The following is a 53,542-nucleotide window of genomic DNA, read 5'->3' as shown; positions in this document are numbered from 1 at the left end:
AGGGTGCAGGCCCCGGCCCCAGGGCCCCAACACCCACAGCCCCACCAACACCCCTGACCTCCGCCAGCCAAAACCATTCCCCAACAGGCTCTACAGGCGGCCAGCGGCCGGACAACCTGCCAGCGGCCGAGTATGAGGAGTGGAGCGTTGCCGAGGATCAGTCCTTGCGGAGTGAGCTGAGTAGGCGGCCCTGGGCCTGTTCGAGGTGGTAGGCGAGGTGTTCGGCGGCCGCGGTCGGGTCGCTGTCCTCGATCGCCTTGAGGATCGCGGCGTGCTCCTGCGCGACGTTGGTCGGGTTGGCTGTCCGGTGGGCCTGGTACTGCCCCATCGTCAGGTGCACCTCGCCGATGATCAGTTCGTGCATCCGGGACAACCGCCTGCTGCCGACCCCGGTGACCAGGGCCGAGTGGAAGGCGATGTCGGCCTCCACCTGGTTCTCGAACAGCCGATCGCGGGCCGCGTACTCGATCGCGACCTGGGCCTTGGCGGCCGCCGCCGGCACCTCTCCGGTCGCGGCGAGCGACGAGACCGCGGCGCGCTCGATCGTCACCCGGCTGAAGAACAGGTCGCGGATCTCTTCCTCGTCCAGGGTCGGGACGACCGCGGTCTTGTGGGCGGTCCGCCGCAGCAGACCGAGTGCCGTCAACCGCTCCAGGCAGGCCTTCGCGGTGGGCCGGGCGACGTTGTACTCCGTCGCGAGGCGAACCTCGGTGAGCTTCTCCCCCTGCGGAATGTCGCCGTTGACGATGCGCTTACGAACGGATTCGTAGAGCGCCTCGGTCAGCGAGGACGGCCCGAGTTCCAGGCTCGCATCGGTACCCACGGCACCCCCTTCGATCGAATGGTCAGGCAAGTGTACTGGTCAACCAGTGCCCGGAACCGGACTCAGTAACCAGCCTGCTTGTCCACCACGTTGCGCAGTTCCTCCCCTGCTAGGAAGCGTCGCAGGTTGTGGAGCACGATCTGCTCGCCACGCCGGGCAGTGCCGTCACTTGTGGCGCCGTTGTGCGGAGTCACGATGACGTTCGGCAGGGTCCAGAACGGGCTGTCCGCCGGCAACGGCTCCACCCCGTGCGCGTCCAGGCCGGCACCCGCGAGCTGCCCGCTTAACAAGGCTTCCAGCAGCGCCTCGTCGTCGGCGATGCCACCGCGCGAGATGCAGATGAAGTACGCCGACTCCTTCATCCGGGCGAACGCGTCGGCGTCGAACCGCCCCCTCGTCGCGGGCGTGCTCGGCGCGGTGACCACCACGAAGTCGGACTCCCCGAGCATCCGGTCGAACCCGTCCTCGCCGTACACCTCGTCGACGTACGGCGATGGTTGCTCAGGACGACGTCGTACGCCGATCACGTGCAGGTGGAACGCCTTCGCCTTCTCGGCAAGGTCGATCCCGGAGTTGCCGAGGCCGTAGATCCCGAGGGTCCGCCCGGCGAGTTCGCTGTGTCTGAAGTGATCCCAGCGTCGCTCCGCCTGCGCCCGCATCCACCGCGGCACGTCCCGGTTCAGCATCAACATCAGCAGCATCGCGTGCTCGGCCAGGGAGATCCCGCCGTTGCCCGCCGACGAGGTCAGCACCACGTCGGAGGCGAGCATCTCCGGCGACAGGTCCGCGTCGACCCCCGCTGCCGGGCTGTGCACCCAGCGCAACTGCTTGGCCTTGGCAAGGATCTCCGGCGGGACCCGGCCGATCACCGCGTCCATCGTCTCGATCACGTCGTCGGCCTCGGACAGGTTGCCGACGAAGCGGAAGTCCACCCCGGGCGCGACCTCGGCGAAGGCCGGAGATTCCTTGCCGATCACAACGATGATCATTTGAGCCCCGTCGTCGCGATACCGCGGATCAGGTACTTCTGGGCGATCGCGAAGAAGATCAGGATCGGCACCAGCGACAGCAACGACATCGCGAACAACATCCCCACCCCACTCTGGGTCTCGGAGTCGACCATCGAGTTCAGCGCCACCGGCACGGTGAACACCTGGGTCCTGGTCAGGTAGATCAACGGTACGAAGAAATCGTTCCAGGTCCAGATGAAGGTGAAGATCGTGGTGGTCACCAGGGCCGGCCGCATCAGCGGCAGCACGACGTACCAGAAGGTCAGGAACGGCCCGGCCCCGTCGATCCAGGCGGCCCGGTCGAGCTCGCGCGGCAGGGTGCGGATGAACTGGACCATCAGGAACACGAAGAACGCGTCGGTGGCCAGGAACTTCGGGATCAGCAGCGGCCAGTAGGTGTTCACCAGGTCCAGCTGCGAGAAGAAGATGTACTGCGGGATCACCAGCACGTGGAACGGCAGCATCACCGACGCCAGCGTGATCGCGAAGTACACCTTCCGCATCCGGAACTGCAGCCGGGCCAGCGCGTACGCCGTCAGCGAGCAGGAGAACAGGTTGCCCACGATCGAGCCGAGGGTGACCACCAGCGAGTTCACGAAGAACACCGAGAACGGCCGGTTCAGCGCGTGCCAGCCGTCCTTGAAGTTGTCCAGGGTGACGCTGCTCGGAATCAGGCCGGGCTCGGTGAGGATCTGGTCGGCCGGCTTGAACGCGCTGACCACCATCCAGACCAGCGGGTAGATCATGAACGCGACGAACACCAGCAGCCCGGCGTGCTTGAGCGCGGACCGGATCCGGCGCTGCCGCAGCGGGGGTGGGCTGGTGACCGCCTCAGCGGTTGCAGTGGCCATCAGTTGTCTCCGTAGAAGACCCAGTACTTCGAGACCAGGAAGTGCAGCGCGGTGATCGCGGCGATCGCGGCCATCAGCACCCAGGCGAGCGCGGACGCGTAGCCCATGTCGAAGGCCACGAATCCTTGCTGGTACACGTACAGCGTGTAGAACAGCGTCGAGTTCGCCGGGCCGCCGGTGCCGCCGCTGATGATGTGCGCCTGGGTGAAGGTCTGGAAGGCGCCGATCGTCTGCAGGATCAGGTTGAAGAAGATGATCGGCGTGAGCAGCGGCACGGTGACGTGGGCGAACTGCCGCAACACCCCGGCGCCGTCGACCTTGGCCGCCTCGTAAAGCTCGTCAGGGATCTGCCGCAGACCGGCCAGGAAGATCACCATCGGCGAGCCGAAGGTCCAGACGTTGAGGATGATGAGCGTCGCCAGCGCGGTCTTCGGGTTCTGCAGCCAGCTCTCGCCGTTGATCCCGATCACCGCCAGGCCCTTGTTGATCAGCCCGTCGTCACCGAAGATCTCCCGCCACAGGATCGCGATCGCGACGCTCGTTCCGAGCAGCGACGGCAGATAGAACGCGCTGCGGTAGAAGGCAAGTCCGCTCAGTCCGCGGTCGAGGATCAGCGCCAGCAGCAAGGCGAAGCCGAGTTGCAGCGGCACCGACACGAGCACGTAGACCAGCGTCACCTTCACCGACGCCCAGAACTGGTCGTCGTGCACCATCCGCTGGAAGTTCTCCAGCCCTGTCCACTCCGGTGGGTTCAGGATGTCGTAGTCGGTGAAGGCCAGGTACAGCGACGCGAACAGCGGGACCGCGGTGATCAGCAGGAAGCCGAGCTGCCACGGAATCAGGAAGACGTGTGCCGCCCGGCCCTGCCGGTTCAGGTGGAAGGCGGGCCGGCGCCCTTTCGGCGCCGGCGCCTCCGGCTCTGCCTGCTGGACCGGCAGTTCCTCTCGGGTCAGCATGGTCGGATCACTGCGCCCGCTTGATGCCGGCGGCGATCTCGTCGAGGAGCTTCTTCGCGCCGTCGGGCACGGTGGTCCGGCCGAGCGCGATCTCCTCGCAGACGCGGGTCGTGGCGGTCCGCCAGGTGCTCGAGCCGGGCGGCGCCTCGTAGCGTGGCCGACGCTCCGCGGCACGCTCCTTCTTCACCAGCGCGAGCATCTCCTTCTCGTCCGGGCTCGCGAACGCGGCCGCCTGCTCGGCGACCTTCGGGTTGGTCGGCGCGCCCATCGTCAGCCGGACCGTCTTCAGCATGTCGGCGTTGTTCGCGTTGTAGTTGATCACCTTGCCGGCGGCCTCGACCTTGTCGTCGTCGATCCGCTGGTAGATGGCCATCCGCGGGAAGTACAGGTACTTGTGACCCGCCTCGACGCCCGCGTCCACCGGCACCGCCCGCAGCCGGAACCGCTCCTTGGGGAACATCTTCGCGTCGTCGATGATGTGGTTGGAGTTGCCGAAGTTGACCAGCACCTTCTTGCCGACCTGCGCCCAGTCCGGCCCCATCCCCTCCTGCTCGCTGAGGGACAGCGCGGCTCCGGCCTTGCGCAGCTTCTCCCACCAGTCGAGCCAGCTGCCCAGGCCGTCGACGGTGAAGCCGACCTGGCCGTCCTCGGTCCACAGCTGCTCACCCCGCTGCCGCAGCCAGGCCTCGAAGGTGAGGTCGTGGTCCGGTGCGTACGGCGTACCCTTCCGCTTCCCCGGGTTGTCCTTGCTGTAGGCAACGAGGAGGTCGGCCAGCCCGTCCCAGGTCCACGCCGGGTCGGTGTCCGCCGGGATGGTGACTCCGTCGGCCTTGGCGACGGTCTCGTTGTAGCGGATCACCGGGGTGAAGATCGCGAACGGCATGGTGTTCAGCTCGCCGCCCAGCTTGAAGGTCTCGAGGTCTTCCTTGCTGTAGTCCGACCACTGCAGCGAGGGGATGTCGTCGAGCTTCCGGTACAGCTTGCTCTTGTGGTACGTCATCACCTGCGGTGAGGCGATCCAGAAGATGTCCGGCACGTCCCGGGCGGCGATCTGCGTCGTCATCCGCTCCTGGAACGCGGTGTACTCGGCGAACTCGGGCTCGATCCCGATGTCGCTGTTCGCCGCGCTGAACTGCTGCAGCGCCTTGGTGTAGTTCTGCTGGCGGATGTTGTTGCCCCACCAGGCGTAGCGCAGCGTGGTCTTGCCACCGCCGCCCCCGCCTCCGCCGGCGCCGCCACTACTCCCGCCGCAGCCTGCCACCGCCGCGGCGGACAGGCCTGCGGCCGTCGACGCCATCGCGAGCTTCAGGAACCCACGCCGATCAAGTCCGGTCATCACGATCTCCCGTTCCTCACAGTGCTTCGGGTTTCGCCTGTCGACCCCCACGGCAGCGGCTTCCGATCATTGTTTGTTTCCGCTACATGACAGTCAATAGGTCATGCATAGTTGTTTGACAATCTTTCAAACTGCCGGATTACGGATGAGCTACCAGGACCTCGAAGAGACCGATCGTCGGCACCAGGACGCGACCGTCTTCCACTCCGAGCCGCCGGCCGGCGCAGAGCGCCTCCACGGTCGTGACGCCGTCGGGCAGGGTCAGCCAGCCTTCCCCGATCGGCAGCGGCTTCGCGAACCGCTGATCGGCGTCACCCGATCTGTTCAGCAGGTGGATCACGGTTCCGACCGCGGACCGGCCCATCACGATCTCGACCTGCTCGGGCAGTTCTGTGTCCACCTGCTGCCCGCCGGCCCGGGCGACTTCGTCGACGAAGGCATCGCGATGACCGGTCAGCCCGACATCCCGATAGGCCCGTCCGACGGTCCACGGCAGCAGCGTTGCCCGTCCCCGCCCGTACGGCGCGCTCAGCCGGCCCGGGTGGTCGAGCTCCAAGTGCCCGTGACACTTCTCGGGCGGCCCGTACGGCGCTCTGGACATCGCCAGCAATCCGACTTCGGCGCCATCGCCCGGTTCGACCAGGTCGAACGCGCCGACCACCGGCAGGAACTGGTCTCCCGACCGGAGGTGGAACGACCTGGTCGCCTCCTCGGTGTCGTGACTGGCCAGCCTCCGGCGTACCGGCAGACAGGCGAGCTGGACCTCGTCCGCGACCAGCCCGCTGTTGCCAGTGGCAACCACCGCGCCGCCGCCTCCGACGTACGAGTCGATCGTTGCGACCACCTCTGGCGTGAGTGGTCCGAGGTCGGGCAGGACGACGACCCGGTACCGGCCGAGGTCGACCTCGGCCAGCCTCTCCTCCGGCAGCACATCGAACGGCACATGCCGCTGGAGCAGCGAGAGGTAGAGCCCCTGGAATTCCGTGATCGCTCCGGGTTTGAACTGGTCCGGACGGATCAGCAGCGTCGTTGCCGCCGGCACGAGCTCTCGGTAGACGTCCTGGTGGTCCCGATGGAACCTGGTCAACTCAGCAGCAATCCCCAAGCAGGCATAGGGATTGTCGTCCGGCGTCCCCATGATGTACGTCGACGGCACCGCGCCGCGAGCCATTGCCTGCAGCAAGTACTGCGCGAAGTGGTGCGGCTCCTCCCCCGCCAGCCGGTACGGCATGTCCACGAAGCCGACCGAGTTCGTCAGCACCGGGACCTCCGGGCGGAACGTCTTGGCCGCGCTGACGTGCTCACTCGTCCGGTGATGCCACAGGGGCCGGCCGATCGCGTTGTTCGCCTCGTGGAAGACGATGTCGGCGCGATCCCCGAGCACCAGCGGCGCCTCCGGCCGGCGGTTCGCCAGATGCTCGCGGATCCGCGCGGTCAGATCGGCCAGTATCTCCCGCGAAAAGCGTTGCCACGTCTCGTACCCCGCCGAGTTCTTGTCCCCGGGAAGACGCTCGCCCGGCGCGTACTCGGAGTACCGGCGGACGCAGCCGAGGCACTGGCAGACGCCTCGGTAGCGGCGGCTGTAGTCCACCTCGTTGAACGACATCCAGTTGCAGAAGAATCCGTCGATCGGATAGCGGTCAAGCACCTCGTCCAGGACCTCGAACAGCTTGACCTGGTAATAGTCGCCGCTCGGGCAGACGCTGGTGAGGCCGTTGTAGACCTGAGGATCACCGGCGGCGTCGACGAAGCACCACTCGGGATGCTGCTCGGCCCGCCGGTGGTCGATCTTGGAGAAGTCCATCCGGCCCATCACTCGGATCCCCCTGGCGGCGGCCGCCTTGACGGCGTCGCCGACCAGGTCTCGCGAGGGGCGCTCGGCGAGGTATGGGTTGGCTGTCTGGAAGTCCAGGGCCGTCGGGTAGTTGGACAGGATGCCGCCGACGCTCAGCAGCCAGGTGTTGGCGCCGAACTCCTCGAGATAGTCCAGCACCCGCTCGACATCGAGTCCGGCGTCGATCTCGCGCAGGTTCGTCTGGAACATCCGGAACGGGTCCTGCCACCAGAGCCTCATGACCGGTCCCTGCCCAGAGTCCTGCCCAGCGTCTTGTGCAACGCGGAGTGGTCGAGATCCCCGTCGCCGTCCGCGATCGCGGCGTTCATCAACTGCTGGGTCGCGGCCGTGTTCGGCAGCGCGAGGTTCAACTCGGCGGCCGCCTGGACCGCGAGCGACAGGTCCTTGCGATGCAGGCGGATCCGGAATCCCGGGTCGTAGGTCTGGTTCACCATCCGCTCGCCGTGCAGTTCGAGGATGCGGGACGAGGCGAACCCGCCCATCAGCGCCTCCCGGACCACCGCCGGATCCGCTCCGGCCTTTTCCGCGAACAACAGCGCCTCCGCGACGGCCTCGATGGTGAGCCCGACGACGATCTGGTTCGCCACCTTGGCGGTCTGCCCCGCGCCGACGTCACCGATCCGGGTGATGTTCTTGCCGAGCACCTCGAAGATCGGCCGCGCCCGCTCGAACGCCTCCGGGCGACCGCCGACCATGATGGTCAGCGTCGCTTGCACGGCCCCGACCTCGCCGCCCGACACCGGTGCGTCGAGATAGTCGCAGCCCTGCTCCTCGATCCGCTTCGCGAAGGTCTTGGTGGCCGACGGCGAGATCGAACTCATATCGATCACCAGCGTGCCGGGCTTGAGACTCTCGTCCACCCCGTCGACCCCGAACAGCGCACCCTCGACGTCCGGGGTGTCCGGCAGCATCAGGATGACGACCTCGGACCGCTCGGCCACCTCCGCGGCCGAGCCGCACTGGTGACCGTCGAGATCACCCTTGTCCCGGTAGAGCGACAGGTCGTGGCCGGCGGCAATCAAGTTGCGGGCCATCGGCCGCCCCATCACGCCCAGTCCGACGAATCCGATCCTCATCGGTCCCCCCAGGTGAGGTGGACGACCTCGAGCAGGCCGGCGGTGGGGATGGTGATCTCCGCCCGCCCGTTCGCGACCGTCGGCTCGACCTCCACTCCCGCGACGAGCAAGCTGCCCTTCACCGGCCCGTCCGGTACGGCGACCGAGACGGTCTGCGGGGGCAGCGGCAACGTCTCGCGGATCGGGCCGCGCATCGCCATCGGGTTGGTGAGGTTGACGATGACGACGGCAACGGAGTTCTCACCGCGGTGGATCGCGAGATCGAGCAGACCCGCGCCCTCGACGGTCACCTCGGGTTCCTTGCCGAGGGCCCAGTCGACCGCGTTGGCGACCAGCAGACCGTGGTCGGACTGCAGCGCCTCCCAGAAGATCGAGCCCAGGTTGAACGGGAAGTAGACGATCCGCCCGCCGTTCGCGTTCTGCCGGCAGATCACCGCCGGCCGATCCGGATCGTGCCGCGAGTAGACCTCTTCCATCGGCAGGTCCGGGAAGTCCGGGATGAACCGGAACGGCACTTCCGTGTCCGGATCCGCTTCCACCCCGAGGATGTGGGTGCCGCCGATGATCCGCGTCGTCCCCGGGAATCCCCGGTTGAGCCGATGATCGTCCATCAGCGCGATGTAGTTGTTCTTCACCGGGCGACTCGCCTCGGTCAGGTGTACGCCGAGCACGTCCGCCAGACCGAAGTCCGCCCGCGCCTGCCCGCGTTCGTCGTACAGGGAGGTCTGGTACGCCGCGACGAGCGAGCCGCCGCCTTCGACGTACTGGCGCAGTACAGCGCACTGCTCGTCGCCCAGGTGTTCGGCGTTGGCGAGCACGATCACCTTGAACGGGCTCAGCCGCTCGGCCGACAACTCCTGGTCGGAGACGAACTCGAACGGGACACGGGCCTCGACCAGCGCCTGGTAGAAGCCGTCCTCGTGGTCCGCGGTCCGGTCGGTCCGCAATTGCCCGGCACGCGTCGGGTCGAGCAGCGCGACCTCGGCCGTGATCCGAAGATCCTTCAGGACCGGCTCGACCTTGGCGTGCAGGGAGAACGCCTCGACGATCGGCGGCACCCACCGGTGGTCGGGCACGCTCGCGTTGAACTTGGTGAACCACGGCAGCGCACCCTGGGCGAACCCGTCGACGATCCAGGTCTTCGTCTCCTCGGCCGGCGCGACCGAGTCCTTCCACCGGTACTGGTGGTGCTCCGGTCCGACCGAGGTGATCAGGCGGACCGGGCGGTCGGGGAAGACGCCGCGATTGCGCTTGCCGTTGCGGCCGGCCGCCCACGGGACCTCGGTGCCGGAGCGACCCTGCTTGTCGATGAAGAAGATCGGGTAGTGCTTCTCGACCAGGTCGCGGTCGAGATCCCGGGCCGCGAGCGCCCCGAGGTTCGGGATGAACCTGGCGTGCGGGCGGAGGTCGCGGACCGCCTTGTCCCAGACGGCCACCAGTTGGCTGAGTTGGCGCCGCCGCCAGCCGACGTACTCGTGCCAGCCCTCGGCGTGCTCCGCGGCCGGGAGGTCCAGGCCGGTCTCGTCCTTGAAGGACTTCCTCGCCGCCTCGCTGTAGGAGATGCCGCCGTAGCCTTCCCAGCGGTTCGCGAAAACGGCGTCCACGTCGTACTCGCGGACGATCTCGCGGGCCACCTCGGTGATGAACTCGCGGTGGTAGTCGGTGAACGCGCAGGTGAGCCAGATGCCGGGATGCGCCCAGTGCTCGAGCGGTTCGCCGTTGATGTCGCGGGCGAGCCACTCGGGGTGGGCGGCGGCCGCGTCGGCGTGGATCGCGTGCGGGTCGACGCGGGCCATCACGCTCATATCCAGACCGCGAGCACCTTCGACGAGGGTGCCGAACGGGTCGGTGTCGCCGAGGTACTTGCTGCGGTAGTGGTACTGGAGCTGGGTCGGGTAGTAGGCGATGTAACCGCCCGCGCTGATGCAGGTCGCGTTCGACTGGCTGTCGCGCATCAACTGCAGCCAGAACTCCGAGTCGAAGTGCAGCGGGTCGTCCTCGGCCAGCGTGATCTGGGCCCACCGGGTCGCCGCCTGCGGCCAGTCCGCGCTGCGCTCGTCCAGCTGGGCGGGTGTCGCGGCGGGGGCGGTCTGCTCGGGCTCGGTCCGCATGGATTACCTCCGGGGTCGCAGGTCAGCAGGCCGGGTGAGGCCTTCATCAACTGTGGACCGATTGTTAGACAAGATTGCACGCCTGGCAAGAGCTGGTGTTAGCCTTTTCCTCATGGACTACCGCGGCCACGAGCTGAGCGCGAACGTGTCGATGCTGTTCACCGAGCTCCCCTACCTGGACCGGTACGCCGCTGCCGCGCGGCGGGGATTCACCCAGGTCGAGTCCTGGTGGCCGTTCGCGACGGCGACGCCTCCGCCGGCCGAGGTGGACCTCCTGGTGACGGCGATCGAGGCCGCCGGGGTCTCGCTGAGCGCGCTGAACTTCTTCGGTGGCGACATCGCCGGCGGCGAGCGTGGGATCGCCTCACGACCCGATCGCCAGGACGAGTTGGCGGCGAACCTCGACGCGTTGGTCGAGATCGCCGAGCGGACCGGTTGCCGGTTGTTCAACCTGCTCTACGGACAACTCGACGACGCCTGGAGCCCCGAGGAGCAGGCCGAGACCGCGGTCGCCGCGATCCGCTCAGCCGCCGAGGCTGTGGCGTCTGTTGGCGGCACGGTGTTGCTCGAACCACTCACGGAGGGACTGAACGGACGCTATCCCCTGCTCACAGCGGACGACGTACTCGAGATCCTCGACGGTTCACTGAAGGACGTGGACAACGTGTCGCTGCTGTTCGACACGTTCCACCTGGGCAGCAACGGCGTCGACCTGCCGGCAACCGCCGCTCGGTTTGGCGCGAACCTCGCCCACGTGCAGATCGCGGACAGCCCTGGCCGGGGTGAGCCGGGATCCGGCGCGCTGCCGATCGACGAGACCCTCGACGCCCTGAAGGCCGCAGGCTACAGCGGCGTCGTCGCGTGCGAGTACAAGCCGACCACCGACACCACGTCCAGCCTGAACTGGGTCACGCCCTAGCGAGTTCCAGGCCTGCGAAGAGTTGGCGGGAGCGTTCAAGGACGCCGTCGGCGCTGATCGCTTCACCCGGGCGGTTGCCATAGGCAAGCAGTTCGCCGCCCCAGTTCATGTCCAGGTAGTCCGCCGTCAGCCGCAGTGTGCCGAGCAGCGGTTCGACCTCGGCCTGCTTCTTCGCCGTGTGCGCGGTGATCGCCCACATCGTCTTCCCGCGCATCCGATCACGGAAGTTCACGCCTGGAACGCGCATCCACGCGGACCAGTAGTCGAGGTACAGCTTCACGCTCGTGGAGACGCTGAACCAGTAGAGCGGTGACGCGATCACCAGGTTCGTCGCGGCGAGCGTCGCGTCCAGCAGCACCTGCTCGTCGCCGACAGCCGGCGGGTACACCCCGTCGCCGTCGTGCCGGACATCCCGGAACGGATCAAGCTCCAGCTCGCTTAGCTGCAGCCAGGTCTGATCCACGTCCGCGGGCAGGTGCTCGGCCGCCAGCCGCGCGAGCGCCTCGGTGTTGCCACCCGGACGACTGCTCCCCAGCAGGAAGAGAAACGACACGACGACTCCTTGCGTGCGCAAATGATGCACGAGCATACAACCTACGGCGGGATCAGATCTACGACTCCACCGAACTGGTGACGGCCTCCGGCCCTGAACCTGGTTGTTCGGGCGCAACTTGGGCGGGGACGGCACCATAGGTCTATGGGCAAAGGTGGACGAATCCGCTGGGCAGGTCTCTTCGCGCTTGCCCTGGCCACGGCCGTCGCATGCTCGCCGGACGACACCTCCGCTCCGGAGCCGACTCCCTCGGCCTCGTCGTCACCGCCTAGCCCTTCGCCGGATACTTCTGTACCGGCCACTTCTGCGCCGGCGGCGCCTCGGCCGTCCGCTACTCCAACGCCTGCTGCGCCCGTGAATCCCGTGTCGCTGCAGGCGTTGATGACTAAGAAGTACAACGGCTCCAACCTGCGTCTCGGCCGAGTCCTGGCCCGCAACGAGGCGTACACGCGGTACTTCGTCACCTACACCAGCGGCACGTTGACGATCTCCGGCATCCTCAACGTCCCGCGCACCCCCGGCCGGCATCCCGCACTCGTGCTCAACCACGGCCACATCGACCTCGATATCTACACGAACGGCCGCGGTCTGATGCGCGAGCAGGACTACCTCGCCCGCCGGGGGTACGTAGTACTGCACACCGATTACCGCAATCACGCACAGTCGTCGAAGGACCCGCGGTCCGAGGTCAACCTCCGCCTGGGCTACACCGAGGACGCCATCAACGCAGTGCTCGCCCTGAAGGCATCGCCGTACGTCGACCCGCAGCGCGTCGGCATGTTCGGCCGATCAATGGGCGGCGGCGTCACCTACAGCGTGCTCGTCGCCCAACCAGGCCTGGTGAAAGCGGCAATCGTCTACGCCCCGGTCAGCTCCGACACCGCCGACAACTTCAACCGCTGGACCCGCCAGGACGGCGCGGACGCCACCGCCATCCTCCGCACCCACGGCGAACCAGCCCGCAACCCCACCTTCTGGCGCAACGTCTCGCCGGTGAACTTCTTCAACCGAGTCACCGAACCCGTCCAGATCCACCACGGCACGGCAGACTCCACCTGCCCCCCATCCTGGTCCCGAGACACAATTGCCGCGCTCAAGTCAGCCGGTAAGAACGCCACCCTCCTCACCTACCCCGGCGAAGAACACGCCTTCGCCGCCGCCTGGCCCCTCTCCATGACCAGATCAGTAGCCTTCCTCAAGCAGAACGGCGTCTAGGCCCTCGTCGATTTGACCACCTTCTTGTTGACCGCCGGCTCGACAGCCTTCCGTTTCCAGCTTGGGGTTGCGCCTCCCCCGGGCGGCCAGCAGGCGGCGGAGGATGATGACGGCGGCGGGACCGTTGACCAGGGCCGGCGCCCCCGCGGCATGCTCGCCGGTGAGCAACGACCAGGCAGCCCACACAGCGGCGTTGGCCAGGATGATCCAGTAGGTGCAGGCGGACACGCCGTCGAGTCGCTCTTCGCGGATCGTGCGCGCGGCCTGTGGAATACAGAGCAGGCAGGATAGGGCGGCGCCGCACCACGCCAGCATCTCGACGACCACGGTGTCACCTCCTCCGCCCGACTCGACGGATCGAAGGTAGGACCGTCGCATTCCGTCGGGGTTCCTCGCGGCTTCCTCGACAGGTGGGTGGAACGCCGACTTCGGAGTACTGGATCGGCGCGGGTCGCCAGGCGAACCAGCGGTCGTCAGGCGAGGCAGCGGTCGTAGGCGAGGCAGCGGTCGTAGGCGAGGCAGCGGTCGACGTCGAGGGGGGCCCGGCGGCGGTGAAGAGTTCGGCGGAGCCGATGTCGTGGTGCAGTTGCGTGGCCTCGGTCAACTCGGACCCGGCGAGGGCCAGGCTATTGCGACAGCCACTACGACGGCTGCGCCGGTAATCCCGACGGCGGTGACGATCGACGCTTTCCTGTGCGGTATTGCCGTTTGGCTCGTCACATATCGACACGCCCCAAAGGCTGATATCAGGGAGGTCACCCACGGCCAGGAGGCGCGAAATAATTCACCGTACGGACAGGTAATCACACGATGTGTGCGGTTCGGCGCATTTTGAGAACTCGCACATCAATTGTATTAATGCTGCGGGGATGGTCTGCCATGGTCGCTGATTGTGGTGTTTCCTCGATTCAAAGGGAGACAGCCATGACGCAGCACGACCCTGACCAGGATCCCGGCCTCGAACCGGACCCGCTCCGGCGGACAACCCGCCGTACGCGCGCAGTGATCATCGTCGCTGCGGCCGCCGCGGTCACGCTGCTGTCCGCGCTCCTGTCCGGACTCGCGGTCCTGTTCCTCGGCGGCGAGTCGGACTCGGGCCAGCCCGCCGTTCCGTTGCCTTTGGCCAGTACGACATCGGCGCGTGCGACGCCGACCCGCCCGCCGACCACAGCCACGCCCACACCGAAGCCAACCACCCCGGAGCCCACCACCCCGGCACGCACAGCATCACCGACGCCTAGCCCCTCGGCCTCGCCGAGACCGTTCGCGTACCAGCCGCTCTGGCCGTTCGTCTCGACGGCCGAGGCCGCCGCTTGGCAGCGTAGGTACCGCGCCGGCGGGCAACAGCCGTGGCATCTGGACGCCGAACTGACCGCGCTGTCCTTCACCACTGGCTTCCTCGGCTTCTCCGAGGTCAACAAGGTGGCGTCCAGCTCGATCCGGGGTGACGATGCGCGGGTCTCCGTGGGCTACCAGGCAACTGAAGGTCCCGTCAGCGTCGCCGCAGTACTCCACCTGGTCCGGATCGGTCAGGGCCAGGATGCGCCCTGGGAGGTCGTCGGCACCGCTGACACCACGCTCACGCTGGACCGCCCACGGTACGGCGCAACCGCGGTCTCACCGCTCACCGTCAGCGGCCGGATCACCGGCGTGGACGAAACGATCCGGGTAGAAATCCGGCAGCCATCATCCGGCCGGCCGATCGGCACCTACTGCTGCCTCGCCGCCGGCAGCGACCAACAACCATGGTCCACCCAAGTCACCTTCCAGGGCGCAACCGACCCCGCCCTCACGATCGTCGCCTCAACCGGCGGCCACCTTCAATCCGTCGAACGCTTCGCCATCACCGGCGTCCGCTCCACCAACTGACTATGGAGCATCGACTCCAGACAGAGTTGATTGGGAGGAGCGCCAGGCCAGCGACCTTAATCCGCTCTTACCTGCCGCCCACGGAACCCGGCCCTACCGACGAACACCTACCCATGCCTGATTCCGAAGAGCCTCAGAATGAGACGAATGCCCGCAGGGTTGCCACCAGGAGGAGGTTAGCTGGGCGGTCCGTCAGCTCGGCCGTTCTTCGGTGTTGCCGGCCTCTTCAGCCCGTGACGCCCGTGAGGTGTTCGGGGTGGACAGGGATGTGGGTCAGGGACCGGCCGGTGGCCTGGCGGATCGCGGCCAGGAGCGCGGGCCCGGACGAGATCGCCGGGGGTTCGCCAACGCCGCGGACGCCGTACGGCGCGTGCGGGTCGGCGTACTCGAGGATCTCGACCCGCATCGGCGGGACGTCCAGGACGGTCGGGATCAGGTAGTCGGTGAACGAGGCGTTCTGAACCAGCCCGCCGGTCACCACGATCTCCTCCATCAGCCCCAGTCCGAGGCCCTGGACGCTGCCGCCGTAGATCTGGCCGAGCACCGCCTGCGGGTTGATCGCCTTGCCGACGTCCTGCACGCAGTCCAGCGCCACCACCTTGACCAGGCCGAGGTCGGTGTCCACATCGACGACCGCACGATGCGCGGAGTAGGCGTACTGGACGTGCGCTGTACCACGGCCGGTCTCCGGGTCGAGCGGATAGGTCGGGCGATGCCGCCACTCGACCGTCCGCTCCACCGTGACACCCTCCAGTAGATCGGCCAGGCTGCCGATGCCGCCGTCGACGGTCGACACGACCTTGCCGTCGACCATCCTCAGGTCGCGGACCACCCGCCCGAAGCACTGCTGGGCGATGGCGAAGACATCGGCACGGACCTGTTCACAAGCCGCTTTCACAGCACCGCCGGTCACATAGGTCTGCCGGGACGCCGAGGTCGAACCGCCATTGCCGATCCGGGTGTCAGCAGGAGCCACCACCACCATCGCGACGCCGAGCTCGGTCCGGGCGATCTGCTGCACGACGGTGACCAGGCCTTGCCCGACCTCAGCGGCTGCCGTGTGCACGGTGACCACCGGTTCGCCCCCGGCAATCTCCAGTCGCACCCGTGCAGTCGAGTAGTCGTCGAACCCCTCCGAGAAGCCGACGTTCTTGAACGCGACCGCGTACCCGATGCCGCGCCGGACTCCTTCGCCGTGAGTGGTGTTCGAGACGCCGCCGGGTAGCTCGCGCAGGTCCAGCCGGGTGGAATCGAGGGGCGGTGGCATGGGCAGCGCCTGCGCCCGGCGCAGCAGCTCCTCGACCGGCGCGGCACTGTCGACCACCTGGCCGGTGGGCACCCGTGAACCCTCGTGCATCGCGTTGCGGCACCGAACATCGACCGGGTCGAGGCCCAGTTCGGCAGCGATCCGGTCCAGCTGGGCCTCGTACGCGAACGCCGCCTGGACCGTGCCGAATCCCCGCATCGCTCCGCAGGGCGGGTTGTTGGTATAGGAGCCGTAGCAATCCACCCGCACGGACGGCACGTCGTACGGGCCGATGCCCATCGTGGCGGCGTTCGCGACCACTGCGGGTGTACTGGAGGCGTAGGCGCCGCCATCGAGGTAGATGCTGGCGCGGACGTAGACGATGGTGCCGTCCCGGCGTACGCCGTGTTCGTACCGCATGCGCGCCGGGTGGCGATGAACATGGCCGAGGAACGACTCCGTGCGGTTGTAGACGATCTTCACCGGCTTGTCGGTGTGTAGCGCGAGCAGGCAGGCATGCACGTGCATGGACAGGTCCTCGCGACCGCCGAATGCGCCGCCGACACCGGCCAGCGTGAGTCGCACCTTCTTCGGGCTGAGGCCGAGAGCGGCACAAATCTGTCGCTGATCCACGTGCAGCCACTGGGTCGCGACGTACAGGTCGACACCACCGTCCTCGGCCGGAACCGCGAGACCCGACTCGGGCCCGAGGAACGCCTGGTCCTGCATGCCGACCTCGTACTCGCCGGTGATCAACAATTCGGCCTGCGGGTCGGCCTCGCCCGTGCGGATCTTCACGTGGCGGACCAAGTTCCCAGCCGGATGCACCAGCGGTACGTCGGTCCGCTCCCCCGGCGTGTCCCAGTCGACGTGGCCGATCGCCAGCATCGCGTTGGTCACCGGCGTGAGTTGCTCGTAGTCCACGACGATGCGCTCTGCCGCCAGCCGGGCGGTCTCGGGATGGTCCGCCGCGACCAGTGCCACCGGTTCGCCCTGATAGCGGACCACCTCGACCGCGAGCACCGGCTGGTCCGCGTGGTCCAGCCCGTAGGCGTTGACCCCGGGCACGTCATCGCTCGTGAGGACGGCATGCACGCCCGGCATCGCCAGGGCTGGGCCGATGTCGATCGAACGGATCCGCGCGGACGGATACGGGCTGCGCAGGGTCGAGCCCCAGAGCATGTCCTCCATCCAGAGATCCGAGGAGTAGGCGAACTGGCCGGTGACCTTGAGCGTCCCGTCCGGGCGCTGCGCGCTGTCGCCGATCCGACCAGCGCCCGTCGCCACCTCTGTCCTGGTAGTCATCGCGCCCTGCTTGCCAGTTTGTCGCAGGCAGCAACGACCTGGCGCCCACCGATCGTCGCCAGCTCCAGGCACCCGGTGGCATCGACGTACCGCACGTTGCGGGGCGAGAACGGTGCCTGGCCATTGCCGACAGCAACAATCAGGGCTCCGTCGACCACCAGGTACCCAGACCTGTACTCCGTGCGGTCCTGGTCCATCGTGACGACCGCACACCCTGACAGCACGGTGATCATGCGGTACTCCTGATCCGTGCTGCCGCGAGTCGGACGGCCTCGAGGATCTGCTCGTAGCCGGTGCACCTGCAGAGGTTGCCCGCCAGTGCCTCCCGGATCTCCAGGTCGGTCGGATCGGGGTTGCGCCGCAGGAGATCCTCGATCTGGATCAGCAGCCCCGGCGTACAGAAACCGCATTGCACGGCGCCGGCCTCGACGAACGCCTGCTGGATCGGGTGCAAGCGATCGCCGTTCGACAGTCCTTCCACCGTTCGGATGTCACGGCCTTCGGCCTGGCCGGCTGCTACCAGGCAGGCGCATACGGTCTCGCTGTCCAGGTACACAGTGCACGAGCCGCATTCACCTTGTTCGCAGGCGTTCTTCGAACCGGGCAGGCCCAGCCGCTCCCGGAGCAGGTACAGCAGGCTCTCGCCCTCCCAGACCTCGTCGGCCTCGCGGGCCTGCCCGTTGACCGTGCATTTGATCCGCATCCCGCACGTCCTCACGCCGCGGCCTGGCCGGTCGCCCAGTAGTCGTCCCAGGCCCAGCACAGGGTGCGTCGGGCCATCACCGACAGCGCGTGCCGCCGGTAGGCGGCAGTGCCCCGGACATCGTCGATCGGCGACGCGGCCGCGGAGACGAGTTCGGCGAATCGCCCGACGACCCGCTCGGGCAACGGTCCGCGCCGGAGCCACGGCTCCTGCCTCCGCAGTACTCCGGCCAGAAAATCCTCGGCCTCCCGGGCGCGCAGCGGAGTCGGGGCTGCCGACCCGATCCCGGTGCCGACCTTCCGCTGGTGAGTGTCCAGGGCGATCGCGAAGGAACAGACCGCGATCACCATCGCGTTGCGGGTGCCGATCTTGCTGAACTGCTGCGGTCCACGCGCCACCGGCACGATCACAGCGGCGATCAGTTCGTCCGGCTCCAGGGCGTTGCGCTTCACGCCGGTGAAGAATTCGTCGATTCTGATCAGCCGGCTACCCCGGACCGAGGCGACCTCCACCTCCGCGCCGACGGCGAGCAGCGGCGGATGACTGTCACCGGCCGGAGAGGCTGCGCCGAGGTTGCCGCCGACCGTGCCGCGGTTGCGGATCTGCGGGGATCCCACAGTCCGGGCTGCCATCGCCAGGCCGGGCAGGTCGTCGCCCAGCTCGTCGATCACCCGCCGATAGCTCACGCCGGCGCCGAGCCGGACGCGTCCGTCACCGGTGAGCGACCAGGTCCTGAGCTCGGGGATCCGGGTCAGGTCGAGCAGCGCCGGTGGCCGGTGCTGAGTCAGGTTGAGCTCGACCATCACATCAGTCCCACCGGCGAGCGGCAGCGCCCCGGGGCGAGCCGCCTTGACGGCGAGTGCCTCGTCCCAGCTGACCGGCGTCAGGAACTCCATACCGACCCCCGAACATCGCAAGACACCGCACTCTGTGGTGTCTCCCCCGCGGCGCACCTCACCTACAGTGAACGACTTCCCGCGTCCGTCGCCAACAGATTCACCAAATCTCACCGAACGTGATCGCGCACCCACCCTGGGACGCCGTTAAGGGTGAATTCGGAGCTCACGATGCTCCCGGGGCGATCAGGCGCCCGCGGGGTTGACCGTCGATGTCGATCCGTTGCCCGGGTAGACGTAGTACGAACCACGCCCTCCCGCAGTACGAGATCGAGGTCGTTCATCAGAGGTCCCGGTCGCTCGTCTGCGTCAGGTCATCGACCTCGACGTCGACCATTCCTGCTCGCGCAAGACGTACTTCTGGACCTTGCCGGTCGAGGTCTTCGGTAGGTCCCGGAACTCGACGGCTGCGGGCGCCTTGAAGTGCGCGATGCGCTCGCGGCAGAAGTCGATGATCTGCCGTTCGGTCGCCTCCTGGCCGGCCGCGAGCTTCACGAACGCCTTAGGCCGCTCGCCCCACTTCTCGTCGGGGATCGCAATGACCGCACACTCGAGCACGGCTGGGTGGCTGCAAACGGCGTGCTCAACCTCGATCGTCGAGATGTTCTCTCCGCCGGAGATGATGATGTCCTTCTTGCGGTCGCGGATCTCGATGTACCCGTCGGGGTTCATCACGCCGATGTCACCTGAGTGGAACCAGCCGCCCGCGAACGCAACCGCGGTCGCGTCGGGATCGTCGAAGTAGCCCGTCATCACGTTGTTGCCGCGCATCAAGACCTCGCCCATCGTCTTCCCGTCGCGTGGCACGTCGTTCATCTCCGCGTCGACGACGCGGATGGGGTCAGCAACGATGTTGTGCACGCCCTGACGGGCGAGCAGCTGCGCTTGCTCGGCATCCGGCAGGCTCTCCCATTCTGGGTGCGGTTCGCACACCGTGTACGGGGCGTAGGTCTCGGTCAGGCCGTAGACATGCACCGGTGTGAAGTTCAGCGCGGCCATCTTCGCCAGCAGCGTGGGCGACGGCGGGGCGCCGCCGATCGTCACCGTGAGCCCTCGCTCGACGCGATGCGCAGCAGGGTGAGTGACGACGCCGAGATGAACGGTGGGCGCCGCGTTGTAATGGGTGATCCCCTCACGATCGATCAGCTCCCAGATCAACGTCGGGTCGACCTTGCGCAGGCACACGTGACGGGCGCCGATCGCGGTCACCGCCCAGGTGAAGCACCACCCGTTGCAGTGGAACATCGGCACCACCCACAGCTGAACCGAGTCAGGGCGTAGGTGAGACTCGAGCGCCTCCATCAGGGCGTTCAGATACGCGCCGCGGTGGCTGTACATCACGCCCTTCGGACGTCCCGTCGTGCCGGAGGTGTAGTTGATCGCGATCGTCTGCTCCTCACCGGCGATCGGCACCTCGAAGCGCTCGGGCGACCCGCCCGCGAGGAACCGCTCGTACGGGTCGTCCGCCGCTCCGGTGTCGTCGATGCGGATCGTCGGGAGGTCCGAGCCGTCGACCAGGTGAACGAGCTCATGATCAACGAACACCATCCGGGCTCCGGAGTGCTCGAGAATGTAAGCAACCTCGTCGCGGTTCAGCCGCGTGTTGATTGCCACCAGCACCCCGCCTGCCGCCGGCACCCCGTAGTGGGCTTCCAGCAGCGCCGGGATGTTCGGTGCCAGGTATGCCACCCGCTCGCCCGGCTCGATTCCCTCGGCTACCAGCGCCGAGGCGAGCCGGTTGACGCGCTCCTCGAGCTCACGATAAGTGATCCGCCACTCACCGTGGACCACAGCGACTCTGTCAGGGAACACGTACGCGCTGCGGCGCAGGAAGGACACCGGCGAGAGCTCCGTCCGGTAGACCTTCTCAGTGGCTGGTCGTGCGGGGGCAGTGATAGTCATGGCGAGCTCCGATGGTCGTGGCCGCCGGCGCGGCTTCGATGATGCGCCGGTTTCGGAAAACGTACGGTCGGCATGACGCTCGACCCAGGCGCAAATGGCCACGCATCGGCCACGCATCACCCACGCAAACGCCGGCGTCGAGCGGGGTCGAAGGGGCTACTGCCCTGCGGCGTTGGCCGACCGCCGGTCGGCGACCTCGGCCGCCAGTCCCAGCGCCGTCAGCAACCGGCGAGCCGCCTCGCGGTGCGCCGCGGCGCTCGGGGCATCGCCTTGCTCAGAGGACAGCCGTGCCAGCGCGAAATGCGTACGCGCCGCGTCGAATCGCGATTCGGTCTTCTCGAACGTGGCCAGCGCCTTGCTTAGCCAGCGCTGCGCCTCACCCATATCCCCGCCCGCGCGGGCGATATGGCCACGCGCGCGCTCGGCCAGGCCGACCGCCCATGTGAACCCGGCGTCGAGGCTGGTCTGGAGCCCCAGCTTCGCCTCCTCGTTCGCCCGAGCCGGGTCTCCGGCCAATAGGTAGGCCTCGGCTAGCCAGCCTCTGAACCAGCCGACGAGCCGCGAGTACCGCATCCCGGCAAGCAGCTCGATCGACCGCCCCATCAGCGCGATTGCCCGCTCGGCGTCGCCTTGCTCGAGGTACGCGTATCCAGTCCAGCCGAGCGAGAACGCATTGTTGAGCGGGTCGGGGGAGAGCTCGATGCTGCGGTGGCCCCAGTCGATCGCGACCTGCCCGTCACCACGCGTGGCGGAGAACCAGGCGCGGTTCCACGCCGCGTAGCTCTGCAGGCGATGGTCGCCGAGTTGCTCGCCGATCGCGAAGCCGCCCGCCGCGCACTCCAGCGCCTCGTCCAGCTGGCCCATGAAGTAACGGTTGATGCCCTGCCAACACAGCGACTGTCCCAGCCACCAACGCTCACCGGTCAGCTCGAGGTACTCGACCGCGCGGCGGCCGTGCTCGAGTCCCTCCGCAAACCGAGACACCCACATCGACTCCTTGCACAGCACGTAGCAGGCCTTACCGCAGGTCTCCCAGTCGGCTACGCGCTCGGCGTGCGAGATCGCGCGCTTGCAGCAGGCAACCGCCTGCCGGTAGTCGCCAAGATGGCTGTGCGCGTGCGCGAGCTCGAAGAAGAACCGTCCCGCCAGTCGCTGATCGTCGAGCTGCTCCATCCGCGAGCGGTTGCGTTCGAGTAGTTCGACGCTGTCGGGGAATCTACCCAGGAAGTAGTGAGAGCCGCTGAGCTGCAGGGCCAGTTCGACCAAGCGCCGGTCCTGCTCTCCGGCTGGTAGGCGCACCACGTGCTCGAGCGCTTCCTCGAGCGCCCGCGCGGCATCGCTATGCGCGTGCATCCGCGCCGCCCGGTCGGCGAACAGGGTCAGGTACTCGATCGCCTTCGGCGCCTCATCCGTCTTCGAGTAATGATGGGCGAGACGGTCGTAGACCTCCTCCAACCGCCCGGCGTACAGCGACTCCAGCGCCCGCCCCGCGGCCGCGTGCAGCGCGCGCCGGCGACCTTCCAGCAAGGTCTCGTAAGCGACGTCCTGAGTAAGCGCGTGCTTGAACACGAACCCTCGCTCCGGGCCGGCCTGCTCGTAGACGAACTCCAGGCTCTGCAGCTCCTGCAGTTGCTCGGCGAGCCCGGCCGGCTCCGGGCAGACCATCTCGAGCAGCCGCAGCGGAACCTCACGTCCGAGCACCGACGCGGTCTGCAACACCCTCCGCGGCATTTCCGGCAGCCGATCCATGCGCGCCATCAAGACGCCCTGAATCGTGTCGGGAACGAACGTGTCAGCGGCTCCTTCGCCGTACTCGAGCGCCGCGCGCGCCAACTCCTCCAGGAAGAACGGGTTGCCCTCTCCGCGCTGCAAGATCACCCGCGCAAGCGCCTCGGGCACCCGGTCGTCGCCGAGCACCGAGCGCACAACGCTGAGGCTGTCCCGCGGGCCGAGGCGGCGCAGCGCGAGCTGGGTCACGTATGAGTGCTCGCTCCAGGGCGGCCGGTAGCCGGGCCGCCAGGTGCACAGCAACAGGACGGGCGCTCCCGGCACGCTCTCTGCCAGCGAGGCCAGATACTCCTCCGAAGACCGGTCGATCCAGTGCAGGTCCTCGATCGCGATGATCAGCGGACGTCTCCGGCTGCCGTGCAGGCTCCAGGCCCGGAGCGTCTCGAACGTCCGTGCCTTGATCGCCTCTGCGCTCAGCTGCCTCAGCCCCGGGGCCCCTTCGCCTATACCGAGCAGATGCAGCACATAGGGCGCGTGTCCGTCGGCGTCCAGGCCAACCTCCTGGAGGCCGAAGCGGACCTTCTCGGCTACCACGCCGGGCGCATCGGCTTCTACGATCCCGCAGTTAGCGCGCACCACATCGACGATCGGCAGGTACGGGACGCTGCCGCCATACGACAGGCAGCGGCCCTCCAGGTACGAAACCTGCCGATTGCCGAGGCTGCGCCGGAACTCATACACGAGGCGTGACTTGCCGATCCCGGGCTCTCCGACGACGCCCACCACCTGGCCCTGGCCGGCCTCGACCTTGGCCAGCGGCCCGTGAAGCGCCGCCAGCTCGTCGTCACGGCCGTTGAACTCACTCAGCGCCCGCCGCGCGCTCAGCTCCGGCGACACCGCCACCTGGTCGAGCGCGTCATGCAAGGTTCTCAACTCCAGATCGCGCCCGACAAACCGGCTCAGGGCGCGCGCCCCGAGCCCCTCGATCGGCGAGCGGCGGGGGCCCACCCCAGTGACCCGGAAGGTCTCCACCAGCTCGTCGATGCCCGGTAGCGGTACCCGTCCGAGTTCCACCAACCGCACGTACCCGGTCACCAATCGCGCGGTCGCGGGGCCGATCACGATCGTTCCCGGCTCAGCCTGCTGCTGCAACAGACCTGCCACGGTCGTCGTTTCCCCGACCGCGGTCACGCGCCGGTCAGCCCCGGCGCCTATCCGAGCAACTGCTACCAGACCGGTATTAAGACCGATCCGCAGCATGCCCCGGGAGCGTTCGCCGAGGGCTCGCAGCAGCCCAAGCGCTGCGAGCACTCCCCGCCGGGCATGATCCTCGTGCGCCACCGGCACACCGAACAGGGCCACGAACCCGTCGTTCAAGAAGCTGCTGACGGTGCCCTCGAAGCGTCGCACCTCCACCACGGCCTGCTCGAAGAACGAATCCAGGAAGCTCAGCATCCGCTCATGCCCCAGGCTCCCGACCAGCGCCGCGGGATCGGCCAGCCGGCAGAACAGCACTGTGGCCTGCTTGTGCTCGCCCTCAGCGGCGGCGACGCGCTCGGCAGTCGACCCCACCGCGATGCGAGCCTGGGGGACGTCGATGTTCACCTTCGCCCCGGCCGTCCGCGAGGCCCCACATGCACTGCAGAAACGATCAGCCGGATCGCCGACGATGCCACATGCCGGGCACGCCACTCCTCGCGCAAAGCCACACTCGACGCAGAAGCGGGCCTCGGAGATGTTCTTGTGCTCACAGCGCCCACAACGCCAGCCCCCCACCTCGGCCGCAGGCTCGACGGATCTCGGCTGCCGCTTGCCGGCGGCGACGAGCAACACTCGGTCGTCCGGTGCGAGCTCGAGCGCCTCCGCGAGGCACCGCAGCGTGTGGAAGTGGGGAAACCGCCGCACGCCCCGCTCAAGATCGGCGATCCCGCGCACGCTCAGACCGGCCCGATCCGCCAACGCCTCCTGCGTCAGCCCCGCCGCAATGCGGTACCGACGCAGCAACGCCCCGAAGCTCCCAGGCCCCTCGGCGGACATGGCCATCCTTCGTCGACAACGCCTTCGGTGCCGTACACCTCTAACCTCGAAGCAATCCTACCCGCCTCGCGCCCTGGTTGGGTCGGGCACCGCGGCTGACCTGCAGGTCCCCGACCCGGTCGAAGTGGCGTACTGACCGGGCGGGCTCAGTCCTTGCGGCCGACCCCCGCGAGGAACCAGCGAGCGCCGGCCCGCTGCGCCTCTCCTACCTCCACGTCGACCTCCGACGGGCGCCACTCGTTGATGAAGGCCAGGCCGGGTTCGACCAGCTTGAAGCCGTCGAAGAACCGCTCGATGGCTGCGCGCGGGCGCGGGACGAGCGGAGTGGACATGCCCACATCGAGACTCAGCTGATGCAGCCGGGCCGCCTCCTTGGGGTGATCCTCGGTGGTGAGCTGGCTCACCGCGAGGTAGCTGCCCGGAGCGACCGCGTCCCGGAACCGCCGCACCACCCCGAACGGGTCCTCCTCATCGGCCAGGCAGTGCAGCAGGGCGATGCACATCACCGCGATGGGCTTGTCGAAGTCGAGGAAGTCCCGCACCACCGGGTTGCCCAGTACCTGGTCGGGGTCTCGCAGGTCGGCCCGGACCGGGAGCGCGCGGGCGTCTTCGGCGAGCAGCGCGTTGGCATGGACCGACACCACCGGGTCCAGATCCACGTAGACCACGCGAGCCTGCGGGTTGACTCGCTGAGCGATGTGGTGCGTGTTGGCCATCGTGGGCAGACCGGCGCCGAGGTCAAGAAATTGGCTCACGCCGGCCTCCGCGGCCAGGTACGTGACCGCCCGGTGGAGGAAGGCGCGGTTCTCCGCGCCGACCACATGGCCGTCCGGAACCCCCATCTCGCGCATAGCCGAGTTGATCTGGTCGGCGACCTGGCGGTCTATCGCGAAGTTGTCCTTCCCGCCCAGCTGGTAGTCCCACACGCGGGCGGTGTTCGGGGTGGTTACGCCGACGGGGTCGCTGTCCGGCGACACGCTCTCCTGCGTCATCCTGGCTGCCTCCTCGAGACCGGGGATCGAGCCCCGATCGTAGCGGCCCGGCGGACCTCCGCACAGCCAAACGCGTGAGTACGGTGGCGATGGTGCCGGCGGCGATCGCGCTGGTCGCAGTACGGCGTGCCGGCATCTACTTCGCGATGGTGACTCTCGCGTTCGCACAAATGGTGTACTACGTCGCGAACCAGTGGCGCGGGGTAGTCCTTTCGAGTTTGGGACTGCCCCGAGTGACGAACAACTCGAGTGGATTGAGCGGGCGTCGGACGAAGCCGACCGAGCTCACTCGATCGAGCGGAGATAGCGCTCTCCGATGATCTTGAGGTGTTCTACCAGCGCGGGCGGAGCAGTGACGTGGAAGTCGAGCCCCAGCATTCCGATGTACACGGCAACTACCTCGAGGGACTCGGCGCCGGTGATGAGGAGGCAGGTGTTCTCGTCGACGGATTCGACGATGCCCACGGCTGCGTGGATTCGGGAGAGTACCTCGTCGGCCGAGGCGAACACGGTGATCCTGGCATGGACTTTCCACCCGGTGGACGCGACGTCACGCAGTACGAAATCCATGTAGTCGTCCTCCGGCATCGGCCGCGGCTTGTACCGGCGGCCGGTCGCCATCCGCAGGTCCATCCAGTCGACGCGATACGTGTGCCACTCGCCCGACTCGTCCCGCGCGACCAGATACCAGTAGCGCTGCCAGCTCACCAACCGATACGGCTCGACCAGGATCGGAAACGCGGGAGCGCTCTCTGAGTCCGGTACGGCGTAGTCGAAGCGCAGGTAGTGCTCATCGCGAATCGCTGCCGCGATCGTCGTGACGACCACCGGATCCACCTCGGGATCCTTCACGTTCGACCCGGTGTTGTCCGGGCCTTTCGAAAGCGTCGTGTGGATCGCGTTCACCTGGCGGCGCAGGCGATGCGGCAGCACCTGCTCGAGCTTCGCCAACGCGCGAGCGCTGCTCTCCTCCATCCCGCTGACCCCCGCGCCCGTACGCAGCCCGACAGCAACAGCAACCGCTTCCTCGTCGTCCAGCAACAGCGGCGGCAACTTCGCCCCCACGCCCAGCTGGTAGTACCCGGCCGCACCCCGCATCGCATCCACGGGATAGCCGAGCTCCCGCAGCCGGTCGATGTCGTTGCGGATGGTCCTCGTGGACACCCCCAACCGCTCGGCCAGCTCGGACCCGGGCCAGGCCGGCCGCGACTGCATCAGGGCCAGCAGAGAGAGCAACCGAGACGAGGTTTCGCGCATACGGAAAATAGTCTCACAATTGGGAATCTAACGTTCCTATATGGCTCCTACGGTGAAGCCATGGACAACAACAGCTCCCCCGCAGAGATCCACCCCTTCCGCGTCGATGTCGCCCAGGCTGACCTGGACGACCTGCTCGCCCGCCTCGCCAACACCCGCCTCCCGGAGCCGGCCCCGGGCGACGACTGGGAGCTCGGTACTCCGAACCACTACCTCCGCGAGATGGTCGACCACTGGCAGACCGGGTTCGACTGGCGAGCGCAGGTGGCGCGGATGAACGAGTTCCCGCACTACCTGACCGAGATCGACGGCCAGAACGTGCACTTCATCCACGTACCGTCGGTCGAGGCGGACGCCACCCCGCTGCTGCTGATCCACCCCTACCCGGGCTCGTTCGTCGACTTCCTCGACCTGATCGGCCCGCTCACGGATCCGGTCGCGCACGGCGGCAAGGCCTCGGACGCCTTCTCGGTCGTGATCCCCTCGATCCCCGGGTTCGGCTTCAGTACTCCGCTCGTCGAGCGCGGCTGGACCATGGCCCGGGTCGCCCGCACCTTCGACACGTTGATGCGCCGCCTCGGCTACTCGTCGTACGGGTCGCACGGCAGCGACGCCGGCGCCATGATCTCCCGCGAGCTCGGCCTGCTGAACCCTCCCGGATACCTCGGCCTGCACGTCCTCCAGCTGTTCTCGTTCCCGTCGGGCGACCCGAGTGAGTTCGAGAAGTTCTCGCCTGAGGACTACGCGGCGCTCGAGCACCTGAAGTGGTTCCAGTCGGTCGGCGGCTACAACGCGATCAACGCGACCCGCCCGCAGACCGTTGCCGTCGGTATCTCCGACTCCCCGGTCGGCCAACTCGCCTGGAACGAACTCTTCAACAACTTCGGCGACGGCACCAGCCTCGTCTCCCGCGACCAGATCCTGACCGAGGTCTCGCTCTACTGGTTCACCAACACCTCAGCCACCGCCGGCCGCTACCACTACGAGGAGGCCCACGCCGGCACCGAGCCGGCCATCAACTCGGCGCCCACCGGTGTCGCCGTCTTCGCCGACGACTTCAAGACGATCCGCTCGCTCGCCGAACGCGACAACACCAACATCGTCCACTGGAGCAACTTCAAGGACGGCGGCCACTTCGCCACCCTCGAACGCCCCGACGAGGTGGTAACCGACCTCCGCACCTTCTTCGCCGGCCTCCGCGCCTCCTGACCCCGACTACCACCGCGGGGCGTCTCCACCGAGACGCCCCGCCAGGCTGTCTAGACAAGATCCGGCGCCAGCCAAGCGCTATCAACCGGCAGCAACTCAACCGTCCACGGCGGCCTCAGAAAATCAGCAGCCCGAATCGCCTCAACAGTCTCCAGATAGTCCGACGACTGTCCCAGCGCCTCAACCGCCGCCAGATCCCGCCAAACCGAGATCACCGCCCGGCCCGTAGCAGTCCGGACAAAGAACACCGCCCGAATCCCATCCTGCCGCCGAAACATGGGCAACGACCGCTCAGCCGCAAACACGTCATACTCCGCCGCCCTCTCCGGATCAATCCCCGTCCTCCAGACACGAGCAATCATGCGGCCCTCCTTCAACGAGTGCGGTCCGGCTGAGCACCGTCCGATTTCTCATTGTGAACTCGGAAGGCCCCGAACAGACCACCCGTACCGAATGACAGGCAGATGTCGGGACCCGAGCCCTGCCGCACCACCTCACGCCGCGAGCGGCGGACTAGATCTGGACTACTGCCTGTGCAGCCGCCACACCACTTGCGCGAGCAGTGTGTGTGTCGACGACATGGAACGCCGTTCAGTGCGCACCTAGGTTCCACCCATGGATCCAAGCAACGCACCCGGACCTGACTCCGGGGCGGTGATCGAGACCACCGGACTGAGCAAGAGCTTCCGCGGCTTCACCGCGGTCGGCGGGGTCGATCTCACCGTCTCCGGAGGCGACGTGCACGCGCTGGTCGGGCCGAACGGCGCGGGCAAGACGACCTTGTTCAACCTGCTGACCGGCTTCCTCAAGCCGAGCGGCGGCCAGATCAGGCTGAACGGCCGCGACATCACCGGCTCGTCACCGGAACGCATCGCGAGGCTCGGGGTGGCTCGCTCATTCCAGATCACCAACCTGTTCGAGCAGTTGACCCTGCAGGAGCATGTCGAGCTTGCCCTGATGGGCACGACGAAGCTCGGCCACCGGTTCTGGGTGTCCGACCGGGTGCTGGACAGGTTCCGGGACCGCGCCGGCGAACTGCTCGACGAGGTCGGACTCGCCAGGCAGCGCGACGTACCGGCTGGAGCCCTCGCCTACGGGCAGAAGCGCGCACTCGAGCTCGCCCTCGCGCTCGCACTCGATCCAACGGTGTTGCTACTCGACGAGCCGACAGCCGGGATGGGGATGGAAGACGTCGAGCGAACAGTTGAGCTCGTCAAGCGGATCCGTACGGATCGCACGGTCGTGCTCGTGGAGCACAACATGAGCGTCGTCGCGGGTCTCGCCGACCGGGTCACTGTGCTGCAGTTCGGCCGGATCCTGACCGAGGGCACGTATGACGAAGTACGAAGCGACCCACGGGTGATCGAGGCCTACCTGGGCGGTGAGTCCGCTGCTTAGCGTGCAGGGCATCAATGCCTCGTACGGCGAGGCGCAGGTGCTCCGGAACGTATCGCTCGACGTGGCCGCCGGAGAGGTGGTCACGCTGGTCGGCCGCAACGGCGCCGGGAAGACCACGCTGCTGCGCTGCTTGATGGGACTGCACCGGCCGTCAGCAGGCACCGTCGCCCTGGACGGCGACGACATCACCGGCCTGCCGGTCCACAAGCGAGCCCGCCGAGGACTCGGATTCGTGCCCGACGACCGCGGGATCTTCGCCGGCCTGAGCGTCGAGGAGAATCTCAGCCTGCCACCCGGAGTCGGCGACAGCGCCTGGACGATGGACCGCGTCTACGAGTCGTTCCCGGTGTTGAAGGAACGGCGCAGGTTCCCCGGCACCAAGCTGTCCGGCGGTGAGCAGCAGATGCTCGCCATTGCCCGCGTACTGCGGATGGGCGCGCGCCTACTCCTGTGCGACGAGCCGACGGAAGGTCTCTCCCCGGTGCTGGTGCGCCAGATCGGAGACATCCTGCGCGAAGTCAAGGCGTCGGGGGTGACGGTGCTGCTCGTCGAGCAGAACGTCCGGTTCGCCTCGACCGTTGCCGACCGCCACTACCTGCTCGCCCAAGGCCGGGTCGCGCAGACGCTGGACAACGCCGAGGTCAAGGAACGCGAGCACGAGCTGCTCGAGTACCTCGGCATCTGACTGACCACCATTCGAGGAGAACTGATGCGACGAAACCTCATCCCGGCGATCTCGACCCTGGCGGTCGTCTCGCTGCTGGCGGCCTGTGGCGGCGGAGCGGGCGGCCCATCCGGTGACGGCGGGAAGATCAGCGACGACAAGATCGTGCTGGGCGTCATCAACGACCAGACCGGCATCTACAGCGAGTTGTCCGGGCCGAACGCCGTCAAGGCGGTGCAGATGGCCGTCGACGACTTCAAGGCCAAACACGGCGACGATGCCGTCAGCAAGAACATCGAGGTGATCGTCGCGGACCACCAGAACAAGCCCGAGGTGGCCAACACCAAGGCGCAGGAGATGTACGACCGGCAGAAGGCCGACGCCATCTTCGACGTACCAACCTCGTCGGCCGCGCTCGCCGTCGCCGGGCAGGCCGCGGCGAAGAAGAAGCTGTACTTCAACATCACCGCGGCGACGACCGCGCTGACCGGTGACAAGTGCAACAAGTACACCTTCCACTACGCGTACGACACCTACATGCTCGCGAACGGGACCGGAACGACCGTGACCGAGGCCGGCGCGAAGAGCTGGTACATCGTCTACCCCGACTACGCGTTCGGGCAGGACATGGAGAAGAGCTTCTCCACGGCGATCGAGAAGGCCGGCGGCAAGGTCGTCGGCAAGAAGTCCTCGGAGTTCCCGAACACCAGCGGCGACTTCTCGTCGCAGCTGCTGCAGGCGCCGGCCGCGAAGCCCGACGTACTGGGCACCATGCACGCGGGCGGTGAACTGGTGAACCTGGTGAAGCAGTACAACCAGTTCAAGCTCAAGGACAAGGGCGTCGGACTGTCGGTCGGCCTGATGTTCATCACCGACATCCACTCGCTCGGGCCGGACGCACTGGCGGGCACCCGGTTCACCGACGCGTGGTACTGGAACTTCGACCAGCAGAACCGCGAGTGGGCCGACAAGTTCAAGGAGAAGACCGGCTCCCGGCCGTCGTTCGCTCACGCGGGCAACTACTCGGCCGCGATGAACTACCTCGAGGCCGTCCAGGCTGCCGGCACCGACGCGTCGGACGACGTGGTGAAGAACCTGGAAGGCAAGGAGATCAACGACTTCTTCCTGCGCAACGGCAAGATCCGGGCCGAGGACCACCGCGTCATCCATGACGTCTACCTCGCCGAGGTGAAGCCGAAGAGCGACGTCAAGGAGGACTACGACTACGAGAAGATCGTGACCACCATTCCCGCGGACAAGGCATTCAAGCCGGTGTCCGAGAGCACCTGCAAGATGGGCCAGGGATGACCGATCTGCTTCAACACGCCTTCAACGGACTCGTCAACGGCAGCTTCTACGCACTGCTGGCACTCGGGTTGGCCATCATCTTCGGGATGCTCGGCGTGGTCAACTTCGCCCATGGCGCGTTCTACATGCTCGGTGCGTTCGGCGCGTTCATCCTGCTCAACGAGGCCGGCGTGAACTTCTGGCTCGCCCTGGTGATCGTTCCAGTGGTGCTCGGCCTGTTCGGGATGGGGTTGGAGCGATTGCTCGTACGCCGCTTGATCGCGCTGGACCCGCTGTACAACTTCCTGCTGACGTTCGGCCTGACGCTGATCTTCCAGGATCTGATGCGGATGAAGTACGGCTCGCAGCCGCAGCCCTATCCGCAACCAGCCGGCCTCCGCGGCACGGTCGACCTCGGGCTGTTCGACTTCCCGGCGTACCAGGTGTTCGTGCTGGTGTTCTCCGTACTCGTCTCCATCGGTGCTTGGTTGCTCCTGGCCCGTACTCGGGTCGGGATGATCATCCGCGCAGCCACCGAGCGACCGGAGCTGACCCGGGCTCTCGGCATCGATGTCGGCCGGTGGGTCTCGCCGGTCTTCGGGTTCGGGATCGCCCTGGCCGCGCTCTCCGGCGTACTGGCTGCCCCGATGCGGGCGGTCAGCCCGCTGATGGGGGCAGACCTGATCATCCTTGTGTTCGCGGTCGTGGTGATCGGCGGACTCGGCTCGATCTTCGGCTCGGTCGCCGCCGGGTTCCTGATCGGCATGCTGCAGGCGCTCGGCAACGTGTATGTCCCCGGACTGGCGACCACGTCGGTCTTCATCCTGATGGCCGTCGTGCTGCTGTGGCGGCCGGCTGGGCTGTTCGGCCGTGAGGAGACCGCGGTATGACGGCGCTGGTGTTCCGCAAGCTGGGGGCGATGCCTCGTCTGTGGCGATTGGTCGCGGTACTCGGCGGACTGCTGATCGCGCTCGCGCTGCCCTGGCTCATCTACCCGCCGGTGGCGATGGACATCGTTGCCTGGGCGCTGTTCGCCGTGGCGCTCGACCTGCTGCTCGGATTCACCGGGCTGCTTTCGTTCGGTCATGCGGCATTCTGGGGCACCGCGGCGTACGCGGCCGGTACGATCGCCATCAAGACCGGCGCGCCTTTCCCCCTCGCGGTGGCTGGTGCGGCCGTGGTGGCGATGGTGCTGGCGGTGCCGATCGCGCTGCTCGCAGTACGGCGTACCGGCATCTACTTCGCGATGGTGACTCTCGCGTTCGCACAGATGGTGTACTACGTCGCGAACCAGTGGCGCGGCCTTACCGGCGGGGAGAACGGGCTGCAGGGGATCCCGAAGAACCTGTTCGGGCTGGATCTGTCGGACCCGTTCTACTTCTATTACGCCGGGCTGCCGATCGCGTTGATCGGACTACTCATCGCGTGGCGGGTGGTCCACTCCCCCTTCGGCCGGGTGCTCGTCGCGATCCGTGAGAACCCGGCCAGGTCGCGCTCTCTGGGGTTCCCGGTCGACCGGTACAAGGTGATGATCTTCGTCATCTCCGCGGGTTTGTCCGGGCTCGCTGGTGGGCTGTATGCCATCAGCCACGGGTTCGCCTCCCTGCAGGAGGTGTACTGGACGACGTCCGGCAAGGTCGTGATCATGACAGTGCTCGGTGGTATCGGGACGTTGTGGGGCAGCGTGATCGGCGCGGCTCTGATCGTGCAGGTGGAGGACTACGTCGCGACCTCGGGCATCCACATCGGCCCACTGAACATCACCGGCCCGGGCCTCATCACCGGGCTCATCTTCGTGGGCGTCGTGCTGCTCTTCCGGCGGGGGGTCTGGGGAACCGTTGCGCACCTGGTGCGGCGGCGGCGCCACGTTCCGGATGCGGAGCCGCACCTCAGCGGTACGGCGCCGGCTGTGGCCGAGCAGGAACCGGCCATAGCGCAGAAGCCCTGACATGAACGCTCCGCCGCATCTCGACGCGGGCCGGATCTACCGGCTCGCGCCTTTCGAGGAAGTGGTCGCCGAACTGCGAAAGACCTTCGCCACCGGTCCATCGATCGCGCCTTCCCAGTTTGTTGCCCTTAGCAATGACTCTGGCTCGGCGTCTGGCTCCGGCCTCGGTTCTGGCAACCTCCTGGTGATGCCCGCGGTCGTCGGCCGGTTCGCCGGGGTGAACGCGATGACCGTCCGATCCTCCGGGCACCAAGGGTTGTACGTCCTCTTCGGTGACGGAGGAGCTGTCGTAGCGACTCTGGACGGCGCCGCGCTGACGGCACGTCGTACGCCGGCTGTCTCGGCCCTCGTCACGGATGCCCTCGCGCGTCACGACGTACGCCGCCTGGCAGTCTTCGGTACTGGCGTGCAGGCCCGCGAGCACGTCCGCGCGATGCGCTGGATCCGCCCCTCCTTGGAGCAGATCGACGTCGTAGGACGCGAACCGGAGGCGACCGAACGATTCGTCGCCATGCTGCGAGGCGAGGGCCACCCGGCGGTCGCAGCGAGCGCGGCGGACGCGTCCAGCGCGGACCTGATCTGCACCTGTACGTCGAGCCCGGAGCCGGTGCTGATCTCCGAGAAGGTGTCTCCTGGCACGCACATCAACGCCGTGGGGTCCTACCAGCGGGAGGTCGGCGAGGTGCTGCTGGGTCGGGCGCAGGTCGTCGACGACCTGGTCGCACTCGCTCGGGGCGAGGTTCTGCGCAACGACGAACTCACGATCTTCCTGTCAGTCGGGACCGGCGTCGAGGACTTGGTGGTTGCGACCTTGGCCGCGCGCAACGCCGGACTTGTCGACGGCTGAACCCTTGGCGACACTACCGCAGGTGCGTGTTGACGAATGCGCCGACCGTGCGCCGTATCGTCGCGTCGCCGTCCTGCGCAAGGAGGGCGACACCATGCAGGGCACCCGGCACGATGTGGAGCGACTTCGACGATTTGGTTGCCGCATGCAAGAGCCTGCTGGCATCGGCGAAGTCCTTGTCGTCTGCTGCCACCCCATAGAGCACCGGCACGCGCAGCAGACCCGCCGCAGTACGGGCGTCGATGCCGGCGTACTCCGCCGGGGCCGACAGGCTCACCACTGCATCGACTCGCGGTGTGGTGATCGCCGCAGCGGCCAGCGACGCGGTCCCGCCCATCGAGGCACCGACCAGGACGACCTTGGCTGCACCCTGCTTGCGCAGATAGCCTGCGGCCGCCGAGACGTACAGACCGAGCGGGCTCGGCTGCACGCCTTCGTACTGCGCGTAGCCGGATGTCCTCAGGTCGAGGTCGAGAACGAGGTAGCCGGCCCGCACGAGTTCGCGGGCATACGGCAGCCATTGGCACACGTCCCCGTCTGATTGGTGGACGAGCACCACGCCATGTCGCCCTTGACCCAGCAACGCAGCGGTGAGCTTCGCGCCGGCACTACCCGGAATGATGACGCGTCGTGCCCGATCGGATGGCTCCAGGCAGGTGGCGCCGACCTCGGGCAGCGGCGACGGCGGGACCGGTGCGACATGGCCCTTAATATGGAGCGACCAACGGGCCGCAAAACCGACCTTTACGAACGCACCAGGCGGTGTAGCCGCAGTGCTAGCTGGATCTCCAGCGCAGGCTCGGCGTCCTGCCAGTCGCTGCCGAGCAATTGCGACACCCGATCGAGGCGCTGGGCAACGGTGTTCACGTGCACGTGGAGATCGTCCTTGGCACGGGTGAGGTTGCCCCCGTTGGCGAAGTACGTCTCCAGGGTTTGGAGCAGCCCGGTGCCACGGCGTTCGTCGTACTCGAGAACCGGACCAAGCACCGCATTGACGAACCCTTCAACGCCACGCGACTCGCCAAGCAGTACTCCGATGAAGCCGAGCTCACGGCTGCTCGTTCCATCCCCGTGCCGTCCCAGAGCCGTCAGCGCCTCCAGGCAGCGCACCGACTCGGCATAGGAGCCCGGAACACGTTCCGGGCTCGATACCGGTCCCGCTGCCCCGGCTGTCACCGGCTGGCCGATGGCAACCGCCAACTCCTTGGCCATCCGCCGTGCGGCCGCCCCCGCCTCCTCGCCAGGCAGTAGCAGTACTGCGCGGTCCTGGTGCAGCCCGGCGATTCCGTCACTCTGTGCGGCAAGGTGGCTGGCCGCGAAGGCCAGCCGGTGGGCGCGTTCGCGATCGGTCTGTGCGACCACGACCGCGAACTCGCCATCCAGATCGAATCCGACCTGCCGAGCGCGCTCTCGCAGCCCGTCACCGGCGCGCTCGCCGTTCGTCACCAGATCGGAGATCAGCTCGCCGCGGACCCGGTTCTCGGTCTCCATCGCAGTCCGGTTCATCAGCTGGAGCAGCGCGGTCACCAGCGCCGCGCGTTCCAGCACTCTCTGGTCGGCGTCCTCCAGGTCGGCCCGACCTCGTAGTACCAGCGCTCCGAACGCCTCCGAACCTGCCACCACGGCAGCGAACCAGGTGCCCCCGCGACAGACCGCTCTGCCCTCGCCCCGCGATGCCGCGATCGCCTCCCGCCACCCCGCCGGCACCTCTGCTTCCTCCGGATCCAACACCGTGAGGTCGCCACCGAGCACCTCGGTCACCGCCTTGGCCACCTCATCGACCCCGCCTCCGCGGAGCGCGAGATCGGCGAACCGGTCGTGCGCTTCGGCGGCTCTTTCCACTGCCGCGCTGTGCTGCCGGACCAGCTTGTTTGCCGCATCAAGCTCCCGAACCGCGGCGCGAGCCTCCTCCAGCAGCCGTGCTCCGTCGATCGAGATCGCGGCGTGTGCTGCCAGCGAACACAGCAGCGAGATCTCGTCGCGTCCGAACGGCCGCCTGCTCCGGTCTGCCGCGAACAGGACCCCGAGAACCTGCGGTCCGAGCAGTAGCGGTACCCCGAGAATCGCGACGAGACCCTCATCGGAAACAGCACTGTCGACATCGACGACATGCTCGAACCGCTGGTCGGCGAAGTAGTCGTCGGTGGCGTACGGCGTCGACGTGTCGGCGACGAGACCACCCAGTCCCGCACCCATCGCCAGCCGGACCCGCCGGAAGCTCGCGGAAACGGCGCCGGCGGTCGCCCGCATGTAGGTGTCACCGCGGTCGGGATCGATCAGCGTCAGATAAGCGACATCGGTGTGCAGCAGGGTTCGGGCACGACGCACGATCGCCTGCAGCACAGCGTCCACGTCCTGCAGGCCGGCGAGATCTCCTGCTGTCTCGAACAACGCCTCGAGCTCGATCTCGCGACGACGCCGGTGCTCCAGCGCACGACGCACTCTCAGCGCGAGTGCCTTGGACTGTTCGAGGATCCGGAGCTCGTTCTCGCTCGCGCCCTCGGCGACCGCAGTACGCAACGGCTCGTCGTACTCCTCGGCTGAGGCGTCGCGAGCTAGCAGGCTGAGGAAAGGCGTGTCGTCTAGCGTGCTGTCCACCCTCCGTCCATCACGAAAGAGCTGCCGGTCATCACGTCGGCGTACGGGCTGCACAGGTAGGCAGCGAACTCGGCCACCTGCGACGGCTCGATCAGCTGCTTTTTCGCCAAGGGCGCCAGCATGATCTGCTCGAGCACCTCGTCGGGCTCGATCCCATGGGCCACGGCCTGCGAGGCGATCTGCTGCTCCACCAGCGGAGTACGAACGTAAGCCGGGTTGATGCAGTTAGAGGTCACACCACGAGCCGCGCCCTCCAACGCGATCACCTTGGACAGTCCCTCGAGCCCGTGCTTCGCTGTGACGTACGCAGCCTTGTACGGCGAGGCCCGCAGCCCGTGGACGGACGAGATGTTGATGATCCGGCCCCATTTCCTGGCATACATCTGCGGCAGCACCTGCCGGACCAGACGAAAGGGGGCTTCGAGCATGACCCGCAGCATGTGCGAAAACCGCTCCGGTGAGAAGTCCTCGATCGCACTGATATGTTGCAGTCCGGCGTTGTTGATCAAGATGTCGCAGCGCAGGTCGAGCGTGTCCACAGCCCCGAGATCGGACAGATCCAGAGTGATGGCCGAGCCACCGATCTGGTTCGCAACCTGCTTGGCTCCTGGACCGTCGAGGTCGACAACGACCACCTCGGCCCCCGCCTCGGCGAGCCTTGCCGCGCAGGCTGCACCGATCCCACTCGCGCCCCCGGTGACAACAACCGAACGCCCTGCCAGCTCGCCAAGTCGCTGATCGCTCATGCCAAGACGCTAAGCAGCGCCGCCCCAGACCGACACGTGCGCTGGGAACACACCGAGGGTCACACCGGTGTGCGGCACGAACATACAGTGCCGCGCAGAGCGCAGGCACTAGGCCTAGAGACGTCGCCGCCGGAATCAACGCCTACCTCCTCAGGCGACATGGGTGGTACGGCCCGGCATCCGGCGCCACGTCAAGCAGACCAACCCCCGTGTCTCCCCGTCCACCAGCGCACCAACATCGCGATAGCGCACCCGACCGCGACAGATAACTAGGCCGGCCCAGCCGCTCGGTGATACCGATCCCCGACCGCCCGTACCGCGGCCGCCAACTCCGGCGCGTCAATCACTTCAAAGTCCGCATCCAACATCCCCAGCCACAACGCCAACTCATGCGGCCCATCCGACCCAAACTCCACCACACATGTGTTGTCGTCAATGACTTCCGCATCAATCGGAATCGGCATCCGCCCCTGCACGTACTCCGCCGAAGCATGTACGCGCACCTTCGCCCGGTACTGCCAGGACGCGGTTCCCACTGTCCGCTGCACGAACTCCTTCACGCTCTCCTCATCGAGCTCCCGGGGCACGAACCGCGGCCCAGTCGGCGTACGAGGCACCACCCGATCCACCCGGAACGTCCGCCAGTCCCCCCGCTCCACATCCCACGCCACCAAGTACCACCGCCGCCCCCACGCCACCAGCCGATGCGGCTCCGTAGTTCGGGCGCTTCCCTCCCCATCCCTCTTCAGATAGTCGAACCGCAACCGCTCACTAGCCCTGATCGCCCCCGCAACCGCCGTCAACACCTCAGCATCCACAGTCGGCCCGGATCCTGGCACAGTCAGCGTCGCCGCCTGCAGACTCCGCACCCGATGCCGAAGCCGAGCCGGCAACACCTGCTCCAACTTCACCAACGCCCTGACAGACGTCTCCTGAATCCCCGTCACACCCCCACCCGCCGCAGCCCCCAACCCGACCGCCACAGCCACCGCTTCCTCGTCATCCAACAACAACGGCGGCATCTGCCCCCCGGCCCCCAACCGATACCCACCCGCCACCCCAGGCCGAGCCTCCACCGGATACCCCAGCGCGCGCAGCTTCTCCACGTCGGCCCTGAGCGTCCGCGTAGACACGCCGAGCCGCTCCGCCAATTCCGGCCCACCCCAGTCCCGCCGCCCCTGCAACAACGACAACAAGCGAAGCAACCGCGCCGACGTCTCCAACATCCCCCCAGGATGCCCTCAATCGCGGCCAAGAACCTTCCGCTATCACTGATGAGGCTGCTAGAAAGCACGGGCGTCCCAGCATGCATGCCGCCGGTTGTCAGAACTCAACGCACGCGTCCTCGACCGCTGAGGAAACCTCAGCACGCCTCTCGACGGATCGCGCGGCTGCTGCAAACGAGGCGTCGGCCAGTCAGATCTTCTCGGGTGCTTCGCCTCGGAAGTCGGCCGGCGGGAACCGTTCGGCCGAGTTCTCGAGCTTCTGCCTGGCAACCTCGGCCAGATCGATGTCCAGTATGTCGGCCAGCCGGACGAGGTAGGCCAGTACGTCGGCCATCTCCTCCCCGACCCGCCGCCGCAGCGGATCGCTGCTGACCTTCTGGGCCGCTTCGTCGGCCGGCAGCCACTGAAACAGCTCGGCGAGCTCACCCACCTCTCCGACCAACGCCAGGATCAGCGACTTCGGATCGTGGAACTTCGCCCAGTCGCGCTCGTCGGTGAAGGCCCGCATCCGGTCTCGCAACTCGATCAAATCTGACACGCCGCGAGCATGACACGGATCCCACCGAGGTCGCCCACTGGATAGAGTTCGAGGCGCGGCCCGACGGGCTTCCGCCGAACGTCAGCGTTCACAGGACACGCCCCCACCCGCACGACTCTGTTCGTGCTGCCTGGGGGATGTAACCCGTGACGTTGTTTCGCCACTCTGCGGTCGGTTTCGCCGAACTGACGCTGGATGGAACCTTGGCCGTGAGGATCGCCGAGCAGATGCGCTACCTCACGGGCCGCCGCCCCGCTCCGGCCGAGCTCCGCTCATGGGAACGCAGCCTGCCGATCCTCGCCCAGGACCTGATCCAGGCCGGCCTCGACAACGTCGAAGTCCTGATCGAGCATCACCTCCCGCTGACCTCGAAACGTGCTGACGTCGTACTGGCCGGCCGCCACCCGAAGACGGGCGCCGCGTCGTACGTGGTCATCGAGCTCAAGCAGTGGAGTCGCGCGGCAGCGTGGCAGGACGATCGCGAGCTCGTCCTCATCGACGGCTACCCGAACTCCCCACGTCTCCACCCGGTGGCCCAGGTTCGCGGGTACTGCGACTATCTGTCCGACTTCACCAAGATCCTCGACGGTCAGGCGGACGCCGTCACCGGTGCGGCGTACTTGCACAACGCGATCGCCGAGTCCGCCGTACGCGACTTGTTCGACTATCCGCAGGACCAGCGGGGTCGGCTCTTCATCGGAGCCCGCCGGACGGAGTTCATCGACTTCCTTCGCGAGCGGCTCGATCCGAAGGTGCCCGGCAGCCCGTACGCCGATCAGCTGATCAACTCGGCGGTCGCGCCGTCGAAGCAACTGCTGGCAGTTGCAGCTGACGAGGTCCAGAGGCGTGAGCAGTTCGTACTCCTCGCGGAACAGAAACTCGTTCATTCGATGGTGCTGCACAAGGTGGAACGAGCGTGGCAGGCGGACCAGAAATCCATCATCATCGTGACCGGCGGACCTGGCAGCGGCAAGAGCGTGATCGCCCTGTCCCTCTTCGGCGAACTCTCCCGCCGCGGCCGCAGCGTGTTGCACGCGACCGGCTCCCGCTCGTTCACGCAGACACTTCGCAAGGTCGCCGGAGCACGGCAGCCGCGGGTCCAGCGGATGTTCAAGTACTTCAACCAGTTCATGGATGCCGAGCCCAACGATCTCGACGTCCTCATCCTCGACGAGGCACACCGCATCCGCGAGACGTCAGTCGACCGCTACACCCCCGCCCAGTTCCGTACCGGCCGTCCGCAGATCGAGGAGCTTGTTGCGGCCGCTCGAATACCCGTGTTCCTTCTCGACGAGCACCAGGTTGTCAAGCCAGGCGAACTCGGTACTGTCGCCGACATCGAGAGGTACGCCGCCTCCGTTGGCCTTCCCGCACCGATCCACATCAACCTCGACGGCCAGTTCCGCTGCGGCGGCAGCGAGGAGTACGTCCAGTGGGTGATGAACCTGCGGGGACTCGCGGACGGAGAGCCGACTCCGTGGGCAGGCGATCCATCCTTCGCCGTGGAGATCGCGGACACACCTGAGGCCATGGAGGCAATCCTCAGAGCCAAGGCCGCCGAAGGCTACGGAGCCCGGATCGCCGCCGGCTACTGCTGGCCCTGGAGCGACCCACGCCCGGACAAGACCCTCGTACCCGACGTACAGATCGGCGACTGGGCACGTCCGTGGAACCTCAAGGGCGACCGCAAGGTGGGCGACGCCCCACCAGCAGCCCTCTGGGCCACCGACTCCAACGGCTTCGACCAGGTCGGCTGCGTCTACACCGCCCAAGGCTTCGAATACGACTGGAGCGGCGTAATCATCGGCCCCGACCTCGTCTGGCGAGACGGCCGCTTCACGACAGTCCGCAACGCCAACAAGGACCCAGCCTTCAAGAACCGCAAAACCATCGACGACCAGACCTTCGACCGCCTAGTCCGCAACACCTACAAAGTCCTTCTGACTCGAGGCATGGTCGGCACCATCCTCTACTCCCCCGACCCGGAAACCCGCGGTGTACTCCACCAACTAGTGACAGGCGATCTAGTCCGCGCCTGAACCACATCTAAGCAGCGGCCCGACAGGCTTCCACTTCGGACATGCCTCCACCCGCAGCGATCTTTCGCTGAAGGGGCATGACCAATGTCTGGCTGGATCATCAACGTCGATGGCAAGCGACCCCACAACTGGCACATCGCCAAGGAACACGCCGTCTGAGCCACAACCAAACGCTTCCCCATCGCCGCCGGCGACGACCTTTTCTTCTGGAAAACCAAGGGCGGAGGTTAATAGCCCACGCGATCGCGTCAGAAGATGCCAGGCCCGTCTCGGAGCCAGAAGGTGTGCCGTGGCCCGACCATGCTGAACGGCACTATGTCAGCCGCTTCGACCTCGAGCGGATCTCCGAGCCACCAGCAGCAGCTACGCGCTCATGGTCAGACATGCAGGTGATCGCCGAGTTCACTGGAATGGCGAACCGCGGCGTCGCACGCCTCGACGATGATCGAGGCATCCACCGGCTACGCGACTTAGTCCTTGGAAGCGCCATCTCCCAAATTTCGGATGCTCTGGTGAACCAAGTCGAAACCGAACGCCAGACCCTTGCCTCAGATATCGACGCACGCCGGTTTACACTGCGCTCGGTCGTCGCTCGACGTGGTCAACCACAGGTCCGCAGCGACCTCATCAAGGCCTACGGCGGTAGGTGCTGCATCAGCAAATGCGACGCAGAGCCAGCCCTCGAAGCGGCGCACACACCAACACAGTCGGCAACGGCCTCTTACTCCGCGCCGACCTCCACACACTATTCGACTTCTTCGAGCTAACCGTCGATGCGTCATCCCGCCGAGTCCAACTGTCAGCCGCCCTGAAGAAGAGCCGGTACCGCGAGTACGACCAGATCCGCATACTCCCACGGAATAGGAGAACCGCAGCACCAACGCCCGACGCTCTCACATCCCACAACCATGAGTTCGACCGCCTACACAGCAGGATCTAGCCCTCGCGGCGTGCAAGCGCAACTACTCGACGCCTGTACCTCGCAGATAATTCAGTCTCAGATGTGGGCGCGAATCGGACGGACCGCCTCGCACCGGATTGTCGGGGAACTCCTCGCGTTTGATGCATCTCACTATTGATCAGGATCCTGTCCCTCGTAGCCATAGGGCACAGGCAGCATCAGCCTCGAGGCTCGTACGCAGCACCCACAAGATCGCAAGGCTCGTGAAACCTCGGCCTCGACGAACGACGCGGGTATATCACCCCGGGACTGACCAGAGTGAATAGTCAAGGCAGTCACTGACCTGGCGGGCAAGTAGATCAGGACAGCAACACGCCACGCATGCCTGGCGAAGAGCTGCGAGCATCGGTCAAGTTGAGGGCAACGACATCGACCTCGTCACTCTCTGCAAGGACGGGGTAATGTCTTGTAGTTTTGATCAGATCAGACACGCCCTGAGCATCGCAAGACTCCCGCAGACGTTGCCCAATGGATAAGGTCTGAACCACAGCCGAACCGACTGTGCTGGCTAGAAGGGGAATCCATTGGCTGACAGAAATCTTGCGGCAGCGCGAGCGGCAGTCGGGCGCTTCAATTCTGCGCTCGATCAGCAGGATGCGTTCGGTGAGGTATTGGCGAGGGAGTACCACCGGGCGAAGCGTGCGCTGGCACTTAGCTTCCAGGAGATGGCTCTGTCTGTGGTACCCCGCGAGCAGTTCAAGCTAGACGAAGTCAAGCAGTCAGTCATGGATGAGATGCGTTCATTGTTCGCTGGGCGAGTCGATCCGGAGTTTTTCACCTTCCGGCGCTATACAACGCCGCATCCAGACATATACGCCCTTCTAGCGTCCCAGGTTGGCGAGCCGATCCCTGGCTGGAGGATCCGCCTACTCAGTGGGGACAAGATTCACACGGAACGCAGAACCCGAGAGTTGCGGGACCTTGGCCTCGAGATCGAAGTCAATGAACGTGACGACGAATCTACATATTGCCTAGTAAGCCTTGACGCCGATCTCCGATACGGCGCCGCCTTCCAGTTGAGAGAGAACGCCCTGAGATCCAAGAAGGTAAGCGGCCAAGTACGTTCGCACTACGTTGAGATCGCTGAGCAAACAGCTGTGCTCCCCCAACGGAAGTCGACATGACAGAAGATCGAACAGACGGCACAGTGCCAGAGTTGGATGACGCATCGTTCGATTCACCCAAACCGCTGCGCCTAGTCCCAGCACTTCCCTCGAATGCAGAACGAAACTCGTTCCGTAGGCAACTGGAGCGCGGGGCTGGAGTTTCACCCGAAAGTGCCGCGGCGGTCGCGAGAGCCGTAGTCAACCCCAAGCTGGCGGGCACTCTACTCGGCAGTCCGACATCCTACCGCGTCCCGGGCGCAGAGCTACAGGTTATTCGTGTCGAGGTCTATACCACACGCGTAATCGCCGATGCCACAAATCCGAGAACTCTAAATCAAATCCCGTTTCCAGCAGCAATATTGCCGGGATCTGATCAGCGGGCAAAATATGCACCTATACATCCGCCCAGCTCATCCGGGCCAGACGACTTCTCGATCGCTGTTGACAGCATCGACCAACTACTGTGGCAGCTGAACACAACCATGCAAGCTGCGATGCGAGACAATGTGCCGCACCCACCCATCGCTTCGCAAGGCATCATGGAGCCTCCACTGGCGGTCCCCGCCCGGATCGAAAGCGCCGAAGGTGACCCCCTTCTTGGGGCCGTTCTCATTCGCGAGGGCAGCACGCGGGTGAGCCACGCGCAAGCCATTCTTGGCGTGACCGCGAGCGATCTCCTGCAAGTGTTCGTTGACGATCGCGCTCAGCGCCGCCTAATCGACGAGCTCAACAACCTGGCCCTGTCGTCTGCATCTAGCCTCACTGAGGCAGACAGAGCGCGGCTCCGCGTTGCCACGATGCCCCTTGACCTCGTCGTCGGTGTCGATGTTGACGCCGGCGCAAGCGTGTCCCTCGGCGACGCGGTTGCCGCAAAGGTGGCACAGGACCATCTGAATCACAAGAAGCAATGGGACCCGGCAGCGAAAGATGTGCATCTCGGCGAAACCTGTCTCATCGCACTCCGCGATGAGGGATTGATTAGCGATGAGAAGTACGCATGGCTGGCGGGAAGGATAGCCGCGAATATCTCCAGTATTGATAGTTTCGAGGTCCAAGAAGACGATCGCTGGGCCGAATTACTTTGGCTATTCACTACGCGCAAGAGGCCGTACGCAACTGTGATTCGGCGCCCTATCGCGACGGTGCTGGAGCGGGATCAGGGACGAGCAGTGGTACGAAGTCGCGACCGTGTACCTCTCGCGGTCGCATTAGCCATGAGATCCCGTCGTGGGCTGATCACCGAAACGGCGGCCGAGCGCGAGAGTAGGATCCTTGAATCCGCCGTACCGGCCGACGTCTTGGCGAGCAACTGGGCGCCGTCAAGCAATGAGGTCGAGGTGCTAGTAGCACCTGCTGTCGAGGCAGCCGCTCAGCGCAGCATCAGCGCAGAGGGCATGGAACTCGCCGTGCGAGCGATCTGGTACCTCTCCAAACACGGTCAATTAGCTATGCCGAGAAACGACCTGGGTCCCGGCGGTGACCGGCGCTCTCCAGCTGAGCTAGTTGACGGTATGACGAAGAATGCGCGAGGAGTCAGGCAGCTGGCCCGCGCCATTCTCGACGGTCGGGACGGAGCCCAAGCAAGTACCGTCATCGATGATCGGGGCTCGATCGATGTGAGCGCAGTCGGCACGGCTGTGCCGCTGCGAGACGACACCATCCGCCTAGAGTTCGTGCCGAGGTCAGGTCCAGCTGTTCCACCTCCGCGGAATCCAGATGACGAGTATCTGGATGCGATTGCTACGCTCACTCGTCGATTGAAGGAAGCGGTGCAGGCCGAAGAGGACGTTCGCAGCATCGATGATGGCCGTGGTCGAGCGATGTACCAAGCTCGAGGAATGATGCCTGCTCAGGTTGACGAGTTGCGCGAGATGCTCCAGTTACTTGGCAGCCATACGGATGAATATGAGAGAAACTGGCGCGTAGCGGATGCTATTCGACAGCAAACATCCACGCCAAGCGATGGTTAGCCGACCAATCGACTACGAGGTGCTCGCCCAGTACGCCGGCGAGTACCTTCTGGAGGCACTTAGGGATCCGATCAAGATTGGTTCTGGCGAGCGTGTCCCCAACTATCGCGTTGCCGTTTATGTGGCTCTCGGACTATCCGGCGAGGTACTGTACGTCGGGTCGGTTGTTCGACCAGAGGATTCAAAAGGAATGCAGGCCCGTCTCTCCGAGCATCTACGCCATAAGGAGCGATTCCAGCAGTGGGACACGCTGATACTGTTCCCGCTGCGCTCCGATACGCCGTTGGTAGCTGTCCGACGGATCGAAGGTAGAATTGGTGCGCATCTGCGTCCAAGCATGTCGAGAGCACTGCCCCAGCTGAATCCGAGGCGACGCCACACTTAGGCCAGCGCCCTGCCCCGCCAGCTATCAAAATGGCTCTTCGATCTTGACCGGGCACGACACGCGGTCTCTGCCTGCGGGGTAGGGGCTCATGACCTCTGAACACTGGCTGTTGTCGAGACAGTTCAGTAGACGAGGCCACGAGCTTGAGCAACGACACGACATTGCCGTTCGGGTTGGCGGGCGTGCGCGTTGAGCATGTCGTGCTGCTGCCTGGCGGCGTCCGGGAAGTCCATCTCCAGACCGCTGACGAGAGCGCTGCCGACTGTCCGTCGTGCGGGGTGCCGTCGTCGTCGGTGAAGGGCAACGTGGCGACGGCGCCGCGTGGCATCCCTTACGGGTGTGGCGGTCGGGGACGCGAACCGGGCGATCAGTGAGGTCGCGCAGGCGTTGGGGATGTCGTGGCCGACCGCACCTGCCGCGTTCGTCGAGGTGGCCGATCGTGAGCTCGGCCCGCCGGCGCCGCAATGTTGACTCGACAGACATCCCGTCAGACTACTGTCTGTGGGCCTGCTGCGCTGCTTGAACACGACGTCGCGTTCCGTCACCGACGGTCGGCGTGATGATCAAGCTTCTGGAGATCTGTGCCGAGCGCTAGAAGTGGACAGCGCAGACTCCTGCTGATGTGTCTTGCAGAGTGCAGCCAGCAATCGAGGACTGGCACGAACTTCACCGGCTTGAAGGGCTATCCGATGCCAGCGGGCTGCAAGCGGCCCGAAGTCCAACCCCGGACTCCTGCTGATCGACCATGCGCTCCTATTATCGTTCTCGTGACGGACGATCTTCTACCTGGCATGTTCCTAGGTGACCCTGAGCAGGATCTCCCTCGAGACACCGTTGTCGAAGTTTTCAGGCGCGTAGACCCTGACGGGCGACGCGCCGGGGGGATCTTCCGCGCCACATTCGATCAACTGTACGACGGGCAGCATACTGGCCGCTTTCGATGGGAGCAGTTGTACAAGACCGAGAAGACTCACTACGGGACGCTGCTCGAGATCAACCTTCGGCGCGAGTTCGACGACATAATCGATGACGGCAAGCTGCTCGACTACTCCATCAATGGCTATGACGTCGATTGCAAGTACTCGCAGCAGATGGGTGGGTGGATGGTGCCACCCGAATGCTTCGAGCAGCTCCTCCTGGTCGCGACGGCCGACGATGAGCGTGGCGTCTGGAGTCTAGGCGTCGTCCGCGCGACCGAAACAAGCCGCCGCACGAGTAAGAATCGCGATGGGAAGACGAGCCTCAATCCGCGTGGTCGGGGGCAGATCGATTGGATCCATTTTGAGGCGAGCCTGCCCCCCAACGTCCTGCTCGGGCTCGATTCCATAACTCTTCAGCATGTGGTTACCCCAAGATCGGGACAGGCTCGTGTCGCTGAGCTCCTCAGACGAGTAACTCAGAAGAGGATCGGACGTAACACAATCGCAACCCTCGCGAAGCAAGACGACTACATGGCGCGCGTGAGAGACAACGGCAATGGGGCACGGACCACGCTCCGTCGCGAGGGATATCTGATCCCTGGGGGCGACTACGAAGCTCATCGTGATGTTGCGAGGCAGCTAGGCGTAGTTGTACCCGAACCTGGGGAGGTTGTGAGCTGCCGGGTCGTGCCTGCAGACCAGACTGACACCTGGACGACTCAGCTTGCCGGCCGCTACTGGCGACTGGCAGCCCCGGACGAGGAGTCAAACGAGCCAGCACCGAAGCTGCCCGATGTCAGGAAGTCCAAGCCGATCGACACAGATCTCGCCTCGGAGCCCCAGTGACAGTTAGGGCAAACCATCGCGATGCTGAGGCTCTCCTTCGCCGGGTAGGTGCGGAAGAACCTAGGCGCACCAGACAGGTTCGGCTGAGAACAAGCCCGACGAGCGATACACCGACCACTCCCGGTCGATCCCGCAACATGCAAGCAATTCGGAGGACCGACACAAAGCCTGAAATCCGATTGCGATCAGCACTCCACCGCGATGGATACCGCTTCCGCAAAGACTTCTCGATTCACACATCGTCCCGGCGCGTGCGTCCCGACATCGTATTTACCGCCCGGAAGCTAGCAATCTTCGTCGACGGGTGCTTCTGGCATTGCTGTCCGGAGCATGGCCGTCAGCCTTCAGTGAATACCGGCTACTGGTCACCCAAACTTCAACGCAACGTCGAACGGGACAGGCTCGCAGACGTCGCCCTCCGCGCCGATGGCTGGACCGTCATCCGCCTATGGGAACACGAGTCGACCGAGTATGCAGTTGCCGTCATCAAAGAGGCACTGGCCCTGACTTAGCTGACCTTCGAACGCATCTGAGCAAGGTACTCATGCCGAACATGATCATCCTGACCGACAAAGGCTCGGAAGTTGCCGAGCTTGAAGGCGTTCTCGCCATCCGTTGACTCGGGGTACATGTCGAAGTCACGCGTGAGGTGCTTGATGCGCAGCTGGATCTCGTCCAGCGTTAGTTCCCCGCCAATACGGCTGAAGATCTCTGCGGCCGTCAGCGCATCGTCACTCCTCCTCAGGAGACGGTAGACCGGATCATGCACCACAGCATCGTCAAGAACTCGAGGCTCGCCGTGATGCCTGAGCGCTCCGGCAATTTGCCGCCCGACGGCCTCTGCCACAGGAGGGGGAAAGGCATTGCCAATCTGCCGGTACTTAGAGGTCTTCCGGCCGGCGAACGTCCAGCTCGACTCGTGCCAACCCTGCAGGCGTGCAACCATCTCGATGGTCAGCTTTGGATTGAAGTTCTTTGGCGCCATACGCGGGGGCGGCGCGTCAGCGACACCCATGGCATCGACTCCCAGTTCAGCCCATGCACGCTTGGCCCGCGTGGGCCCCAAGTCGGCACCGCCGTGCTTTTTAGACCCGCCAACCAGAGTAGGGCCGATACCGTTGGCTCTTGTAACCCAGTGAGAGGCGTGCCGCCACCCGCCAGAGGCCATGAGATCAGCGAGTTCCTCTCCCACGGTCTTTCCGACCGGCTTTGCTTCTGGCCAGCTGAAGTACGGCGCATCATCTTTGCTCAAAGCCACGAGGACAAACCTTGGTCGCAGCTGCGGCACTCCAAAATCTGACGCTTGGAGGAGTCGCCAGTCAGCTACATAGCCGAGTTCGTCAAGGCGATCTAGAACATGCTGCCTGTAGGCCGAGAATCTCGGCGCAGACAAGCCGCGAACATTCTCCAGAAGCAACGCCCGCGGACGCATGACCCCACACAACTCCACAGCCCAGGCAAACAGATCTCGCTCGTCGTTGGCGCCAAGCTGCTTCCCTGCAATGGAGAACGGCGGGCAAGGGACGCCACCTGCCAACAGGTCGACGCCTACGAACTTAGCGGGATCCCAAACATCAGGGTCGGCGACATCCCCCACCCGCACTTCCCACTCCGGGCGATTCAGCTTGAGAGTCTCCGCTGCCGTGGGGTCGAGCTCGACTGCCAGCGCATGGTCGAAGCCCGCTCGCTCGAGCCCTAGGGCCTGCCCGCCGGCACCCGCGCAAATCTCAACAACTCTCAGCGGATCCATAAGAGGCCCTCCTTGGAATCGAACACTTGTTCGAAGTCTAGGCAGTCGCGACGGCCGAGTCAAAACGACATCACCAGCAAATAGGAAGGCAGGCCCCAGTAGCTGTGCCAGCATCAGGCCTTGCGGCCCACTGGCGTCGAGCCCGTCAACGCGTTCGACGCTCCGCGGGCTCAGGACGTGCATGCAGCTTCCTCACCGGACTCAATCTGATTAGGCAGAGCTTAGCCGTCCCGTGGGCAGGCTCAGGTGAGGCGTGCCGCGCGATGGACTGACTACCTTGCGCTCTCACTTGCTCACCCGACTACCGACGCCACGTCAGCAGATGATGGGACTGCCCCGCGTCTGGTTACTCGCGGGGTGTGGTGGTTCAGGCCGCGAGTGCGACCGGTTGAAGTGTCTCAAACTCGATGGGTGTGAGTTTTGCCGAGGCGGTTGCCGACGCCGGCGGTGGTAGGTGGTTGACCGACATCACCCAACGCGCGACCAGCGAGGGCGGGGACGACGACACCCGGTCTACTTCCAAGGCGAGACCGTCGTCGATCAGGAGATGCTGGCGAGGATCTCGTCGGACTGTCCGCCAGTGGACTTCGAATCCGTCGTGAATCTACCGGCCGCATGGTCGAGATCATCGAGCTCTCGAGCACGAGCGATTGGATACCTGGCGATACTGGCGAGGCGACCGGCCACTTCGTAGGTCCGGAAGTGGCCGTGCGCCGTCCACTCGTCGTGTCTGCTCAAACGCTTCTCTCGCAGATCCACTCGCATTGCCCGTGCAACGCCTAGATGTGTTCCAATCGGCTCGGCTGCTACCCTTGGCCAACCCGCTCGATGTGGTCGAAGATGTCGGCGTCGGTTTGTTGTTGCCAGCCGGGGAGGTCGTCCCAGTCTGCGACGTAGGTCGGTTTGGGGTCGGGGATGTGTTTGTAGATTTGGCCGATCCAGCAGAGGGCGACGAAGCGGCCCTTCTGGGTTCGGGTGAGCTTGCTGGTGTGGCCGTCCGTGGCATCGATGAAGGCACGGACCTGGTCGTAGACGGCGGCTGCGCTGGCACGTTCCCAGTCCTGGGTCTCGTCCCACGAGGTGACGTAGCTGGGCTTCGGTTCGCCGGGGTAGTACTTCTGGACGCCAGCGATCCATGCTTCCCGGAAGACCCGGCCCTGTTCGTTCGACAACGTGATGCTCCTTCTGGTCATGACCGGACTTTCCGGCTCACAGCGCTGATCTCTGAGTTGAGCTGACGGACGCGAGGATCTTTGAGGTGCGGTACCAGATAGGGCCGCAGGCCGTCGAGTCTTCTCGCGATTACTCCCGAGTCTGTCTGCCGTGCGGTGTTCAGCGCGGCGTTGCTGTGGACAAGGAGTTGGTCGAGGTCTCGGCGCTGCAGACCAAGCGCGGCGAGGTCGACGAGTACGCCGCCCCGGCGGCGGGAAGACAGATTCTGACCCAGAGCATCGTCGAGCGCCGCTTCAGCCAGTTCGGGGCGCCTGAGTGCTACGTAGCAGGTACCGCGCTCCTCAGGCAGCCTTGAACCATCGAATCTGAGCCAGCCACCATTCTGAGAAGTCCCAGTCAGGGCGTGAACCTCATCAGCTTGGTCGAGCGCCCGTTGGCAGGCGGTCAGCTCGCCAAGGCCCGCGAAAACCTCAGCTTGGACTGCGCTGACCCAGTGCCGCGTTGAGAGCGCATAGTCGCCACCTTGGGCGAGGCCCGCGGCGAGCTCAAGCATCGGCGCAGCGCGATCGAACTTCTGGTCGTAGACACTGATGAAGGCGTGACGGGTGAGGGCACATGCCCAGAGGTCGAGGGCCCCGGCTTCCTTCGCGGCCTGCGCGGCAAGGGCATAGCAATGGGCTGACGTGTACTGGTTCCCGTCGAAGAGAATCTCTCCAGCGAGTTGGAAGAGATCGCTGGCGAGTTCACACACGCGGTGATGAATTGCTGAACCGCGTGCCTCCTGCAGGGCGGCGACGAGGACATCCAGCTGACCCTGCACCAACGGGAATAGCCGAGAGCCTTGCGCCGCTGTGCGAGACGGTGTCGCTTGGTCGCCATACCCGCCTCCCACCCGTCCTCGACGATGGCTGCATTCTATCCAGCAGTCTGATCCGCAGGAGTGGCGCTAAATGCGTCCCTGTCAATCCTGACGAGATCCAGCCTGACGTAAGGGCCAGCCGCCGCAACAGCATGGACTTCGTACCCAGCTGGTACGCCGAGAGCCTGCCCGGCCATCGCCGCAGGACGACTCGACGACGGCTGTCGAGGGACACACAAGGTGATGCGGTTCACCAGGCCCGAATCTGCCATTGCGGCCGCGAGCTTCGTCCGTCCAGATATCAGCAGCGATCGCACGCCTCGACTGAACAGATCCGCCAATATCGCGGCGGGCTCGGCTCCAACCATCGGTGGTAGTGAGAACTCGTCCGGTGAATGCGCGCCTGGAACACCCTCCTCAATCCGACCGTCGGAGGTCTGGATCGCGTCGAACTCGGTCCGTGAGATCACCCCATCTGCAACAGGATCGAGGACAGGGCGTGCGTCGCTTTCCACCACGTAGGCCCAGTGCACGTGCGGGAGTCCTGATGCAAATGCTTCGAGCCATGGCCCAATGACCAGGCGAGCCTCGTCGCTTAGGACGTCAAGCTCGACATCTACCCCTGCCGCTTTGAGGCGCGCTGCTCCACCCTCTTCACGCGATGTCGGGTCAATCAGGGCGATGACCACCCGGGCGATACCTGCGTCGATGAGCGCCTGCCGGCAGGGTGGAGTCCTTCCCTGGTGATTGCATGGCTCCAACGTGACGACCGCGGTGCCACCGCGGGCCCGCTCCCCCGCCGCAGCAAGCGCGTTGACTTCTGCGTGGGCTTCGCCCTTGCGGCGGTGGTAGCCCTCCCCAACAACGTTGCCGTCGACATCAAGTACGAGGCAGCCGACCGGCGGATTGGGACTTGCCGAGCCGAGCCCCAAGGCAGACAGGGCAACAGCTCGACGCATCGCCGCCTCTTCGTGAGGGGTCGCCATGATTAGCGAGGCTCCGCGGCTAGCTCGCGCATGAACTGTGACACGGCAGGCAACTGTCGATACCCAGACAACGTCTTGCTAACTGCTCGTACCAGCCCAAGTGTTCGCTCCGAGCCGACCTCCTGGCCGATGCTCAAAGCCTCGGTTGCCTTCACGGCCGCCGGCTCAGGTTCTCCGGAAACGGCATACGCGCTCGCCAGCCGCCCAAGCGCAACTCCACGGTCACGACGGTAGACGTCCGGCAGTCCCGGCAACGTCGCTTCGTACAGGGAGATTGCTCGTTCAGGCTTGCCGAGCGTCAACCAACATCCAGCACGCTGTACTTCGATGTAGCTCGCCGTACAGAAGGAACCATGCCCGGTCCGCGCATCGCCGGCCGCGTCAGTGGCAGCCCAGGTGTGAGCGGCATCCAGCTTCCGATGAGCAGCAGATTCGTCGCCGTCCAAGGCGAACCCTTGTGCCTCTTGTTGGTCGAGGGCGGCACGCATAGGCGGGAGTAGATCGGTGGCTGCGCGACGGGCCGCGCCAGCCAGTCCTAGCACCTGGGCAGCGTTGCCACTCGGCACGGCCTGCTGACTGCGACGGAACAAGACCCAGGAGGTCATCAGCGGATCGTTTGCCTCGATGGCCCATTCCAAAGCGCGGCCGCTCCAGTGACGCGCCTCGGCTGTCCCGCCGCTGTCCTCATAGAGCCACGAGGCGGATTCGGCGTACTGCGCGGCGAGGCGCACCACCTGCGGTCGACCGGCGGTGCCAGCTGTGGCGAGCAGCTCGTTGATGGTGTCGAGCTGGCCGAGCACTCCGCTAAGCGCATGCCGAGGGCCGAGCAAGTTGTCTGTCTTCACGAGGAGATGCCACTGCTCGCGGAGGTGCTCGACCACAGCGTCCAAGTGTGGTCCATCGCTCAGCCTGATTGGCATGCTGGGCCGTGCGTCCGAGATAGCATCGCGTCGCTCGGTTGGCTCACTGATGTCGTCGAGTAATCCATCAAGCTCGTGGACCGAAATACCTAGCGCCTCAGCAAGTTTGGGGCGCAGCCACGGTTGCGGCGCGGTGTCAGCAACTTCCCACCGCACGACTGTTGAGCGATCGACACCGAGCAGGGCAGCCAGGTTTTCCTGGCTATGACCGGCTGCTTTACGCCGCTGCGCGAGTCGCACCCGCCTGCTTCCCATGACTCGATCATCCCCGTCCGGGCGGCCTACTGCCTCATCGTCGGCGCGTCAACAACGCGCCACTTATGCATCAGTTCTGCTCTGGCTCCTGCCAACCGTAAACGATGAACTTGTTGTGCACGGACAAGCGGTGCTGATCTCACAAGGCCCACCACCTAACCGCCACCCAGAGGGCACGGCAATCCCCTGAAACCGTAGAGACTTCAGTTTTGTTGTTTTTTGGTTGGTTGGCCGGTGTCCCGCTGGCTGCCCTTGGGAGCTCGCCCGGAGC

The 53,542-nt window shown here is 65.9% G+C and carries 48 protein-coding genes; 18 read left to right on the top strand and 30 right to left on the bottom strand.

Annotated features, from left to right (window positions below; translation table 11 throughout):
* Positions 1-157 precede the first annotated feature (157 nt).
* From EV644_RS41075 to EV644_RS41040, 8 genes are all read right to left on the bottom strand, one after another.
* Positions 158-823 carry a GntR family transcriptional regulator gene (locus tag EV644_RS41075; RefSeq protein WP_132196629.1) on the bottom strand — a complete coding sequence of 222 codons (666 nt, stop codon included), beginning with the start codon at positions 821-823 and terminating at the stop codon, positions 158-160.
* 62 nt (positions 824-885) lie between these two features.
* The gene (locus EV644_RS41070) at positions 886-1,812 is read right to left on the bottom strand and encodes a D-2-hydroxyacid dehydrogenase (protein WP_241999390.1); all 927 of its coding nucleotides are present in this window, start codon (positions 1,810-1,812) and stop codon (positions 886-888) included.
* Positions 1,809-2,684, bottom strand: coding sequence for a carbohydrate ABC transporter permease (locus EV644_RS41065; protein ID WP_132196627.1), 876 nt, complete (start codon positions 2,682-2,684; stop codon positions 1,809-1,811). The genes EV644_RS41070 and EV644_RS41065 overlap by 4 nt, the downstream gene beginning before the upstream one ends.
* Positions 2,684-3,640 (bottom strand): carbohydrate ABC transporter permease, encoded by a 957-nt coding sequence (locus EV644_RS41060; protein ID WP_132196625.1) that lies wholly within the window; start codon positions 3,638-3,640, stop codon positions 2,684-2,686. Before EV644_RS41060 ends, EV644_RS41065 begins: the two co-directional genes overlap by 1 nt.
* Before the next feature lie 7 nt (positions 3,641-3,647).
* Positions 3,648-4,976: an ABC transporter substrate-binding protein gene (locus EV644_RS41055; RefSeq protein WP_132196623.1), complete on the bottom strand. Its 1,329-nt coding sequence runs from the start codon at positions 4,974-4,976 to the stop codon at positions 3,648-3,650.
* 139 nt (positions 4,977-5,115) lie between these two features.
* The gene (locus tag EV644_RS41050) at positions 5,116-7,050 is read right to left on the bottom strand and encodes an alpha-amylase family protein (RefSeq protein WP_132196621.1); all 1,935 of its coding nucleotides are present in this window, start codon (positions 7,048-7,050) and stop codon (positions 5,116-5,118) included.
* Positions 7,047-7,907 (bottom strand): 2-hydroxy-3-oxopropionate reductase, encoded by an 861-nt coding sequence (locus tag EV644_RS41045; protein WP_132196619.1) that lies wholly within the window; start codon positions 7,905-7,907, stop codon positions 7,047-7,049. Before EV644_RS41045 ends, EV644_RS41050 begins: the two co-directional genes overlap by 4 nt.
* Positions 7,904-10,018, bottom strand: coding sequence for an alpha-amylase family protein (locus EV644_RS41040; RefSeq protein ID WP_132196617.1), 2,115 nt, complete (start codon positions 10,016-10,018; stop codon positions 7,904-7,906). The genes EV644_RS41045 and EV644_RS41040 overlap by 4 nt, the downstream gene beginning before the upstream one ends.
* Before the next feature lie 112 nt (positions 10,019-10,130).
* Between EV644_RS41040 and EV644_RS41035 the strand changes: the two genes are divergently transcribed.
* Positions 10,131-10,937 (top strand): hydroxypyruvate isomerase family protein, encoded by an 807-nt coding sequence (locus EV644_RS41035; RefSeq protein ID WP_132196615.1) that lies wholly within the window; start codon positions 10,131-10,133, stop codon positions 10,935-10,937.
* On the opposite strand, the gene EV644_RS41030 is transcribed toward EV644_RS41035, so the two are convergent.
* Positions 10,927-11,490, bottom strand: coding sequence for a flavodoxin family protein (locus EV644_RS41030; protein WP_241999389.1), 564 nt, complete (start codon positions 11,488-11,490; stop codon positions 10,927-10,929). The genes EV644_RS41035 and EV644_RS41030 overlap by 11 nt on opposite strands.
* 381 nt (positions 11,491-11,871) lie before the next feature.
* Here EV644_RS41030 and EV644_RS41025 point away from each other — a divergent pair, with 381 nt between their 5' ends.
* A complete protein-coding gene (locus EV644_RS41025) occupies positions 11,872-12,705 on the top strand; it encodes an alpha/beta hydrolase family protein (RefSeq protein WP_132196611.1) in 834 nt (277 codons plus the stop codon).
* Here the strand turns inward: EV644_RS41025 and EV644_RS41020 are convergent.
* A complete protein-coding gene (locus EV644_RS41020; RefSeq protein ID WP_132196609.1) occupies positions 12,673-13,032 on the bottom strand; it encodes a hypothetical protein in 360 nt (119 codons plus the stop codon). The genes EV644_RS41025 and EV644_RS41020 overlap by 33 nt on opposite strands.
* A gap of 597 nt (positions 13,033-13,629) precedes the next feature.
* Between EV644_RS41020 and EV644_RS45780 the strand changes: the two genes are divergently transcribed.
* A complete protein-coding gene (locus EV644_RS45780) occupies positions 13,630-14,574 on the top strand; it encodes a hypothetical protein (protein ID WP_199240317.1) in 945 nt (314 codons plus the stop codon).
* A 226-nt stretch (positions 14,575-14,800) separates the two neighbouring features.
* Here the strand turns inward: EV644_RS45780 and EV644_RS41010 are convergent, their stop codons facing one another.
* The 8 genes from EV644_RS41010 to EV644_RS40970 form a co-directional block, all read right to left on the bottom strand.
* On the bottom strand, positions 14,801-17,125 hold the full coding sequence (locus EV644_RS41010) for a xanthine dehydrogenase family protein molybdopterin-binding subunit (RefSeq protein ID WP_132196607.1): 2,325 nt from the start codon (positions 17,123-17,125) through the stop codon (positions 14,801-14,803).
* Positions 17,122-17,358, bottom strand: a complete 237-nt coding sequence (locus EV644_RS41005; RefSeq protein ID WP_132196605.1) for a hypothetical protein — start codon at positions 17,356-17,358, stop codon at positions 17,122-17,124. Before EV644_RS41005 ends, EV644_RS41010 begins: the two co-directional genes overlap by 4 nt.
* The gene (locus tag EV644_RS41000) at positions 17,355-17,828 is read right to left on the bottom strand and encodes a (2Fe-2S)-binding protein (protein WP_132196603.1); all 474 of its coding nucleotides are present in this window, start codon (positions 17,826-17,828) and stop codon (positions 17,355-17,357) included. Before EV644_RS41000 ends, EV644_RS41005 begins: the two co-directional genes overlap by 4 nt.
* Positions 17,829-17,839: 11 nt before the next feature.
* Positions 17,840-18,724 (bottom strand): FAD binding domain-containing protein, encoded by an 885-nt coding sequence (locus EV644_RS40995; RefSeq protein WP_132196601.1) that lies wholly within the window; start codon positions 18,722-18,724, stop codon positions 17,840-17,842.
* 309 nt (positions 18,725-19,033) lie between these two features.
* Entirely contained in the window at positions 19,034-20,626 is a 1,593-nt protein-coding gene (locus EV644_RS40990; RefSeq protein ID WP_132196599.1) for an acyl--CoA ligase family protein, read from the bottom strand.
* Between the two features lie 156 nt (positions 20,627-20,782).
* Positions 20,783-24,391 carry an AAA family ATPase gene (locus EV644_RS40985; protein WP_158293086.1) on the bottom strand — a complete coding sequence of 1,203 codons (3,609 nt, stop codon included), beginning with the start codon at positions 24,389-24,391 and terminating at the stop codon, positions 20,783-20,785.
* Between the two features lie 146 nt (positions 24,392-24,537).
* Positions 24,538-25,383, bottom strand: a complete 846-nt coding sequence (locus EV644_RS40980; RefSeq protein WP_132196595.1) for an SAM-dependent methyltransferase — start codon at positions 25,381-25,383, stop codon at positions 24,538-24,540.
* A gap of 285 nt (positions 25,384-25,668) precedes the next feature.
* Positions 25,669-26,640, bottom strand: coding sequence for a helix-turn-helix transcriptional regulator (locus tag EV644_RS40970; protein ID WP_132196593.1), 972 nt, complete (start codon positions 26,638-26,640; stop codon positions 25,669-25,671).
* Between the two features lie 60 nt (positions 26,641-26,700).
* On the opposite strand from EV644_RS40970, the gene EV644_RS40965 reads away from it, so the two are divergent.
* Positions 26,701-27,849: an epoxide hydrolase family protein gene (locus EV644_RS40965; protein WP_132196591.1), complete on the top strand. Its 1,149-nt coding sequence runs from the start codon at positions 26,701-26,703 to the stop codon at positions 27,847-27,849.
* Positions 27,850-27,899: 50 nt separating this feature from the next.
* Here EV644_RS40965 and EV644_RS40960 read toward each other — a convergent pair whose 3' ends face one another.
* Positions 27,900-28,211: an antibiotic biosynthesis monooxygenase family protein gene (locus EV644_RS40960; protein ID WP_132196589.1), complete on the bottom strand. Its 312-nt coding sequence runs from the start codon at positions 28,209-28,211 to the stop codon at positions 27,900-27,902.
* A 253-nt stretch (positions 28,212-28,464) separates the two neighbouring features.
* Here EV644_RS40960 and EV644_RS40955 point away from each other — a divergent pair, with 253 nt between their 5' ends.
* Genes EV644_RS40955 through EV644_RS40930 form a run of 6 tightly spaced genes read left to right on the top strand, consistent with a single transcriptional unit; the run spans position 28,465 to position 33,993 of the window.
* Positions 28,465-29,247 carry an ABC transporter ATP-binding protein gene (locus EV644_RS40955; RefSeq protein WP_132196587.1) on the top strand — a complete coding sequence of 261 codons (783 nt, stop codon included), beginning with the start codon at positions 28,465-28,467 and terminating at the stop codon, positions 29,245-29,247.
* On the top strand, positions 29,231-29,932 hold the full coding sequence (locus tag EV644_RS40950) for an ABC transporter ATP-binding protein (protein ID WP_241999388.1): 702 nt from the start codon (positions 29,231-29,233) through the stop codon (positions 29,930-29,932). The genes EV644_RS40955 and EV644_RS40950 overlap by 17 nt, the downstream gene beginning before the upstream one ends.
* Before the next feature lie 24 nt (positions 29,933-29,956).
* Positions 29,957-31,219: an ABC transporter substrate-binding protein gene (locus EV644_RS40945; protein ID WP_132196585.1), complete on the top strand. Its 1,263-nt coding sequence runs from the start codon at positions 29,957-29,959 to the stop codon at positions 31,217-31,219.
* Complete coding sequence (locus EV644_RS40940; RefSeq protein ID WP_132196583.1) at positions 31,216-32,088, top strand: branched-chain amino acid ABC transporter permease; 873 nt, start codon at positions 31,216-31,218, stop codon at positions 32,086-32,088. The genes EV644_RS40945 and EV644_RS40940 overlap by 4 nt, the downstream gene beginning before the upstream one ends.
* Positions 32,085-33,146 (top strand): branched-chain amino acid ABC transporter permease, encoded by a 1,062-nt coding sequence (locus tag EV644_RS40935; RefSeq protein ID WP_132196581.1) that lies wholly within the window; start codon positions 32,085-32,087, stop codon positions 33,144-33,146. Before EV644_RS40940 ends, EV644_RS40935 begins: the two co-directional genes overlap by 4 nt.
* A 1-nt stretch (position 33,147) precedes the next feature.
* Positions 33,148-33,993 (top strand): ornithine cyclodeaminase family protein, encoded by an 846-nt coding sequence (locus EV644_RS40930; protein WP_132196579.1) that lies wholly within the window; start codon positions 33,148-33,150, stop codon positions 33,991-33,993.
* A gap of 13 nt (positions 33,994-34,006) precedes the next feature.
* Here EV644_RS40930 and EV644_RS40925 read toward each other — a convergent pair whose 3' ends face one another.
* From EV644_RS40925 to EV644_RS40905, 5 genes are all read right to left on the bottom strand, one after another.
* The gene (locus EV644_RS40925) at positions 34,007-34,552 is read right to left on the bottom strand and encodes an alpha/beta hydrolase (RefSeq protein ID WP_158293085.1); all 546 of its coding nucleotides are present in this window, start codon (positions 34,550-34,552) and stop codon (positions 34,007-34,009) included.
* Positions 34,553-34,737: 185 nt separating this feature from the next.
* Positions 34,738-36,591 carry a helix-turn-helix domain-containing protein gene (locus EV644_RS40920; protein WP_132196575.1) on the bottom strand — a complete coding sequence of 618 codons (1,854 nt, stop codon included), beginning with the start codon at positions 36,589-36,591 and terminating at the stop codon, positions 34,738-34,740.
* A complete protein-coding gene (locus tag EV644_RS40915; RefSeq protein ID WP_132196573.1) occupies positions 36,576-37,337 on the bottom strand; it encodes a 3-hydroxybutyrate dehydrogenase in 762 nt (253 codons plus the stop codon). Before EV644_RS40915 ends, EV644_RS40920 begins: the two co-directional genes overlap by 16 nt.
* A 269-nt stretch (positions 37,338-37,606) precedes the next feature.
* The gene (locus EV644_RS40910) at positions 37,607-38,563 is read right to left on the bottom strand and encodes a helix-turn-helix transcriptional regulator (protein ID WP_132196571.1); all 957 of its coding nucleotides are present in this window, start codon (positions 38,561-38,563) and stop codon (positions 37,607-37,609) included.
* A 190-nt stretch (positions 38,564-38,753) separates the two neighbouring features.
* On the bottom strand, positions 38,754-39,101 hold the full coding sequence (locus EV644_RS40905) for a nucleotide pyrophosphohydrolase (protein WP_241999387.1): 348 nt from the start codon (positions 39,099-39,101) through the stop codon (positions 38,754-38,756).
* A 146-nt stretch (positions 39,102-39,247) separates the two neighbouring features.
* Between EV644_RS40905 and EV644_RS40900 the strand changes: the two genes are divergently transcribed.
* From EV644_RS40900 to EV644_RS48020, 3 genes are all read left to right on the top strand, one after another.
* A complete protein-coding gene (locus tag EV644_RS40900) occupies positions 39,248-41,140 on the top strand; it encodes a DUF2075 domain-containing protein (protein WP_132196569.1) in 1,893 nt (630 codons plus the stop codon).
* 77 nt (positions 41,141-41,217) lie between these two features.
* The gene (locus EV644_RS40895) at positions 41,218-41,907 is read left to right on the top strand and encodes a hypothetical protein (RefSeq protein ID WP_199240319.1); all 690 of its coding nucleotides are present in this window, start codon (positions 41,218-41,220) and stop codon (positions 41,905-41,907) included.
* A complete protein-coding gene (locus tag EV644_RS48020) occupies positions 41,802-42,080 on the top strand; it encodes an HNH endonuclease (RefSeq protein WP_199240315.1) in 279 nt (92 codons plus the stop codon). The genes EV644_RS40895 and EV644_RS48020 overlap by 106 nt, the downstream gene beginning before the upstream one ends.
* Positions 42,081-42,400: 320 nt before the next feature.
* Here EV644_RS48020 and EV644_RS40890 read toward each other — a convergent pair whose 3' ends face one another.
* Entirely contained in the window at positions 42,401-42,730 is a 330-nt protein-coding gene (locus tag EV644_RS40890) for a hypothetical protein (RefSeq protein ID WP_132196567.1), read from the bottom strand.
* Between the two features lie 36 nt (positions 42,731-42,766).
* Between EV644_RS40890 and EV644_RS40885 the strand changes: the two genes are divergently transcribed.
* From EV644_RS40885 to EV644_RS40870, 5 genes are all read left to right on the top strand, one after another.
* The gene (locus tag EV644_RS40885) at positions 42,767-43,225 is read left to right on the top strand and encodes a KpnI family restriction enzyme N-terminal domain-containing protein (protein WP_132196565.1); all 459 of its coding nucleotides are present in this window, start codon (positions 42,767-42,769) and stop codon (positions 43,223-43,225) included.
* Positions 43,226-43,689: 464 nt separating this feature from the next.
* Complete coding sequence (locus EV644_RS40880; RefSeq protein WP_132196563.1) at positions 43,690-45,177, top strand: hypothetical protein; 1,488 nt, start codon at positions 43,690-43,692, stop codon at positions 45,175-45,177.
* A gap of 724 nt (positions 45,178-45,901) precedes the next feature.
* Positions 45,902-46,033: a hypothetical protein gene (locus EV644_RS47385; RefSeq protein ID WP_255511468.1), complete on the top strand. Its 132-nt coding sequence runs from the start codon at positions 45,902-45,904 to the stop codon at positions 46,031-46,033.
* Positions 46,034-46,329: 296 nt separating this feature from the next.
* Complete coding sequence (locus tag EV644_RS40875; RefSeq protein WP_199240314.1) at positions 46,330-47,328, top strand: NaeI family type II restriction endonuclease; 999 nt, start codon at positions 46,330-46,332, stop codon at positions 47,326-47,328.
* The gene (locus tag EV644_RS40870) at positions 47,325-47,840 is read left to right on the top strand and encodes a very short patch repair endonuclease (RefSeq protein WP_255511466.1); all 516 of its coding nucleotides are present in this window, start codon (positions 47,325-47,327) and stop codon (positions 47,838-47,840) included. The genes EV644_RS40875 and EV644_RS40870 overlap by 4 nt, the downstream gene beginning before the upstream one ends.
* On the opposite strand, the gene dcm is transcribed toward EV644_RS40870, so the two are convergent.
* From dcm to EV644_RS40845, 5 genes are all read right to left on the bottom strand, one after another.
* Positions 47,837-49,078, bottom strand: a complete 1,242-nt coding sequence (gene dcm / locus EV644_RS40865; protein WP_132196559.1) for a DNA (cytosine-5-)-methyltransferase — start codon at positions 49,076-49,078, stop codon at positions 47,837-47,839. The two genes, EV644_RS40870 and dcm, sit on opposite strands and share 4 nt — an antisense overlap.
* An 806-nt stretch (positions 49,079-49,884) precedes the next feature.
* Positions 49,885-50,271: a hypothetical protein gene (locus tag EV644_RS40860; protein ID WP_241999386.1), complete on the bottom strand. Its 387-nt coding sequence runs from the start codon at positions 50,269-50,271 to the stop codon at positions 49,885-49,887.
* On the bottom strand, positions 50,268-51,143 hold the full coding sequence (locus EV644_RS40855; protein WP_132196557.1) for an NsdA family TPR-like regulatory protein: 876 nt from the start codon (positions 51,141-51,143) through the stop codon (positions 50,268-50,270). Before EV644_RS40855 ends, EV644_RS40860 begins: the two co-directional genes overlap by 4 nt.
* 23 nt (positions 51,144-51,166) lie before the next feature.
* Positions 51,167-52,096 carry a bifunctional diaminohydroxyphosphoribosylaminopyrimidine deaminase/5-amino-6-(5-phosphoribosylamino)uracil reductase RibD gene (gene ribD, locus EV644_RS40850; RefSeq protein WP_132196555.1) on the bottom strand — a complete coding sequence of 310 codons (930 nt, stop codon included), beginning with the start codon at positions 52,094-52,096 and terminating at the stop codon, positions 51,167-51,169.
* Between the two features lie 2 nt (positions 52,097-52,098).
* Positions 52,099-53,256 carry a helix-turn-helix transcriptional regulator gene (locus EV644_RS40845; protein WP_199240312.1) on the bottom strand — a complete coding sequence of 386 codons (1,158 nt, stop codon included), beginning with the start codon at positions 53,254-53,256 and terminating at the stop codon, positions 52,099-52,101.
* Positions 53,257-53,542 lie beyond the last annotated feature (286 nt).

Source organism: Kribbella orskensis, from assembly GCF_004342085.1.
GTDB classification, from domain to species: domain Bacteria; phylum Actinomycetota; class Actinomycetes; order Propionibacteriales; family Kribbellaceae; genus Kribbella; species Kribbella orskensis.
This window is presented reverse-complemented; position numbering and strand designations above follow the sequence as displayed.

What these genes read in the sequence shown, in the direction of transcription:
- EV644_RS41070 (WP_241999390.1), bottom strand. Translation starts at nt 1,812, where the DNA reads ATGATCATCGTTGTGATCGGCAAGGAATCTCCGGCCTTCGCCGAGGTC.
- EV644_RS41065 (WP_132196627.1), bottom strand. Translation starts at nt 2,684, where the DNA reads ATGGCCACTGCAACCGCTGAGGCGGTCACCAGCCCACCCCCGCTGCGG.
- EV644_RS41060 (WP_132196625.1), bottom strand. Translation starts at nt 3,640, where the DNA reads ATGCTGACCCGAGAGGAACTGCCGGTCCAGCAGGCAGAGCCGGAGGCG.
- EV644_RS41055 (WP_132196623.1), bottom strand. Translation starts at nt 4,976, where the DNA reads ATGACCGGACTTGATCGGCGTGGGTTCCTGAAGCTCGCGATGGCGTCG.
- EV644_RS41050 (WP_132196621.1), bottom strand. Translation starts at nt 7,050, where the DNA reads ATGAGGCTCTGGTGGCAGGACCCGTTCCGGATGTTCCAGACGAACCTG.
- EV644_RS41045 (WP_132196619.1), bottom strand. Translation starts at nt 7,907, where the DNA reads ATGAGGATCGGATTCGTCGGACTGGGCGTGATGGGGCGGCCGATGGCC.
- EV644_RS41040 (WP_132196617.1), bottom strand. Translation starts at nt 10,018, where the DNA reads ATGCGGACCGAGCCCGAGCAGACCGCCCCCGCCGCGACACCCGCCCAG.
- EV644_RS41035 (WP_132196615.1), top strand. Translation starts at nt 10,131, where the DNA reads ATGGACTACCGCGGCCACGAGCTGAGCGCGAACGTGTCGATGCTGTTC.
- EV644_RS41025 (WP_132196611.1), top strand. Translation starts at nt 11,872, where the DNA reads ATGACTAAGAAGTACAACGGCTCCAACCTGCGTCTCGGCCGAGTCCTG.
- EV644_RS45780 (WP_199240317.1), top strand. Translation starts at nt 13,630, where the DNA reads ATGACGCAGCACGACCCTGACCAGGATCCCGGCCTCGAACCGGACCCG.
- EV644_RS41010 (WP_132196607.1), bottom strand. Translation starts at nt 17,125, where the DNA reads ATGACTACCAGGACAGAGGTGGCGACGGGCGCTGGTCGGATCGGCGAC.
- EV644_RS41005 (WP_132196605.1), bottom strand. Translation starts at nt 17,358, where the DNA reads ATGATCACCGTGCTGTCAGGGTGTGCGGTCGTCACGATGGACCAGGAC.
- EV644_RS41000 (WP_132196603.1), bottom strand. Translation starts at nt 17,828, where the DNA reads ATGCGGATCAAATGCACGGTCAACGGGCAGGCCCGCGAGGCCGACGAG.
- EV644_RS40995 (WP_132196601.1), bottom strand. Translation starts at nt 18,724, where the DNA reads ATGGAGTTCCTGACGCCGGTCAGCTGGGACGAGGCACTCGCCGTCAAG.
- EV644_RS40990 (WP_132196599.1), bottom strand. Translation starts at nt 20,626, where the DNA reads ATGACTATCACTGCCCCCGCACGACCAGCCACTGAGAAGGTCTACCGG.
- EV644_RS40985 (WP_158293086.1), bottom strand. Translation starts at nt 24,391, where the DNA reads ATGTCCGCCGAGGGGCCTGGGAGCTTCGGGGCGTTGCTGCGTCGGTAC.
- EV644_RS40980 (WP_132196595.1), bottom strand. Translation starts at nt 25,383, where the DNA reads ATGACGCAGGAGAGCGTGTCGCCGGACAGCGACCCCGTCGGCGTAACC.
- EV644_RS40970 (WP_132196593.1), bottom strand. Translation starts at nt 26,640, where the DNA reads ATGCGCGAAACCTCGTCTCGGTTGCTCTCTCTGCTGGCCCTGATGCAG.
- EV644_RS40965 (WP_132196591.1), top strand. Translation starts at nt 26,701, where the DNA reads ATGGACAACAACAGCTCCCCCGCAGAGATCCACCCCTTCCGCGTCGAT.
- EV644_RS40960 (WP_132196589.1), bottom strand. Translation starts at nt 28,211, where the DNA reads ATGATTGCTCGTGTCTGGAGGACGGGGATTGATCCGGAGAGGGCGGCG.
- EV644_RS40955 (WP_132196587.1), top strand. Translation starts at nt 28,465, where the DNA reads ATGGATCCAAGCAACGCACCCGGACCTGACTCCGGGGCGGTGATCGAG.
- EV644_RS40945 (WP_132196585.1), top strand. Translation starts at nt 29,957, where the DNA reads ATGCGACGAAACCTCATCCCGGCGATCTCGACCCTGGCGGTCGTCTCG.
- EV644_RS40940 (WP_132196583.1), top strand. Translation starts at nt 31,216, where the DNA reads ATGACCGATCTGCTTCAACACGCCTTCAACGGACTCGTCAACGGCAGC.
- EV644_RS40935 (WP_132196581.1), top strand. Translation starts at nt 32,085, where the DNA reads ATGACGGCGCTGGTGTTCCGCAAGCTGGGGGCGATGCCTCGTCTGTGG.
- EV644_RS40930 (WP_132196579.1), top strand. Translation starts at nt 33,148, where the DNA reads ATGAACGCTCCGCCGCATCTCGACGCGGGCCGGATCTACCGGCTCGCG.
- EV644_RS40915 (WP_132196573.1), bottom strand. Translation starts at nt 37,337, where the DNA reads ATGAGCGATCAGCGACTTGGCGAGCTGGCAGGGCGTTCGGTTGTTGTC.
- EV644_RS40910 (WP_132196571.1), bottom strand. Translation starts at nt 38,563, where the DNA reads ATGTTGGAGACGTCGGCGCGGTTGCTTCGCTTGTTGTCGTTGTTGCAG.
- EV644_RS40895 (WP_199240319.1), top strand. Translation starts at nt 41,218, where the DNA reads ATGACCAATGTCTGGCTGGATCATCAACGTCGATGGCAAGCGACCCCA.
- EV644_RS48020 (WP_199240315.1), top strand. Translation starts at nt 41,802, where the DNA reads ATGCGACGCAGAGCCAGCCCTCGAAGCGGCGCACACACCAACACAGTC.
- EV644_RS40885 (WP_132196565.1), top strand. Translation starts at nt 42,767, where the DNA reads ATGGCTCTGTCTGTGGTACCCCGCGAGCAGTTCAAGCTAGACGAAGTC.
- EV644_RS40880 (WP_132196563.1), top strand. Translation starts at nt 43,690, where the DNA reads ATGCAAGCTGCGATGCGAGACAATGTGCCGCACCCACCCATCGCTTCG.
- dcm (WP_132196559.1), bottom strand. Translation starts at nt 49,078, where the DNA reads ATGGATCCGCTGAGAGTTGTTGAGATTTGCGCGGGTGCCGGCGGGCAG.
- EV644_RS40860 (WP_241999386.1), bottom strand. Translation starts at nt 50,271, where the DNA reads ATGACCAGAAGGAGCATCACGTTGTCGAACGAACAGGGCCGGGTCTTC.
- ribD (WP_132196555.1), bottom strand. Translation starts at nt 52,096, where the DNA reads ATGGCGACCCCTCACGAAGAGGCGGCGATGCGTCGAGCTGTTGCCCTG.